The sequence below is a fragment of the Falsibacillus albus genome, assembly GCF_003668575.1.
Lineage (GTDB): Bacteria > Bacillota > Bacilli > Bacillales > DSM-25281 > Falsibacillus > Falsibacillus albus.
In genome coordinates this window covers 352,766-410,436 of record NZ_RCVZ01000003.1, presented here as the reverse complement: position 1 = coordinate 410,436, position 57,671 = coordinate 352,766, and the positions used below count along the sequence as shown (strand labels likewise).

The 57,671-nt window shown below is 42.2% G+C and carries 50 protein-coding genes (2 of these 50 running past the window's edge); 36 read left to right on the top strand and 14 right to left on the bottom strand.

Annotated features, from left to right (window positions below):
• Nucleotides 1-5, bottom strand: partial view of a polysaccharide pyruvyl transferase CsaB gene (csaB, locus tag D9X91_RS06935; protein ID WP_121679849.1) — the start only. It extends 1,108 nt beyond the left edge of the window; 5 of the gene's 1,113 nt are visible here — the first part of the coding sequence; it begins with the start codon at nucleotides 3-5; its stop codon lies beyond the left edge, outside the window.
• Between the two features lie 203 nt (nucleotides 6-208).
• Between csaB and D9X91_RS06930 the strand changes: the two genes are divergently transcribed.
• From D9X91_RS06930 to D9X91_RS06900, 7 genes are all read left to right on the top strand, one after another.
• Nucleotides 209-1,483: a nucleotide sugar dehydrogenase gene (locus D9X91_RS06930; RefSeq protein WP_121679848.1), complete on the top strand. Its 1,275-nt coding sequence runs from the start codon at nucleotides 209-211 to the stop codon at nucleotides 1,481-1,483.
• Between the two features lie 8 nt (nucleotides 1,484-1,491).
• On the top strand, nucleotides 1,492-2,205 hold the full coding sequence (locus tag D9X91_RS06925) for a WecB/TagA/CpsF family glycosyltransferase (RefSeq protein ID WP_121679847.1): 714 nt from the start codon (nucleotides 1,492-1,494) through the stop codon (nucleotides 2,203-2,205).
• 86 nt (nucleotides 2,206-2,291) lie between these two features.
• Nucleotides 2,292-3,392: a glycosyltransferase gene (locus D9X91_RS06920; protein WP_121679846.1), complete on the top strand. Its 1,101-nt coding sequence runs from the start codon at nucleotides 2,292-2,294 to the stop codon at nucleotides 3,390-3,392.
• A gap of 82 nt (nucleotides 3,393-3,474) precedes the next feature.
• On the top strand, nucleotides 3,475-4,839 hold the full coding sequence (locus D9X91_RS06915) for an O-antigen ligase family protein (RefSeq protein WP_121679845.1): 1,365 nt from the start codon (nucleotides 3,475-3,477) through the stop codon (nucleotides 4,837-4,839).
• Nucleotides 4,840-5,526: 687 nt separating this feature from the next.
• On the top strand, nucleotides 5,527-8,286 hold the full coding sequence (locus D9X91_RS06910; protein ID WP_121679844.1) for an S-layer homology domain-containing protein: 2,760 nt from the start codon (nucleotides 5,527-5,529) through the stop codon (nucleotides 8,284-8,286).
• 386 nt (nucleotides 8,287-8,672) lie between these two features.
• The gene (locus D9X91_RS06905; protein ID WP_121679843.1) at nucleotides 8,673-8,861 is read left to right on the top strand and encodes a hypothetical protein; all 189 of its coding nucleotides are present in this window, start codon (nucleotides 8,673-8,675) and stop codon (nucleotides 8,859-8,861) included.
• 20 nt (nucleotides 8,862-8,881) lie between these two features.
• Entirely contained in the window at nucleotides 8,882-9,382 is a 501-nt protein-coding gene (locus D9X91_RS06900) for an S-layer homology domain-containing protein (protein WP_121679842.1), read from the top strand.
• Between the two features lie 434 nt (nucleotides 9,383-9,816).
• On the opposite strand, the gene D9X91_RS06895 is transcribed toward D9X91_RS06900, so the two are convergent.
• The 4 genes from D9X91_RS06895 to D9X91_RS22460 all read right to left on the bottom strand — a co-directional run bounded on the left by D9X91_RS06895 (nucleotide 9,817) and on the right by D9X91_RS22460 (nucleotide 14,324).
• Nucleotides 9,817-12,270 carry an S-layer homology domain-containing protein gene (locus tag D9X91_RS06895; RefSeq protein ID WP_121679841.1) on the bottom strand — a complete coding sequence of 818 codons (2,454 nt, stop codon included), beginning with the start codon at nucleotides 12,268-12,270 and terminating at the stop codon, nucleotides 9,817-9,819.
• 274 nt (nucleotides 12,271-12,544) lie between these two features.
• Nucleotides 12,545-13,513 carry an immunoglobulin-like domain-containing protein gene (locus tag D9X91_RS06890; RefSeq protein WP_121679840.1) on the bottom strand — a complete coding sequence of 323 codons (969 nt, stop codon included), beginning with the start codon at nucleotides 13,511-13,513 and terminating at the stop codon, nucleotides 12,545-12,547.
• Between the two features lie 46 nt (nucleotides 13,514-13,559).
• Nucleotides 13,560-13,904: a hypothetical protein gene (locus D9X91_RS06885; protein ID WP_121679839.1), complete on the bottom strand. Its 345-nt coding sequence runs from the start codon at nucleotides 13,902-13,904 to the stop codon at nucleotides 13,560-13,562.
• 282 nt (nucleotides 13,905-14,186) lie between these two features.
• A complete protein-coding gene (locus tag D9X91_RS22460; RefSeq protein WP_158598252.1) occupies nucleotides 14,187-14,324 on the bottom strand; it encodes a hypothetical protein in 138 nt (45 codons plus the stop codon).
• 192 nt (nucleotides 14,325-14,516) lie between these two features.
• Between D9X91_RS22460 and D9X91_RS06880 the strand changes: the two genes are divergently transcribed.
• The gene (locus D9X91_RS06880) at nucleotides 14,517-15,404 is read left to right on the top strand and encodes a helix-turn-helix domain-containing protein (RefSeq protein WP_121679838.1); all 888 of its coding nucleotides are present in this window, start codon (nucleotides 14,517-14,519) and stop codon (nucleotides 15,402-15,404) included.
• 91 nt (nucleotides 15,405-15,495) lie between these two features.
• Here D9X91_RS06880 and D9X91_RS06875 read toward each other — a convergent pair whose 3' ends face one another.
• Entirely contained in the window at nucleotides 15,496-16,386 is an 891-nt protein-coding gene (locus tag D9X91_RS06875) for an immunoglobulin-like domain-containing protein (RefSeq protein WP_121679837.1), read from the bottom strand.
• A gap of 418 nt (nucleotides 16,387-16,804) precedes the next feature.
• Between D9X91_RS06875 and D9X91_RS06870 the strand changes: the two genes are divergently transcribed.
• Nucleotides 16,805-19,318, top strand: a complete 2,514-nt coding sequence (locus tag D9X91_RS06870) for a phosphodiester glycosidase family protein (protein ID WP_121679836.1) — start codon at nucleotides 16,805-16,807, stop codon at nucleotides 19,316-19,318.
• A 34-nt stretch (nucleotides 19,319-19,352) separates the two neighbouring features.
• Here D9X91_RS06870 and D9X91_RS06865 read toward each other — a convergent pair whose 3' ends face one another.
• Nucleotides 19,353-20,246 (bottom strand): accessory Sec system S-layer assembly protein, encoded by an 894-nt coding sequence (locus D9X91_RS06865; protein ID WP_121679835.1) that lies wholly within the window; start codon nucleotides 20,244-20,246, stop codon nucleotides 19,353-19,355.
• Between the two features lie 19 nt (nucleotides 20,247-20,265).
• Nucleotides 20,266-22,617 carry an accessory Sec system translocase SecA2 gene (gene secA2, locus D9X91_RS06860; protein WP_121679834.1) on the bottom strand — a complete coding sequence of 784 codons (2,352 nt, stop codon included), beginning with the start codon at nucleotides 22,615-22,617 and terminating at the stop codon, nucleotides 20,266-20,268.
• A 339-nt stretch (nucleotides 22,618-22,956) separates the two neighbouring features.
• Here secA2 and D9X91_RS06855 point away from each other — a divergent pair, with 339 nt between their 5' ends.
• Entirely contained in the window at nucleotides 22,957-24,015 is a 1,059-nt protein-coding gene (locus D9X91_RS06855) for a glycosyltransferase family 4 protein (RefSeq protein WP_121679833.1), read from the top strand.
• Between the two features lie 561 nt (nucleotides 24,016-24,576).
• Here D9X91_RS06855 and D9X91_RS06850 read toward each other — a convergent pair.
• Both D9X91_RS06850 and D9X91_RS06845 read right to left on the bottom strand, forming a co-directional pair.
• Nucleotides 24,577-25,575, bottom strand: coding sequence for an LCP family protein (locus tag D9X91_RS06850; RefSeq protein WP_121679832.1), 999 nt, complete (start codon nucleotides 25,573-25,575; stop codon nucleotides 24,577-24,579).
• A 78-nt stretch (nucleotides 25,576-25,653) separates the two neighbouring features.
• Nucleotides 25,654-26,289, bottom strand: coding sequence for a YigZ family protein (locus D9X91_RS06845; protein ID WP_121679831.1), 636 nt, complete (start codon nucleotides 26,287-26,289; stop codon nucleotides 25,654-25,656).
• Between the two features lie 513 nt (nucleotides 26,290-26,802).
• Here D9X91_RS06845 and D9X91_RS06840 point away from each other — a divergent pair.
• From D9X91_RS06840 to D9X91_RS06830, 3 genes are all read left to right on the top strand, one after another.
• Entirely contained in the window at nucleotides 26,803-27,945 is a 1,143-nt protein-coding gene (locus D9X91_RS06840) for a sensor histidine kinase (RefSeq protein ID WP_121679830.1), read from the top strand.
• Nucleotides 27,946-27,979: 34 nt separating this feature from the next.
• Nucleotides 27,980-28,660 (top strand): response regulator, encoded by a 681-nt coding sequence (locus D9X91_RS06835; RefSeq protein ID WP_121679829.1) that lies wholly within the window; start codon nucleotides 27,980-27,982, stop codon nucleotides 28,658-28,660.
• Between the two features lie 157 nt (nucleotides 28,661-28,817).
• Nucleotides 28,818-28,982, top strand: coding sequence for an aspartyl-phosphate phosphatase Spo0E family protein (locus D9X91_RS06830; RefSeq protein ID WP_233569716.1), 165 nt, complete (start codon nucleotides 28,818-28,820; stop codon nucleotides 28,980-28,982).
• 345 nt (nucleotides 28,983-29,327) lie between these two features.
• Here the strand turns inward: D9X91_RS06830 and treR are convergent, their stop codons facing one another.
• Nucleotides 29,328-30,047, bottom strand: a complete 720-nt coding sequence (treR, locus tag D9X91_RS06825; RefSeq protein WP_121679914.1) for a trehalose operon repressor — start codon at nucleotides 30,045-30,047, stop codon at nucleotides 29,328-29,330.
• Between the two features lie 204 nt (nucleotides 30,048-30,251).
• Nucleotides 30,252-30,587: a hypothetical protein gene (locus tag D9X91_RS06820; protein ID WP_121679828.1), complete on the bottom strand. Its 336-nt coding sequence runs from the start codon at nucleotides 30,585-30,587 to the stop codon at nucleotides 30,252-30,254.
• A gap of 167 nt (nucleotides 30,588-30,754) precedes the next feature.
• On the opposite strand from D9X91_RS06820, the gene D9X91_RS06815 reads away from it, so the two are divergent.
• Complete coding sequence (locus D9X91_RS06815) at nucleotides 30,755-31,354, top strand: Cif family virulence factor (RefSeq protein WP_121679827.1); 600 nt, start codon at nucleotides 30,755-30,757, stop codon at nucleotides 31,352-31,354.
• A gap of 25 nt (nucleotides 31,355-31,379) precedes the next feature.
• On the opposite strand, the gene treC is transcribed toward D9X91_RS06815, so the two are convergent.
• Entirely contained in the window at nucleotides 31,380-33,065 is a 1,686-nt protein-coding gene (gene treC, locus D9X91_RS06810; RefSeq protein WP_121679826.1) for an alpha,alpha-phosphotrehalase, read from the bottom strand.
• Between the two features lie 82 nt (nucleotides 33,066-33,147).
• A complete protein-coding gene (gene treP, locus D9X91_RS06805; protein WP_121679825.1) occupies nucleotides 33,148-34,575 on the bottom strand; it encodes a PTS system trehalose-specific EIIBC component in 1,428 nt (475 codons plus the stop codon).
• A gap of 893 nt (nucleotides 34,576-35,468) precedes the next feature.
• Here treP and D9X91_RS06800 point away from each other — a divergent pair.
• From D9X91_RS06800 to D9X91_RS06695, 22 genes are all read left to right on the top strand, one after another.
• The gene (locus D9X91_RS06800; protein WP_121679824.1) at nucleotides 35,469-36,329 is read left to right on the top strand and encodes a DegV family protein; all 861 of its coding nucleotides are present in this window, start codon (nucleotides 35,469-35,471) and stop codon (nucleotides 36,327-36,329) included.
• Between the two features lie 427 nt (nucleotides 36,330-36,756).
• Nucleotides 36,757-37,890 (top strand): DEAD/DEAH box helicase, encoded by a 1,134-nt coding sequence (locus D9X91_RS06795; protein WP_325050501.1) that lies wholly within the window; start codon nucleotides 36,757-36,759, stop codon nucleotides 37,888-37,890.
• A complete protein-coding gene (locus tag D9X91_RS06790) occupies nucleotides 37,883-38,599 on the top strand; it encodes a ComF family protein (RefSeq protein WP_121679822.1) in 717 nt (238 codons plus the stop codon). The genes D9X91_RS06795 and D9X91_RS06790 overlap by 8 nt, the downstream gene beginning before the upstream one ends.
• A 61-nt stretch (nucleotides 38,600-38,660) precedes the next feature.
• Complete coding sequence (locus D9X91_RS06785; protein WP_121679821.1) at nucleotides 38,661-39,074, top strand: TIGR03826 family flagellar region protein; 414 nt, start codon at nucleotides 38,661-38,663, stop codon at nucleotides 39,072-39,074.
• A gap of 338 nt (nucleotides 39,075-39,412) precedes the next feature.
• Complete coding sequence (gene flgM, locus D9X91_RS06780; RefSeq protein ID WP_121679820.1) at nucleotides 39,413-39,676, top strand: flagellar biosynthesis anti-sigma factor FlgM; 264 nt, start codon at nucleotides 39,413-39,415, stop codon at nucleotides 39,674-39,676.
• Between the two features lie 78 nt (nucleotides 39,677-39,754).
• A complete protein-coding gene (locus D9X91_RS06775; protein WP_121679819.1) occupies nucleotides 39,755-42,061 on the top strand; it encodes a hypothetical protein in 2,307 nt (768 codons plus the stop codon).
• The gene (locus tag D9X91_RS06770; protein ID WP_121679818.1) at nucleotides 42,058-42,354 is read left to right on the top strand and encodes an EscU/YscU/HrcU family type III secretion system export apparatus switch protein; all 297 of its coding nucleotides are present in this window, start codon (nucleotides 42,058-42,060) and stop codon (nucleotides 42,352-42,354) included. The genes D9X91_RS06775 and D9X91_RS06770 overlap by 4 nt, the downstream gene beginning before the upstream one ends.
• Nucleotides 42,355-42,402: 48 nt before the next feature.
• On the top strand, nucleotides 42,403-42,855 hold the full coding sequence (fliS, locus tag D9X91_RS06765) for a flagellar export chaperone FliS (protein WP_121679817.1): 453 nt from the start codon (nucleotides 42,403-42,405) through the stop codon (nucleotides 42,853-42,855).
• A gap of 3 nt (nucleotides 42,856-42,858) precedes the next feature.
• Nucleotides 42,859-44,631 carry a flagellin N-terminal helical domain-containing protein gene (locus D9X91_RS23095; protein ID WP_121679816.1) on the top strand — a complete coding sequence of 591 codons (1,773 nt, stop codon included), beginning with the start codon at nucleotides 42,859-42,861 and terminating at the stop codon, nucleotides 44,629-44,631.
• Between the two features lie 101 nt (nucleotides 44,632-44,732).
• Nucleotides 44,733-45,170, top strand: a complete 438-nt coding sequence (locus D9X91_RS06755; protein ID WP_121679815.1) for a YaaR family protein — start codon at nucleotides 44,733-44,735, stop codon at nucleotides 45,168-45,170.
• 389 nt (nucleotides 45,171-45,559) lie between these two features.
• Nucleotides 45,560-46,051, top strand: coding sequence for a flagellar protein FlgN (locus D9X91_RS06750; protein ID WP_121679814.1), 492 nt, complete (start codon nucleotides 45,560-45,562; stop codon nucleotides 46,049-46,051).
• 35 nt (nucleotides 46,052-46,086) lie between these two features.
• Nucleotides 46,087-47,730 carry a flagellar hook-associated protein FlgK gene (gene flgK, locus D9X91_RS06745; protein ID WP_121679813.1) on the top strand — a complete coding sequence of 548 codons (1,644 nt, stop codon included), beginning with the start codon at nucleotides 46,087-46,089 and terminating at the stop codon, nucleotides 47,728-47,730.
• Between the two features lie 15 nt (nucleotides 47,731-47,745).
• Nucleotides 47,746-48,654 (top strand): flagellar hook-associated protein FlgL, encoded by a 909-nt coding sequence (flgL, locus tag D9X91_RS06740; protein ID WP_121679812.1) that lies wholly within the window; start codon nucleotides 47,746-47,748, stop codon nucleotides 48,652-48,654.
• A 65-nt stretch (nucleotides 48,655-48,719) separates the two neighbouring features.
• Nucleotides 48,720-49,280, top strand: a complete 561-nt coding sequence (locus tag D9X91_RS06735) for a DUF6470 family protein (protein WP_121679811.1) — start codon at nucleotides 48,720-48,722, stop codon at nucleotides 49,278-49,280.
• A 20-nt stretch (nucleotides 49,281-49,300) separates the two neighbouring features.
• Complete coding sequence (fliW, locus tag D9X91_RS06730; RefSeq protein ID WP_121679810.1) at nucleotides 49,301-49,744, top strand: flagellar assembly protein FliW; 444 nt, start codon at nucleotides 49,301-49,303, stop codon at nucleotides 49,742-49,744.
• Nucleotides 49,745-49,748: 4 nt separating this feature from the next.
• Nucleotides 49,749-49,973, top strand: coding sequence for a carbon storage regulator CsrA (csrA, locus tag D9X91_RS06725; protein ID WP_121679809.1), 225 nt, complete (start codon nucleotides 49,749-49,751; stop codon nucleotides 49,971-49,973).
• Nucleotides 49,974-50,124: 151 nt separating this feature from the next.
• Nucleotides 50,125-51,369, top strand: coding sequence for a flagellin N-terminal helical domain-containing protein (locus D9X91_RS06720; protein ID WP_121679808.1), 1,245 nt, complete (start codon nucleotides 50,125-50,127; stop codon nucleotides 51,367-51,369).
• A gap of 214 nt (nucleotides 51,370-51,583) precedes the next feature.
• Nucleotides 51,584-55,036, top strand: a complete 3,453-nt coding sequence (locus tag D9X91_RS06715) for a flagellin N-terminal helical domain-containing protein (protein ID WP_121679807.1) — start codon at nucleotides 51,584-51,586, stop codon at nucleotides 55,034-55,036.
• 107 nt (nucleotides 55,037-55,143) lie between these two features.
• The gene (flaG, locus tag D9X91_RS06710) at nucleotides 55,144-55,497 is read left to right on the top strand and encodes a flagellar protein FlaG (RefSeq protein WP_121679806.1); all 354 of its coding nucleotides are present in this window, start codon (nucleotides 55,144-55,146) and stop codon (nucleotides 55,495-55,497) included.
• A 15-nt stretch (nucleotides 55,498-55,512) separates the two neighbouring features.
• Nucleotides 55,513-57,081: a flagellar hook-associated protein 2 gene (locus D9X91_RS06705; RefSeq protein ID WP_121679805.1), complete on the top strand. Its 1,569-nt coding sequence runs from the start codon at nucleotides 55,513-55,515 to the stop codon at nucleotides 57,079-57,081.
• Between the two features lie 36 nt (nucleotides 57,082-57,117).
• Complete coding sequence (gene fliS, locus D9X91_RS06700; RefSeq protein ID WP_121679804.1) at nucleotides 57,118-57,519, top strand: flagellar export chaperone FliS; 402 nt, start codon at nucleotides 57,118-57,120, stop codon at nucleotides 57,517-57,519.
• On the top strand, nucleotides 57,519-57,671 hold the 5' portion of the coding sequence (locus D9X91_RS06695; RefSeq protein WP_121679803.1) for a flagellar protein FliT. 195 nt of this gene lie beyond the right edge of the window; the window shows 153 of its 348 coding nt (coding positions 1-153); the start codon lies at nucleotides 57,519-57,521; its stop codon lies beyond the right edge, outside the window. Before fliS (D9X91_RS06700) ends, D9X91_RS06695 begins: the two co-directional genes overlap by 1 nt.

The window sequence follows — 57,671 nt, the reverse complement described above, 5'->3', positions numbered from 1 at the left end:
TTCAAAGAAGTGTTCCTCCTTATAATAATTGTCGGAAATCCGACAAAAAATAAGGTGCAGACCAAAGTGCACCTGAAAATCAAACTTTATTTTATCACTACTAGCTATTACTAGCAATGTAGTAGATGCATCCTTTTTTATCATCTGCTATACTATGTAAGAAATTGTCGCAAAAAACTTAAAACCATTGAAGCGAGGTTCATATACGATGAAGAAAATTTGTGTCGTAGGCTTAGGCTATATTGGGCTGCCTACTTCTGCTATTTTTGCTAGAGCCGGCTATGAAGTAGTTGGTGTAGATGTTAATCAAAAAGTCATTGATTTATTAAATAAAGGTGAAATCCACATTGAAGAAGTCGGTCTTCCGGAGCTAGTGAAGGAAGTCGTTGAAAACGGAAAGCTTCGTGGGGCGACGTCTCCAGAGGATGCAGATGCTTTCATCATTGCCGTTCCAACACCGATTCATGATGATTATACAGCGAATGTCGACTACGTCGTGAATGCGACGAAAGCAATCCTTCCTTATTTGAAAAAAGGGAATGTGGTCATTGTCGAATCTACGATACCGCCGCGTACGATGGATGATGTCGTAGCACCGATCATTCAAGAACACGGTTTCGATCCATATACCGATGTTCACTTGGCTCACTGCCCTGAACGCGTCCTTCCAGGAAGGATCTTGATCGAATTGATTGAAAATACTCGCATCGTCGGCGGCATCTCTCCAGAAGCGTCGAAGCAAGCAGGGGATGTATACCGTGCTGTCGTCACAGGGGATGTCATCGAGACGGAAGCCGTCACTGCTGAAATGTCCAAGCTGATGGAAAATACATTCCGTGATGTCAATATCGCCCTTGCCAATGAGCTTGTGAAGATTTCTGCCAAGTTAGGCGTCAATGCACACAACGTGATCGAACTTGCGAATAAGCATCCACGCGTCAATATTCACCAGCCGGGACCTGGCGTAGGCGGACATTGCCTTGCGGTCGATCCGTATTTCATCGTTGAAAAAGCGGTGGAGGAATCTCCGCTTATCCAAACGTCACGAAAAATCAACAACTCGATGCCTCATTTTGTCATTGAGCAAGTGAATCGCTTGACATGCGAACTGGAAAATCCAAAAATCGCCGTGTTCGGATTGACGTACAAAGGAAACATTGATGATGTCCGCGAAAGTCCGGCATTGGATATCGCCAAAGATTTGGTGGACAACACACGCTATCATGTCAGCGTCTACGATCCTCATGTACGCGACGAACAAGTTTCCTTTAAGCTTGATACTTTCGAAGATGCGATCGATGGGGCACATTTGGTGCTTGTATTGGCTGACCATAACGAATTTAAAAACTTAAATGGGGATGCACTCGTCAAGCAAATGAAATCACCGGTCATTTTTGATACGAAAAATTGTGTGCCGGATCTTCAAGAGTTGCTGATCTACCGAATCGGAGATTTGACGAACTTGAAAGCAATCCAGGAGTAGGGATAACGATGGAAAAAGAACAGTACTTCGGGGTCAATGTGTCTCCGATGGATTACGAAGAAATCATAGCTGATTTGAAAAAACGAATTCAGGCACGCGAGAAATCCACGATCATTGCGGTCAACCCTGAGAAGGTCATGGCAGCGGAAAAAGATCCGGAGCTGATGAACTTGATCAACGGGGCAACGTATCAAATTCCGGATGGAGTGGGGATTCTCCTGGCTTCCAAGATGAAAAAAGGCAGCATTTCATCCCGGGTGACCGGCGTCGATATGATGGCACGCCTGTTGAAATTTGCTGCCGATGATAGTCTAAAAGTCTTTTTGTACGGTGCAAAGGAAGAGGTCGTCCAAAAAGCAGCGGAAAACATCCATGCATCCTATCCAGGGATTCAAATAGCCGGCATTCAAAATGGCTATGAAAAGGATGAACAGAAAGTCGTCAACAAAATCAATGAAGCCAAGGCAGACCTCTTGTTTGTCGCGATGGGAAGCCCTAGGCAGGAGCTGTGGATCCGAAAGCATATGGATGAGCTTCATCCCGTTGTCTATCAGGGAGTAGGGGGAAGCTTCGACGTATTTGCCGGCCATGTGAAAAGGGCACCTGCATTTTTCCGGAACTTGGGACTTGAGTGGTTTTATCGATTGATGAAGGAGCCGCAAAGATTCAAAAGACAGCTGGCCCTTCCGAAATTTTTATTAAGGGTGCTTCGTTCGAAATAAATCTAAAGCTGATCCATGCATGAAAGGAACGGTTCATGGATCAGCTTCATTCATGTTAAAGGTACGTTTCGTTAGGAGGGAATGGAATGAAAGTGGTTCATATGATAAGCGGCGGAGAAACGGGCGGTTCACGAAAGCACGTCGTCACCCTCTTATCAAAACTGCCGAAGGAACAAGTATGCTTGATCGTCTTTCAGGAAGGATCATTGGCGGAAGAAGCAAGACAAGCCGGCGTCAGGGTTGAGCTATTCAAGCAGAACTCCCGCTATGACTTGAGCATTCTAAGTCGCCTTGTTTCTTTCATCAATGAAGAAAAATTCGATATTCTCCATACGCATGGTCCACGGGCGAATCTTTTCGCCTCATGGATCAAAAAAAAGCTGAATGCTGTCTGGATGACGACCATCCACAGCGATCCGAAGCTTGATTTCATGAAGTCCGGACTAAAAGGATGGGTATTCACCAAACTGAACCTATCCGCCATCCGCAAAATCGATTACTTTTTCGCTGTGTCTCAGCGATTTAAGGACAACTTGATGGAATTCGGGATTCCTGATGAAAAAATTCAAACGGTTTATAATGGAATTGATTTTTCCGAGCCGCTGCCTGCTGCCCTAGATAAAAAGAAAGAACTGAATCTGCCGGAACAAGCCATGATTTTGACAATGACGGCCAGACTGCATCCTGTGAAAGGACACGAAATTGTATTCGACGCATTGAAGCGATTACATAATCCCAATATCCATTTATTGCTCGTCGGCGACGGACCTATCCGTGAAGAGTTAGAAGGGGAAATCCGTGACCTAAAACTTCAGGATCGTGTGACGCTGGCAGGATTCCGCAAAGATGTGAAGGAAATTTTCACAATTTCAGATCTCTCATTGCTGGCATCCTATAGTGAAAGCTTTCCGTTAGTGCTCTTAGAGGCTGCGAACGAACAGGTGCCTATCATTACGACGGATGTCGGCGGGGTTCATGAGTTGATCGACAGCGGGGATAAGGGCTGGATCGTCCCGGTCGGTGATGCTTCTGCATATGCCAAAGCCATCGATGCCGCATATAACGAATGGAATAGCGGCACTTTAACAGAAAAGGGAGAAAAGCTTCGGGATCATGCCGTTTCCCATTTTTCACTCGACCATTTGGCCGCACTTATCTGGAAAGTATATAAAGAAAAAATAAATTGAAAAAATTAGTTGTTGTTTTCGAAAAAGGTATCGTGTATGTTGTTAAATGTATATGGAAACCCAAAAAGGAGATTAACCAAACATGTCTCACAAGAATTCACTCACATATTATACAATTTTAATCATGTTGTTTGTTGTCCCGCTCATGTATTTCAAAACATACATCGGTCCCATCCCAGTGTCAGTCGAGGTCATCTCGATCCCGATCCTGGTGCTGATTTTCTTATGGGACTATATCAATGGAAGGCTCCAATTCAATACGCTGCCGATTAAATGGTTTGCGATTGCATTTGCCGCCTTTTTCATCATTGCCGTCATCTCAATGGTGAAAGCAGTTAGCTACGGTCCTGCTGTGATGGAGTTGGCCCGCTACTTGTCCTATGTATTTCTTTTCTTTATCGTTGCAAAAGTTGATTTTACGAAAAAACAGTACAAAAACTTTGCCATCTCTTTCTTGTTGGCAGCACTCATCGTTGGTTTGTTCGGTGTCCTTCAATACGTGTTCAACTACTCGCTGAATAAGGCAGGATTGTATGCATTGAAGGAAGCAAAGGGAAGGGTCGACTCGACGTTGATCAACCCGAACTACTATGCGTCCTATTTAAACATCGTCATCCCGACCTTATTTTTACTGGCGGTTGTTTACTTCAAAAATAAAACGGCTCAGCTGTTAATGTTCGCTTTCTATGGCATCTATGTCATCAACGTCATCTTGACGTATACCCGTTCTGCTTGGATGACAATGGCGTGTGGACTTGTCTTGATCATCATCATCATGCCGAAAACGTTCGTGAAGAAATTCTTCAAGCCTCATGTATTGATTGCGTTTGTCGTGCTGGCAGTCGTTGTCTACTTCCTTCCGGACGTGCAGTCACGGACAAATTCGGCCATTTACGCGATGGAAGAATTGGTATTCAAAAAGCATGCAACGCACCATAATGCCGGTGATGGCACAGATGTGGAAAACAACGACGAGCAGGAGCAGACACCTGAGGATGCGACAACGAATAAGGCCGTCGTCTCTCGTGTCACCCTGTGGAAAACGGGCTGGTACATGTTTAAGGACAACCCGGTATTGGGTGTCGGCATGGGGAACTACTATGTCCGTTATAAAGACTTCACGGAGAAATATCCGGAACTTGATATCGGTTATGATAAATATTCCGTCCACAATTCTTATTTAAAGGTAGCAGCTGAAACCGGGATCTTCGGTATTTTAGCTTTCTTGTTCATCTATATCGTGTACTATTTGAAGATTGCAGCTCTATATTTCAGACAGGACACGCTTGGAAAAGTGATTGCCGCAGGACTCTTTGTCGGCGGTGCGACATTCATGGTGCAGAATCTGTCCAATAACCTGATCTTCATCCCGCAGCTGAACGTGATCTTCTGGATCCTTGCAGCCGTCGGGGTCGGGTTCCTGCATAAAAATCAGGAGCAATTCTAAAAATAAAATAGTAAAGTAAGTAAAGGCTGTATCCAAACTCGATAGCTATCGGGGGTGGGTACAGCTTTTTTTGTTTAAAGAAAGGTTAGCCCTCCGACAGGATGCTCATTTTGCTAGGATAGTGGGTATAATCGCTCCGCTGACGGCTCTCGCTTGTCACGCTGATCCCATTTTCCACACTAAGCAACTTTCTCTTAAAACAATTATTTGAAATAAATAAGATGTGAAATTTACCAAAACCGCGAAATTTGTCGCAAGTTTTTTGAATTTTTTTATTAAAACACGAAACACTTTACTGGGACATTTCGTCTAAGTTATTGTCAGAAAATGTGGATTATCAACTGTTTTTCCAGTTGCATAGTAATTTGGTTGTAATGGGAAAATATTCAGTTATTCTTTAAAAATAGAAATAAATAGAGAAAATTGTAAAAAACAGTTGAAAAATCCAATCGTTTTGATAGAATAGATTACGAGTTTAATAATTCTATTTCTGTTAATTTACAGTTACATAACCAAATATGTCATTTGATTCATTAATATTCCAAAGATAATTTTGGAATATATATGGTCCGTACGTCATAGGTTGGATTTTGTGGATTTAGAATTATTGACTGCTGTAGTTAATTGATCGATGTTTCATCGATTCAACTAAATCAAACTTTTTTCAAAACAGGGAGGAACTAACAAATGGCTTATCAACCTAAGTCTTATCGCAAGTTTGTTGCAACTGCTGCAACTGCTGCTGTTGTAGCATCTGCAATTGCACCTGCAGCTTCTGCGGCTGGATTCACAGACGTTTCTGATCGCTACAAGGAAGCAGTAGATTACCTAGTATCTAAAGATATCTCTCAAGGTATGACTGATACTCATTTCGGTACTGGAATGAACATCAAACGTGTTGACGCAGCAATCATGATTGCAAATGCGTTGAACCTTGACACAAAATCAGCTCCAGCAGCTGGATTTACAGATGTTCCTGAGCGCGGCCAAGGTGCAGTAAATGCCCTTAAAGATGCTGGAATCATCGATGGTAAATCTGCAACTCACTTTGGTGCTGCAGACTTCATGACTCGTGCTGAAATGGCAAAAGTTATCGCCAACGCTTACAAATTAACTGGAAGTGAAGATCTTCCATTCACTGATGTAAGTGATACATTCGAACAATATGTTAAAGCTCTTTATTCAAATGACATCACAGGTGGTAAAACTGCAACTCACTTTGGCTCAAGTGAAAACGTAACACGTGGCGAATTTGCTCTATTCGTATACCGTGCGGAAAACCCAGTTGCACCTGAAGTTGTTAGCGTAAGTGCAGTAGATCCAACTACAGTGAAAGTTAACTTCAATACACGTGTAGACGATGTTGATTTCACTAATTTCACTGTGAATCATGGGCTTACTGTTGTAAAAGCTACACTTTCAGCAGATAAAAAATCTGCAATGGTTAAAGTGAACAATGCTTTCACTCGCAATCAAGAATACACTTTAACTGCAAATGGTCTCAAGAGTGTAAGTGGACAAGAAGGCACTGAAAATTTAACAGGTTCATTTACTTGGTCTGTTAATGATGGTGTAACTGTATCTTTGGATAGCAGTACATTATCTGCAATTGGTGCAACTTCTGGTATTACTGTAGTTGACCAAGATGGAAAAGATGTTTCTGGTGCTTCTGTTAGTGTGGCTTCCTCAAATGATAACATTGTAACTGCTACAACTGATGGTTCGGTTGGTGGTACAACAGTAACAGCAATCGATGAGGGTTCAGCTGACGTAACTGTTACAGTAACTCTAGCTGATGGAACAGTTTTAACTAACACTTTTGTAGTTACTGTTGCAGTTAAACCTGATCAAGTTGCTAACCAAGGATATACTCTAGTAACTACTGCATCTACAGATGCTCCTGAAAATACTGTTGCTTTCAATAACAGCACAAAGACAACTAGCATGTATGCAGGTACATCAAAAGAAGTTGCGATGTTTGATACTGTAAACAGTGATCCTCAAACTAGTCATATTGATTTCACTGGAGCAACAGTAAAATCTTTAAATCCAATCACTGCAACTGCATCAATATCTGGTTCGGATCTAACAGTTACTGCAAATCCTGGTCAATCAGGAAAAGCTTCATTTGAAGTTACTCTTGCAGATAACACTAAGAGAACATTTAGTGTGGATGTTATGAAGGAAGCTGCACTTGCTGGTATTTCAACTAGTGCAACATCAGTTAAGCTTTCTGATGAGGAAATAAACAATGGAACTGTTGAAGGTGTTAACCAAAAAACGGTTACAGTAGATTCAGTTGATCAATATGGTGATAATATTGCTTTTGGAACAACGGGTAAAGTTACAGTAACTACTAATACTGACGGTTTAGTAATTGGTGGATTAGATAATGCACCTACTAATGAAATTGATTTTAACGCAGGTGCAGATACTTCAGATACATTTACTATTACATCTACAAAAGATAAGATTGTAAATGGCACAGTTTATGTTAAATATTTCAAAAATGCTACAGATGCTTCACCTTACATGACAAAAGCTATTTCTGTTAATGTTGTTAATGTTGATGCATCAGCGACACATACAAGTTTAGATATCGTTGCTCCATCTGAAATTGATGCAAATGCAGCTAATACTGCTACAACTGCTGATGTTAACCACATTGATTTTGGAGCAGCTAATGTATATGTTTTAGACTCCAAAGGAAATCGTTTAGAACAAGTACCTGCTACTGCAACTATGGTAGGAAGTAATGATTGGGTTGCTGTAAACACTAACGACCTTGCGTTCACAGGTGATGCCTTAACGCTTCTTACAGCGAAAGATACTGTAAACGTTGACGTTACTGCAGATGGTATTACAAAACGTCTTCCAATCAAATACATGAACTCAGCAAGCGTTCCAGCAAGTGCTACAGTAAATACTAAGCCAGTTGCAGTAAAATTAACAGGTACTGATACTTCAATATCATTTAATGACCTTATCTTTGGTAAATTAGATCCAAATCAATTAATTGATGATACAGATATCAGTGAATTTATCGCTGTTAAGCATGCTGCTTCAAATAATGGATATCTATATAATAAGCCTCTTGTAATGGTGAAGGATTCTACAGGAAAAGCTATTTCTACAGGAGCTGATGTTTACGGAGTTGATGACTCACAAATTAATGGAAACATTTGGTTCGATGAGCAATCAGCAGCTACTATGGGCTTCAGTGATGAAAACTTTGATGTTGACTTCTCTGTAGCTAACGTAACAACTACTGGTACTGCTACTCTTCCTGCGGCATCTGCTTTAACTGATACAGTTTCAGTTCCAGCTGCTGGAGATACAGTAACGTTCACTCTTGTTATCAAATCAATTTATGTTGAAGGTGCTTCTGCAACAGATAATAATCTTCTTGCAGCTCCTGTAACAGTAAATGTAACTGTAACAAAATAATTACTTTTTTTGAGAGAGCCTATCAAATTGATAGGCTCTTTTATGTTGGCATTATTGAGCTTGGTAACGATAATGCTCGAATTGTCATTCCGGACACCAATGATGAAGTGAAATAAGTAAATGTTTCTATAGTAAAAGCAGCTTTAGACTATTTAAAGAATAGCAACATAAATCTTGAAATTGAAATAGCTAATACGAGTCTTTTCATTTCGTATATTACGCTTAAAAAGTTTTTAGAAGACCTATACTTTAGAGTTGTCCCGATGAAAGAGAGCGTTGAGAAAGCCAAGGTAAAAGAAAGAATTAATAATGAAATGTTAATAACAGATATTGCAAAGATGCATGACATTCAAATATTGGGAAGATCAGCTGAAATTTAAACGAATATGCAGAGTCAACCGGTCACAATAACATTGGCTTTGAAAAAAAGGGATTTACCAAGTAATCAGTCAAGAAGGAAGAAGCTATTAAAGGATTTAGTTGTCTTTATCGAACATATTGATGGAACCAATGAATTGGTAAGAGGGAACATCATTACAAAAGAAGAAGGGACATTAATTATGGGTTTGGGGTAAAAAAGTTTTCAACCTTTACAATGATTTATTTTGAAGGGGCTGGTGAATACCTTGCGTATAAAGAAAACTTACAACATCAAGCGTATATTATTGGATATGCTGATGGAAGCTTCCGTCCGGATGCGTTTGTGACAAGGGCACAAATGGCAACCATGTTATCACGTAATCTAGCGAACGAGAATGCACTAGATTCCAAGCATTCATTCAAAGATGTTTCGTCTGATTATTGGGCTGCCAATGCGATCGCAATTTTCAACGAATTAGACATGATGACAGGTTATACAAATGGCGAATTTGGTCCACAAGATCATATTACCCGTGCCAAAATGGCAACTTTCGCCTATCGTTGGATAAATAAGAAATGTTCTTCTGACAGTGGTAGTTACACGTTCTGTGTAACGCTAGGAAATAAAGCTGAGCCTTATCGGGACATTCCCCAAAACTATTGGGCAAATGAAGCGATTACTGTAATCAGAAACAGTGGAATTATGGAAGGCTACGGTGATAACACTTCCATCTAGAAGAAAAGCTGACAAGGGCTCAAGCTGTTAAAGTGTTGAACCGTCTTTTCAATCGTGGCCCGTTATTTGGAGATTTTGAATCATCCTTTTCAGATGTAAAAGAAGATTATTGGGCTATCGAGAAATTGAAGAAGCAGCACGAAGTCATTCCTATTTAATGGATGGAAAAAAAGAAGTATATCAAAAACAATAATATTTTTTAGGTGTTGGATGGGTTTTCAATAAACAAAAATAGTTGTTGAGAGCATAAAAAGGCTGTAGGCAGAACGAATGGTTCTGCCTACAGCCTTTTTGACTAAGATAATACACTTTAGTTGTATAACATTTGCCAATGGCAAATGAAAGTTTATAGTGATGGTCAAATAAATCTTACTGAAATAGTCAAAAAAAGCTGCCCAAAGGTTTTGGACAGCCTATGGATAAAAACTCTTAAATTATTTGTTCACTACAATATTTTCCATCTGCTTATTGCCTGCAGCATCTTTAATGTCTACAGTAGTAGCAGTAGTTGTAGTTAATTTGCTTACTGCAGCCGCGTTAGCGACAGTTAGGACTAGTTTGCCGTCAACTACTGTTGCGCTTGTGATGGCAATGGAAGCACCTTTGCTGTCAAATAGTTTTACTTCGTCCGTTACGTCAGGAGCAGTTGCGTCAGCAAGTGCTTCTGAGTATGTGACAGTCAGCTTGTCTAGATCCGTTGCTACGAATGAAGTAGCTTCTGGAGCTGTGTTGTCTGTTACTTCAACTGGAGCGATGAACGAGTTGTTCACTTTGTTATCAAGTGTTTGCACGCCAGTTACACGGAAGATTGCTTTCGTATCGCTTGTTTTCACGAATCCTTCAGGAAGTGTGATGTTGACTTTTGTTTGGTCGATTACACCAGCTGTTTTAGCGAATTCAATTTTAGTGTCAGCTGGAAGAGCTGTTCCATTCAATTGGTACGCAGCCGGTGAAAGGGCTGAACCGTTTCCAGTTGCTTTTACTTTTTCGCCAAAGTCTACAGTCACAACGTTGTCTGCTGCTGTTGCGTCAGCGATTGTGAAGGAAGTTTCAACCGGCTTGTCCGCGTCGGTTACATCGACTGTGAATGAATTTGCTGTTGATTTGTTCGGGCTAAGTGCTTTGTCCGTTACGAATCCTTCAGCAAAGTCGAAGCTGTATTTATCAGCTTGTATACTTGGATCAAGAGTGAATACTACTTGTTTGCTGTCAGTTGCAGATACAGCAGCTGAAGCAACGTTAGCGAATGAAAGGATCTCGCCTTTAGAGTTTACAACAGAAACTTTGCTAGCATCTACAGCTTGTACATCTTCGCTGTAAGTAACTTTGAAGCCAGTTACATCGCCATTTTCAACTGTAGTTTCTACTTTTTCAACAGAAGGCGCTGTTGCATCTTTTGAAACCATGACTGATTTTGTGATTGCATCAGCATTTGTATTGCCGATATCATCTGATAATGCATCTTTGGCAACTGTGAATGTAACAGTATCCGTATTGCCATTTTTGAATAAGTAGTTTGGATCCAATGTTAATGTGTATTCCATTTTGTTATCAGGGTTTACAGTCGCATCTGATACGATATTTGTATCGAAAGTGCCGACTTTTCCTGTGATGTTCAATGTATCATCTTTTAGTTCTTTATCAAGCGTCACTTTCACAGTGTTTTCGCCAGTTGCTTCTACTTTAGTGATAGAAGGAGCTTTGTTGTCCACCATGACGCTCAATGGAGCAGATTGTACTTCTTTCACATTTCCAACAGCATCTGTCGCATTTACGACGGTTACATCGTAAGATTTTGTCGCATCTAAATCATTAACGGCAACAGTAGCTTTGTTTCCGACGATTGTGATGTCGCTGCTGTCGTAGTTCACGTTGTTGATTTTGACGAAATCGATGGAGCTCACTTCTTCGTCAAATGTCAATGTAAGTGATTTAACGGCATCTGTTGTAGCTTTCACTTTCGCATCAGCAGATGAAACCATTGGTGCAGCCATGTCATTGACTGTTACTTTTTGGTTGATTGGCGCAACGAAAGTTCCTTTTGTGCTTTTGACTGCTTCGAAGGGAACTTTTACAGTATAGTCACCTTTGAAATAAGTGCTTGCTTTAAATGTAAGTGTCTTTCCATCAGCACTTAGTTTGGATGTTACAGTTCCTGCATCAGCAGCATCTGTTCCTTTTACAACGGAGATTGCATCGATTGTTTTTTCATCCAATGGCTGGTTGAATTGAACATTGATTGTTTTTGCATTGACTGGATCAACGCTGGATACTTCAACTACTTCTGGAGTTTGGTTTTCAGCGCGGTAAACGAATAATGCGAACTCTCCGCGAGTGACATTGTCGTTTGAGCCGAAGTGTGTAGCTGTTTTTCCGCCCGTGATGTCGTTTTCATAAAGTGCTTTTACATATTGAGCGAATGTATCGCTTACATCTGTGAATGGAAGATCTTCGCTTCCAGTCAATTTGTATGCATTCGCAATGACTTTCGCCATTTCAGCACGCGTCATATTTTCAGAAGCTCCGAAATGTGTATCTGATTTTCCGTTGATGATTCCAGCTGCTTTAAGGGCGTTTACCGCACCTTGGCCGCGCTCGGGAACATCCGTGAAACCAGCTGATGGAGCTGATTCAGTATCAAGTTTCAACGCTTTTGCAATCATTACTGCTGCATCAACGCGTTTGATGTTCATGCCAGTACCGAATTTAGTTGCGGACATACCTTGCGTGATATCTTTGGATACCAAGTAGTCTACTGCATCTTTGTAGCGGTCGGATACATCTGAGAAGCTTGCTGCAGATGCTGCAGGAGCCACTGCAGATGCGACGATAGTAGCAGTTGCTGCTGTTGCGATAAATTTACGATAGGACTTAGGTTGAAAAGCCATTTTAAAAATTCCTCCCTTTTTCTGTTAAAACATAAATGATGAACAGACCCAAATCAAAACACATTTGGTGAAGTCATCCATAAATACATCCTTTAATTTAGTAGAATAGTAAAATATGTAGTAGATATGGATAATTTAAACTTCGAAATATATTCTATCAAAAGAAAAAATTAAAATCATTGTTACTTTATTCCACCTATTCCTATTTTTTATTAATTTGTAATCTATGAATCAATTGTTGGGAAAAAAGATATATACTTAAAACATTGCGATTTTATTTTCCTTTCGTGTGGATTAGATCAAATTCATCTGCAATTTTCTTGCCATCCACATAAGCGAATGCTCGATAAGATCCCGGTTCTAGTTTCTTTAAATCAATCTTTTGGGAAAAAGGTTTTCCAGGTGGTAAAACAATTCCGATCGCAATTACATTTTCTCCGTATTTGTATGGTTCCCATTTCCCATCGGCCCATTTCTCTAAATGTATTCCAAGTCCCGTTTCAATTGTTTTTGTCCCTAAGTTCGTATAAGTCACAGTTAACTTGTATGTAGGGGTCACCATTCTCTTATCCACGGTGATTTTGCCGTTTACATAATTAAAAGGAACAAACGCTCGATCGTATTCTGTATGCAAAGTTTTGTTGTTTTCATCCAAAATGGTGTGTCCGATATAAAAAACTTTGTTTTCTTCATTTGGCAGAGTAAAAGTGGTTTTTTCATCTTTTTTCATCAGTCTTTTTTCAAACAATAAGGAGAAATTATTTTTTTCAGGGTTATATTGATAAATGCTGATTTTATATGATTGTTGAGCAGGGAGCTTGTTAGGGACATAATATACAAGCTTTTCACCGGGCTTATATAATTTATTGGACGGGTTTACCTCTTGACTGGCCTGGTGTGGTTTGTTTTTGAAAAAGCTGCTGTCCAGCTTTTGCTGATAAGATTGGCTGTAATAACGGATTGCATGATCTGCCTTTTGGTGGTCAATCGGCTTCGCCTGTTGAGGTAAGTCATTTTTTAAAGGATCCAACAAGTTGTCCATGGTTTTACCCGCAGCATCATTTTTTGTTACTTCTTTTGTTAATGGCTCATTGTGGACTTGAGAATCCCCGCAGCCTGCAGCCAAGCTAATTGTCAGTAATGAACCAATTACATAAATCTTTTTCATATAATCACCTTCCATCGTTGTCTGCTTGTATGACGATTCCTTTTCCTGGAAGGTTACATTATTGAAAAAAAACAAGGGTGGCCCCCTGGTGCCAGGCACCAGGGGGCCACCCTTGTTCGGTTTATATGACTGCTACGTTTGATTTGGATTGGAGAAAGTATACTTTGCTTATGCCGATGATTTTGAGGAAGTGGAACATTTTGTTCATGGATTGTTTTTTGTATTCTTCAAGGATGGTAATATCATGAATGACAGCAATTTTCCCGTTTTGATTCTTTAAGGCAGGCATCAACTCAATATACTCTGTGCTGCTAAAGGATTCCCAAGAAGGATCTTGCGTTTCTGAAAACGTATACACAACCGCTTCTCCCATTTTTTTTGAAAATCTCATGAAGTCAAATGAAAAAACAATAGCCAGGTCCTCTTCCACAAAAGACGGTTCAATTTTCATTTCTAGTTCATTCATTATTCATTACACCTCCTGAAAATTTAATTAAATCTTTGTATCTATAAATTAACAAAAAAATTGAAAGTGTGTACATCTTATGTATTATGGTACAGAAGATTTAAATAGTCAAATATGCCCCTTTTTGATCATTCACATGGTTTTCTATAACTACAAGCATATTCCCGAAAGAATAAATATAGGAGTTTGTGAATAAAAAAAGACACTCTGCCATGGCAGAGTGTTAAAAATTCAGGTATTGTTCCGATATACTAGGTGTGCAGAAATGTAGTACTATTTAAATTACAATGTAGCTGATAAGCTTTGTGGTGCATAATATGGAGGCAATTCAGCATTGTCCTGTTTTGGTGAGTGAGTCAAGGAAAAACCTGCTCCAAAGACTAGTACTGAAGCTGCAATTACAAACAATTTCTTTTTCATATTTTTATGTCCTCCCTTTATTTGTGATCAAGCAGTAATAGAAAATTAATGTTATAATTATTAAACCATAATTATGAAATTGAGGTATTATCGTTCTAATTACCTACTATTCTAATTTTATTGACTTTTCTTAGTATATCAAAGGTAAATAGATAAAAATATAACTATAGGCATATTTAGGGGAGAAGTTAAATGGACTTTTTCGCAGTAGGCAGTAAGATAAAAGAATTGCGTAAATTAATCGGCCTGTCTCAGGAAGAACTGGCAGAGGGGATTTGTACACAAGCACAAATCAGTAAAATTGAAAAAGGGGATGTCTATCCTTACGCATCAACACTTTATTTAATCTCTCAAAAGTTGGGAGTCGATGTAAACTACTTCTTTGATATCGGCATGACCCCGAGGGTGGACTATGTCCAAGAGGTATCCAGCTTTTTTAAAGCAGCACGCAAGAATCATCAGTATGATGATATTTTAGAAATCATCAAAACTGAGGAGAAAAATCCTTTGTTTACTCAAAACACAAGGAATCGGCAATTGCTTCTTTGGCATAAAGCAATATGTACTTTTGTAACGACAAGAGATCGTGATGAAGCACTTAGAATGCTAAATGAAGCACTTGAGCTTTCACAGGTAACAGAGAAAATTTGGACAGAAAAAGAAATAGGCATTTATAATTCAATCGGTGCAATTTATTCGGAGGACAATGAATTTGAGAAAGCTTTAAAGGTATTTCAATCAGCAGTGGAACATTTGAAGCTCCTTCCTTATATCAGTGATTATACATTGAAACCGAGGGTTTACTATAATATCGCCCGGATGTATACAAAAAAAGGGGAATATGATATATCCATTAATTATTGTAAGGAAGCCATTGATTATTGTATCCAAAAAGATAATATGCATGTTTTGGGCGAACTTCACTACCATTTAGGGTATAATTATGAACTTCAGAACAAGTTCATGCTGGCAGTCAGATACTTGGAAAAAGCGCTGCTGATCTTCAATCTCCAAAAAAATGATCATTATATCAATTTTATCACTGAAAAAATTGAAGCGCTTAAAAAGCAGCCAAAATAATTAATTGTACATCATCAAGAAAGGGGGATGTCCATCCAAAGACCATTAACTTTACATCCATCACGCTCATGATGCAGCGTGATGGACTCTGTCACCTTAAATATTCGCTTTTTTCCTGTTTATTGTCACTTAAACCATTTCTGAAAAATTCTCTATCCACTATATTAAATTCTGCCCCGATTTTTCCGTCTCCAATCGGGTAAACGATCCTGTATGTTCCAGGCGTCAGTTCTTTTAAATCGCCCCATTGGCTAAAGCTTTGTCCGGTAGTAAGCACCATCATTACCAATGGCACGAATTGATGAAGTTGATAAGAAATCCAACTATTCTTCTGTAATTTTTCCATTTGTACACCGTAGCCAGTAGTTAAATCTTTAACCCCAAGGTTAGTTAGTGTTACCTCGAGTGACTCAGAGGACGTTAAAACCGTCTTGTTGAGTTCAATTTTGGCATTATAAACGTTGTATGGAACAAACACTTCAGTGTATTCTCTTTTGACTATCTTCCCATTATGGTCTTTCGCAACCTTTCCGACATAGTAAGCTTTGTTTTCTTTATTTGGAAGCTTAAATGTGGCTTTATCTCGTTTTGATAATGTGACTTCTTTGTTCAGTACAACGAATTTCTTCATTTCCGGCACATATTCATAAAGTGTGAACTCATATGTTCCATTGATTGGAATAAATCCGGAATCAAAAGTAATATGCACATTTGGGTTTCGGACATATACGGAATGACTGCTGGACACATAATCACTGGATGTCTGTTTCTTGAATGCATCATTTAACATTTTTAAATACGACCGGCTGCGAATGGGGATGGCCGATTGAAGCTTAGCTTTATCGATCGTTTTATATTGTGATGGCAGTTCATTATAAAAAGTTGCTTCTTTGGAATTTACTATAGGAGCAGTGACATTATCATATTGGCATCCTCCTAAAATGAACAGTATGGAAGTAATTATTAGTAGAAAATATTTCATTTTGGCTGGCACACCTCATATTCTTTGGTTGTCCCTATCAGACGGATGTGGAAGAGGGAAGGTTACAAAGTTTTTTTAGTAGAAATTTGATCAAAAAAATAGAAAAATATTCATATATAACATACTATATCCATTATAACTAATATTTTCATATTTTTTCTTGTAACTGCCATTCAATGTGGTAAAATGAATGTGTAGTAAATTTCCTGTTTTGACGATAATAAATCGCGATGGACAAGGTTGAGCCGGAAAAGGACATCTGATTTTTTCAGATGTCCTTTTTTGTGTCTTTTTTCATAGGTCAATAGACTTTATTTCAAAAAAATGCTAATTGCTATATTAATATTTTACAAGTTTCGCTATAATTTGAGTGTAAATCCAATAATTTGTAATTTTTTTGGAAAGGGAGAGTACGTTAGTGACATCTAGATGGAAAAAAAAGTTTTTATATGGTGTCTTTGGTGCCATATTAGTATCACAAGCCACGGTAGGTAATGCGAAGGCATTGCAAGTCTCACCAGGGGTTTCGCATGAGCAGACATCCACGACTGTGTCGGGCTACAGCCAGTCCATCAACACATTGAACATTGATTTGAGTGATCCATATACAAAGGTAGAGCTGGGGCAGCCGAATCCAATCAATTCGACCTCTACCGTATCGAATATGGCGAAACGGGACACGACAGAAGGCCACCATGTAGTTGGCGGGGTGAATGCATCGCTTTTCCATACGGATACTGGATTCCCATCCTATTTAGTATCAAAAGGAAATCGCCTTTTGAACCTTGGGGCAGTTTCCAATCAATCAAATGATTTTATGTATGTGCCGGCAGCATTTGGCGTGAACCAGTACGGTCTAGGTCAAATCGATCGCTTCTCCTTGCAAATCCAATTGTCGCACCATAATCATACATACCGTTTGTCTTCATTCAACCGCAATCGAAATGACAATGAAAGTATATTATATACGTCAAGCTTCAGTTACGACCGTACACGGACGAATCCATTTGGGGTGGAAGTCGTCGTGGAAGGTGTTCCGAAATCAATCGACACCGGCCTGCAGTTTGGGGAAGAGGTAAAAGGAAAGGTCGCCAGCATCCGTCCATATGGTCAAGCGACAAGTGCGACCATCCCGAAAGATGGATATGTCATCTCTGCTACTGGATCGGCAGTCGACCAAATCCGCGACTTGAAAATTGGCGATGAAGTATCACTATCCGTTGATGTGGATAACAAATGGCATAATTCAGAGTTCATGCTCGCCAGCGGACCGCTGTTGGTGCAGAACGGAAAAGTCAATATGACCATTGATGATTCGAGCCCGAGAAATACCACCAGAAGCCCTCGGAGTGCAGTGGCAGTGGATGCGACGGGAACGCGCGTATTTTTCGTCACTGTGGACGGAAGGCAGTCTGGATTCAGTAAAGGAATGACCTTGAGGGAGTTTGCGAACTATTTAGCGTCCATGGGGGCGTATAGTGCATTGAACCTTGATGGAGGTGGATCGACAGCGATGGTCGCACGTCAGCATGGCGACGAGTATGCTACGCTTGTCAACCAGCCATCCGATGGCTCAGAAAGAAGGGTAAATGCGACACTGCAAGCAGTGAGCACCGCCCCAAATGGAGATCCTACCTACGTTGAAGCGAAACAATCTCAGCCAGGTGTCATTGGCAAAGGAGCAAGCGTCGGATTCCAAGTCACTTCAGTCATGGACCAGTACTACAACCGTCTATCTTTTGACAACAGTCAAACGAAGTTATCTGTAGAAGGAAACATCGGACATATAGAAGGAGATAAATTCGTTGCAGACCAAGCCGGGACAGGATCTGTCATTGTCGATTATCTGGGCGGTAAGGATAGGATTCCAGTAACAGTCGTCGACACTGTCGGAAAATTAGGTGTCGATCCTTCATCTATTTATATCGCTCCAGGACAAACAACCACAATCAATATGAAGGGCTATTCTACAAACGGACAGCCGTTGATTTTCAACCAGGATGCGGTGACCTTAACCGTGAACGGTGGTATCGGATCCATTAAAAATAGGCAATTCACTGCAGGCAGCCAAGAAGGGAAAGGCAGCATCACTGCAGCATTTGGCACGAAGCAAATCACGATTCCGGTTGAAGTAAGCACGGATCCGTATGTGCTTCATGGATTAAATAACACGAACAACCTAAGTGTGGACAACACAAGGGCGAAATCATCCGTCTCTCCTGAATCCACTCTTCAGCCGAAGGAAAGTTCAGCCTCTTTGAAATTCAGCTATGACTTCACAAACACTGGCGGGGATGTATCAGCATCCTATTTAACAGCGAAAAATGCTATTGAGATGCCAGGACAGCCTTCTGGAATCGGAGTATGGGTGTATGGAGATGGAGCGAACCATTGGTTGAGGGGAAAAGTTCTCGATGCAAATGGAAAAGAGCAAACAGTGGACTTTACAAGCTATGGCGGCCTGAATTGGTACGGATGGAAATATGTAAGTGCCAAGCTTCCAAGCACCATCACCTACCCGGTAAGCTTTAAGAGCATCTATATCGCAGAGCCGGAAGGAATCAGGAAGAACAAGGGTTTTATCTATTTGGATAAGCTGCAGTCTGAATATACTACAAATCATGATGAGGCATCCTTTACGATCAGTTCCAGCGTGAAAAAAGTGGATCCGATGAAAAAATGGACAGTCAAATTCAATGTCCCGATGCTTTCATCCTCCATCAATAACAAAACCATTTATGTAGAGGATATGAATGGGAACCGGTTGAATTCGACCGTCAAGCTGATCGGGGAGAAGACAGTTGAAATCACCGCACCTTCAGGCGGATATTCAGCTGGGAAAACCTATCATTTAGTCGTCACAAGGTATGTGCGTTCTTCCACCAACTCTATGATGACAAATGATCATTATACACAATTTAGCATTCAATAAAAATAATCCGCTAGGGACTCCCTAGCGGATTATTTTATGACTGGATCGGCTGTGCTTTCCAGCTGCTGAAATCAGGATTGCTTTTTAAAATCATTTCTTTTGGGAAAACAAAGGACCAAGGTTTTGTCGTATTTGCCTTGACTTCGAAATCATTGAGCTGGAATCCACCCTTGGCTACGATTTCTCCGGAGGCATCCAGAATCTCAAGAGGAAGCTGCTGGATTTGAATCGCGTTTTCATGCCCATTTCGAAGCAATATCGTGACATTCAGATTCCCATTTTCCATCATTTTTACTGTTAAGCCCATAAGGTTAAACTCCTTGGGAGCTGGTTTCGGCAAAGACTTCACAATGTCTTTCAACTTGTTTTTATCTTCATCGGAAAGTGATTTTTCCCATTCTGGATCAAGGTCTAAGCTATGTTCTTGCAGGGATGTGACATTGAAAGCCAATTTCCAGTTTGATTGCGGGATATCCTCCGTGAACAAGTCTTGCTGTTCGAAAGGGAAAATCCATGGTCTGCTGCTTTCAGCAGGGAGTTCACCTAATTCTGAGAAGTCAATTTTTTTCCGTCCCAGGATGGTCCCATCTTCCTGAAGGAGCAATAATTCAACCACGCCCATTGTGATCGTTTTTTGTAAACTGTTCCGCACGAATGCCGTCACTTGGACCTGTCCGTTTTCTTGGGACAAGTCCACACCAGATAATGAAATTTGATTTCGCTTTAATGGTGACAGTTCGTTATGAAGGAAACGGAAGACGTATTCCTGTTCTTTTTCAATCCTCCAGCTTGGGTGGAAGGAGAGGCCGGTCTCGACGATTTCTTCCTGGCTATCCTCTTGTTCACCAATCAGTTCCTGCGATGATACCGTATCATCCAGACCGGTTTTCTTCATATTTTTTGTTTTGTTTTTTAAAAATGGAAACATCTAATCAACTCCAAACTACTTATTCATGAATTTCTTCACGTTTTAAGAATCCCATACATTCCAAAGCGATATCCCTTTGAAGGGTGGCGAAGGTGTCTTGGAAAATTTCAAGTCCTTCTCTTTGATAAATGCGCATAGGGTCTTCCTGCTGATAGTATCGAAGACCGATTCCTTCCTTCAGGCGGGTCATCGTTTCTAAATGTTTGATCCAATGATGGTCGATGAAAGAAAGGATCACCTGTTTGAATGTGTTTTCGTAATTGATTTGACCGTCCATTTCATCCAGTTTCGCATGGGTGGATGCAATTCCATCCTTCAAGAGCTTTTCAAGTTCTTTCTTTTCATTTACTTCAGAAGGAAAAGCCAAAGTTTCGAATAATAATTGGTTTGCAACCGTCGCGACTCTGTCTACATGCCATTCTTCAGGGATTTTGTCATCCGGGCATTCCTGCATCAGTGTATGGTTCAATGTGCGTTCAACCATATCTTTTAATCGAGTTAATAGGTCTTGTCCGGACAAAATTTGATTTCTCAAGGTGAATAACACATTTCTTTGCTCATTGATGACATCATCGAGCTTTAAATTATATTCCCTCATGGAAAAGTTCGCGCCTTCCACGATCCGCTGCGTCCGTTCGACGAATTCATGGAGGTTCTTGTTTAGCAGAAGTCCTTCCTCATTTGTCTTTACCTTTTTGGAAAGCTTCTCTAAATCATCTTTGGCGAAGCGTCTGAACATATCATCTTCAATGGAAATGAAAAACTGGCTTGAACCGGGATCCCCTTGACGCCCTGACCGTCCGCGGAGCTGGTTGTCGACCCGGCGGCTTTCATGTTTTTCGGTTCCGATTACATGAAGACCGCCCAATTCAGGGACTCCGTCGCCTAAAATGATGTCTGTTCCGCGCCCAGCCATATTTGTCGCGATGGTGATTTGATTTTTCTGTCCGGCCAATGAGATGAGTCGGACCTCTTGTTCAACGCTCTTGGCATTCAGAAGTTCATATTTTAACCGCTCTTTATCTAAGTAAGCTGCGACCTTTTCTGATTGCAGGATGGATGTCGTACCAATCAGGACCGGCTGACCATTTGAGTGACGCTCCTTTACTTCCTTCACAACCGCTTTGTATTTATCATGAATCGCTTTATAAATGCGATCTGACATATCGACACGGATTTTAGGGCAATTCGTAGGTACCGGGACGACTTCCATTCCGTATACTTCACGGAATTCTTTTTCCTCCGTTTTCGCTGTTCCCGTCATTCCTGACAGCAGCGGATACATCCTAAAGTAATTTTGGATGGTGATCTGTGCCTGTGTTTTATTTTCTTCCGTAATTTCCAAGCCCTCTTTTGCTTCGATTGCCTGGTGCAGTCCATCGCTCAACGTCCGGCCTTCCATCGTCCGGCCTGTAAACATATCGACCAAAATGACTTTTCCTTCATGGACGATATAATCGACGTCCCTTTCGAACATGACATGAGCCCTTACCGCCTGGATTACATAATGGTAGAGGGTTTGATGCTCCAATTCATAGAGGTTGTCGACTCCGAATGCTTTTTCGACCTTTTCAATGCCCGTCTCGGTCAAGCTGGTGGCTTTCGTTTCATCATCAAAGTCATAGTCGATTTCCTTTTCGAATCGTTTAGCCAGCTTGGAAGCAATATAATGAAGGTTTGAGCTCGATGGCATTTTTCCAGCGATGATCAATGGCGTCTTCGCCTCATCGATCAATACGCTGTCCACTTCATCGATGATGGCATAATGGTATGGACGCTGTACTTTATCCCGCTCATCACGGACCATGTTGTCGCGCAAATAGTCAAAACCGAATTCTGTGCCTACTCCATATGTAATATCTGCGTTGTATGCCGCTTTTTTTGCTTCCGGCTCCATCAGGGGAAGGTTAATTCCGACAGAAAGTCCAAGGAATTCATGAATTTTTCCAATCTGGTTCCGATCGCGGTTTGCCAAATATTCGTTCACCGTGATGACATGGACTCCTTTTCCTTCTAAAGCCCTTACATAGCATGGCAATGAGGCGACGAGCGTCTTCCCTTCACCTGTGGCCATTTCGGAAATGTTTCCTTCTGCAAGGACCAATCCGCCGATCAGCTGGACATCATAGTGCCTCATGCCCAAAATCCGTTTGGAGGCTTCGCGTACGACCGCAAACGCATCAAGCTTTACTTCGTCGATCGTTTTTCCCTGCTCCAATTCCTGCTTGAAGTATGTCGTCATATTTTGCAATTCCTGATCGGAAAAAGAAGAATACTTATCTTCTAAATGATTAATTTTTTCAACCATCTTATAGTACTTTTTTAATTGTTTCGAAGAATCCGTTGTGGCTTTTTGAAATATTTTCAGCATTTTCTAGTTCTCTCCTTATTATACAGGTGTAAGCCATCATTACTTAATCTTATCAAAACCGACAAAAAAAGACTATATGAATGAAAAATTAGTAAATTTATGCAACAATTTAACGATAAAATCGTCTATAATGTATGAGGAAGGTTTAAAAAGTCCTATTTGAGGTTAAAAGTATGATAGATTGAAATGAAATTGTAAAAAAATTTTATATGAAACTGTAAATTTAAGTGATATAATCAGCATTGGATTATTTTATAACTGTTGATTGTAGTTGATTTCAAAAATGTAGCAATATAAATACATTTAAAACTGGACATGATATGTACGAGGAGGTTACGCATGATTTACTTCACTCTGGTGTTAAGCTTTTTGGCATCAATTGCTTTAACACCCATCGTAAAAAAATTCGCCATTGCAATTGGCGCCACAGATAAACCAAACCACCGCAAGGTACATCAAAAAATTATGCCAAGATTAGGCGGTTTAGCCATATATTTAAGCTTTTTGATCGGACTATTCGTATTAAGGCCCGATGGTGAGCACTTCATGCCGATCCTCATCGGAAGCAGTATTATCATCATTACAGGAATGCTTGATGATTTGATTGAGCTTTCGGCCAAGCTTAAATTGATGGGGCAGCTGCTTGCGGCTTGCATCGTCGTTTTCGGCGGCGTGCAGATTGAGTACATCAACTTGCCATTTGGCGGAGAGCTTCACTTCGGATTTTTAAGCATTCCGATGTCGATTCTTTGGATCGTTGGAATTACCAATGCGATTAACTTGATTGACGGCCTCGACGGATTGGCTGCCGGTGTATCCTCGATTGCATTGATCACCATCAGCTTCATGGCTTTCCTTAAAGGCGATTTGTTTGTTATGGGAGTGGCCCTCATTGTTTTAGGAAGCACGGTAGGATTTTTATTCTACAACTTCCACCCAGCCAAAATCTTCATGGGAGATACGGGTGCACTGTTTTTAGGCTACATCATATCGGTATTATCCCTTCTTGGGTTTAAAAATATTACAATGTTTTCACTCATCATTCCTGTTATTATTCTCGGTGTTCCGATTTCTGATACCATTTTTGCAATCATCAGACGATTTGTGAATAAGCAGCCATTGTCTGCACCGGACAAATCGCACTTGCATCATTGCCTATTGCGAATCGGTTTCACTCATCGCCAGACGGTCCTGCTCATTTATGCCATTGCGGCAATGTTCGGGATGGCAGCAATCATCTTCTCAATGTCAAAACTTTGGGGAGCGCTGATCGTTCTCGGCGTGCTTACATTGGCTATCGAGCTGTTTGTTGAAAGTGTTGGATTGGTTGGAAAAGATTATCAGCCTATTTTGAAACTTGTCAGAACCAAAAAGCCAGTCAATATTCGTAATCGATAAACTTATAAACGCCTTCCCGTGCAGGGGAGGCGTTTTTTTATATAAGAATAAATGGTGGACTTTGTAGGATACTATATGTAAGAAAAAATAATCGCTGGAACGGATTCGTCGGGCAGTTGATTTTAACAACTCGGCTATTTTTGAGATTATTACATTTTACTGGAGTGGGATTTTTAAAAGACTGTTTGGGTTGTTATATAGTTTTAAAACGCTTAAATTTTAGATCAACGCAATTTGAACTTTTAACTTTTAAAATAAAGGCCATGCTAAAGCTTATTGTTGATTTTAGCCTGTTTCAAGCTGTTGATTGGAGCGCATGTAGTAGACTCCGGTGGGAAAAGCGGAGTCAGGGAGCCCCGCAGCGAAGCGAAAAGGAAATAGGCGGCTGTTCATAAGTTCGGCCTGTACGGTGCCAACATCGTATGACCTCAAGTCCGGTGAGGCCCGTGGAAAGCGAAGACTTGCGTGGAAATCAACAGCGGTGTTTAACAGAATAAAAATAAAAAAACAGGAGCATGAATTTTGATGAAATCATACTCCTGTGGAAAAGTGAAAATCTTATTATTTTTGGGCTACATTATCCTCTTTTTTCTTGAGGTCAAGTTGATCTTGAAGTTCAGTCTTCAGATTGTCCAAGTAATTTTCATCCAGCTGGTAATAATAAACCCCATTAATATAGCTGTCCTGCCCCTTTAAAGATGACTGCTCGAAGCTTAGATGCCCCTTTGTGGCATAGCTGGCGAACGATTTCATTTCAGAGAAGGTCATGTTCGTTTTCATATTGTCGCCGATTGCTTGAATGACATCGTCATATTTTGTAATCGCACCGGCTGAGGCTGCTTTTTTCACTAATGCTTTCATCAGCTCCTGCTGGCGCTCCCCTCGCTGAATGTCGCTGTCCTTATGACGTGTCCTTGCCAATGCCAATGCTTCTTCACCATCGAGAAGCTGCTTTCCTGGCTCAAGATTGATCGCATTATGATGATCCTCTGAGTCCTTTTCATGCAGGGTGTATGGTACATCGGCTTCAATCCCGCCAAGCGCATCGACAACATCCATAAATGCATAGAAGTTCATTTGAACAAAATAATCAACAGGTATGTCAAATAGATTTTCTACCGTATCGATTGTTGCTTGTGCTCCGCCATACGCATGTGCGTGAGTGATCTTTGTTTTTTCTTGGATTTTTGGGACGTATACATAGGAATCGCGCGGAATGCTGACCATCTTGACCGAATTATCTTTCTTATTCAGGGTAGCAAGTATTAAAGCATCGGACCTAGTTCCCTTTCCAAAATGGCGGGTTTTGCTATCATCGATGCCAATGAATAGGATGGAAACATTATCTTTCCCCGGATCGACTTTTGTTTCCCTAAGAGGAGATTTTTTGCGGGCTATGTCTTCATGTGCCTTATTAAATGCATTTTCCGTTTTCTTGTAGAGATATGCTCCGTATGTAGCTGCTGAGAAACTAAGCAATAGGACAGGGAAGATGAGAAACCAAAAAATTCTCCTCCTGCGCTTCTTTCTTCTAAGTTGCCTTTTCGTTAATTTGTTCATTTACATACTCCTTTTCTAAGATGACTCACCGCTGCTGCAAGGGGGGCCTTTTGGTGACAGGCACCAAAGGGCAGGGTCTCAGTGTGCATCCTCTTCCAAATACACCATTTTGCCTTCTGAATGTTCGCATTGGCCATTCGTCAATTCTGTCATCCATTCGATGAATTGCTCGGTTTGGCTTTCTTCCACGTATGTTTCCACCTCAACTTGATCGAGGTAATGGATTTCTTTGATTTCATAAATCGACGATCTCAGCTCATTTTCCACTTTGCCGAGCCAAGTATAGTCAAGCTTCGTATGCATGATGCGCATAAGCTTACGCTGGACGACCCCAGCTGCATTGATTCCTTCGGTTGTCGATCTTCCATAGGCGCGGATCAAGCCGCCTCCCCCTAATTTAATGCCACCGAAATAGCGGGTCACGACAACGACTGTATCCTTTAAATCACGCTTTTTCAACACTTCGAGCATCGGGATGCCAGCTGTTCCGGTAGGTTCACCGTCATCATTTGCCTTTTGGATTTGGTTGTGCTCGCCAATCATGTAGGCAGAGCAGTTATGATTCGCATTCCCATGCTTCTTCTTGATTTCCTGGATGAACGCCTGCGCTTCCTCCTCGGATTCTACCCGATTAATATAGGAAATGAAACGAGACTTTTGAATGATAATTTCTTGCTCTCCATAGCCTTTAACCGTATAGTAGCTTGGTAGCATAACAGCCACTCCTTTCAATCACCACAGCCCTCCCCTTAAGGTGCCTGTCACCCAGGTGACAGGCACCTTAAGGGGAGGGGTGTTACTTTTTATACTATACAAATTTCCCTTTCATAAATAAAGCTATGTGAGGAATTTGTCGATTTCAAAATTATTACTTTTTTAGAATAATGAGGTTTTGCTGTAATATTGATAACAGAATGTAATATAACTTTAATCTTATAAAGGGTTTTGCGTGATATAATGTCGATGTGCACTTATAGTGATTTGCTGGAATAATATTATTTGTGTCAGTATCGTTCTGAGACATTGAATATTTGATTCGGTCTTACGACTGTTTTTTTATTTTAGTACTCCTAATTATAGGAAAATAGTCGCGAAACTGCTAGAATATTTTTTAGTAGAGAGTATCGTTGGACCTAAATTATATAATTCTATAACTGAATAATAGTTTAGTTGCCAATTACGATATAAAATATTAATAACCTGAGGGCAATCCTTGGAGGAAATCCCATGTCTTTGAAAAAAGTCGACACAAAAGCACTAGATGAAATCTTAAAAAAAATGATTGAAACCGTGGATTCAAGCAAGGGCGAAATCTTCCTGATCGGGGAAGAATGCCGCAAAGACTATGAATCCCTCATTGAAGAACTGAAAAACATTAAACAAATGGTCATACAAGTGATCACGGAAGGCGACGATCTTGAAATCAAGGTTCGCTTCGCCAGGAAACGATTGTTGGAAGTCAGCAAGCATTTCAACCAATATTCCGAAGAGCAAGTGCGTGAAGCGTACGAAAAGGCGCACGAGCTGCAAATGAAGCTGACGATGAATCGGCAAGTGGAAAAACAGCTGAGAGAACGAAGAGATGATTTAGAAAGAAGGCTTCGATCACTCCAGGAGACGATAGACAGGGCCGAAAAACTTGTTTCGCAAATAACGATTGTCCTCAACTATCTATTAAGCGACATGAGGCAAGTAGGTCAGGCACTGGAGGATGCGAAGCAAAAGCAGGATTTTGGCTTGAAAATAATCGAAGCACAGGAGGATGAACGGAAGCGATTATCCCGTGAAATCCATGATGGACCTGCACAAATGCTTGCCAATGTCTTGATGCGTTCAGACCTGATCGAACGGGTCTATCGAGAAAACGGTGCAAGGGAAGCATTGAATGAAGTCAACAGCTTAAAGCATATGGTTCGATCAGCTTTGTACGAAGTCAGAAGGATCATCTACGATCTGCGTCCGATGGCGCTTGATGACCTGGGGCTCGTTCCGACCCTCAAAAAGTATTTGTATACGATCGAAGAGTATAACAAAATGACTTCAATCATCTTTACAAATATCGGGAATGAAAGCAGGCTTCCACCGAAATATGAAGTAGCTTTGTTTAGGCTCATTCAGGAATCGGTTCAAAATGCAATGAAGCATGCGCAGGCGAAAGAAATTCATGTAAAACTTGAAATTCGAAAAAATCATGTCCTTGTCGTTGTCAAGGATAATGGCAAGGGCTTTGACTTAAATGAGAAAAAACAAGGCTCATTCGGCCTCATGGGCATGAAGGAGCGGGTTGAGCTTCTCGATGGAGAAATCAGCATCGATTCAAAAATTGGGACAGGCACTGTGATTGTCATCCAAGTCCCGATGACAGCTTAAATTTGTTTCTCAAGAGGTAAGGGGAGGCGTAAACATGACAACTAAAATAGTCATTATCGATGATCACCAATTATTCCGTGAAGGAGTAAAAAGAATATTAGATTTTGAAAAGACGTTCGACGTCGTCGCTGAAGGCGATGACGGAAGCGAAGCGTTGGAATTGGTCGAAAAACATAATCCGGATGTCGTCATCATGGATATCAATATGCCAAATACGAACGGCGTCGAAGCGACAAGGCAGCTTTTGGAGGAATATCCAGATTCCAAAGTCATCATCCTATCCATCCATGACGATGAAAATTACGTCTCTCACGCATTGAAGACTGGGGCGCTCGGCTATCTATTGAAGGAAATGGACGCAGATGCGCTTGTGCAAGCCGTAAAAGTGGTTGCGGACGGCGGATCTTATCTTCATCCGAAAGTGACGCATAATCTTGTGGCAGAATTCCGTCGACTGGCAAGCGAAAACCAAGTCGGAAGCGGATATCAGCAGCCTGAAATCCGTAGGCCGCTTCATTTGCTCACCCGCCGCGAATGCGAAGTGCTTCAGCTGCTTGCTGATGGAAAAAGCAACAGGGGCATCGGCGAGGCGCTTTATATCAGTGAAAAGACAGTCAAGAATCATGTCAGCAACATTCTTCAAAAAATGAATGTAAATGACCGAACACAGGCAGTGGTATTAGGAATTAAAAACGGTTGGGTGGAAGTACGATAACCGACCGCCACAATAGCTCTCTGGGAAACCAGAGAGTTGTTTGTTTTCTAGTGTTGGAAATCGGTTTACATTTTATCAAAAATCATGTCATTTCAGGTTCCTTTTTGGAAGAACCTGTGTCATAATGGTAGAAAATAGGGAAAAGGGATGAGGTGCTTTGGATACAAAATATGCAGTGGAGATGGATATTGAACTAGTAAGGGAAAAGATGATCCAAACGGGCCTTGAGAAAGGGTTGACCCATCACGACACTCTGCGGTTAAGCGTGGAGTTGGATAGGCTGCTGCAATATGTACAAAAGTTAATCTATGGTGAAAAATAGATGTATATAAATGAAGAGAGGTCGATCCCGGAGTGCTTGCATTTTGGGATTGACCTCTTTTTGCACGAATTTAATTAGCGTTGATTTCCACTGCGGGCGGACGCCTTCCGCTGGCGGGGCAGAGCGGCTTCCTTTGCTACGCTCAGTCCAGTGTCTCGACTTTCCCGCTGGAGTCGCCGCCCTCCGTTCCAATCAAAGGTAGATCCATTTTGGAAATCATTAATTAGTTTCAACTGTTTGTCGAGGGGCTATTATTTCACATATATGAAATATATTGAAGGAGCAGGTCATCTACACCTACGCCAAAGAGGCCAGTTTCGACCGCATTTAGGAACAAGCTAGTTGTTAATGTCTGCGCCTCGCAAAGTCGACGAATCTGAATTTATCGAGGCGATGTCGTGATTCTGTATATTGGAAGAGGGTTGCGTCGTCCAGGTACACATAGTTTTTGACGACGACGACGTGATCATAGTTCTCCAGGTCCAGGTAGTTCCGATCCTCTTCAGTACAGGGCTCGACGACGATTTCTTTTTTGGCGAAGCTGATGGAAATGTGCAGCTCGTTCTCCAGGTATTCATAAATCGAGTTTTCGCATGCTTCCTTTGACAAAACGGGGACATGCTTTTTTTGAAAGAAGTCTTTGTCCAAAATGATTCGTTCCCCTTGGATTTGCCGAGCGCGGATGACCTTCCATACTTCATCGCCGATCTTCATATTCAAATGGTTGGCTATTTCCTCATCCGCTTTGATCAATCCGAATTCATAGACGATCGTTTTGGATTCCCTGCCCAATGAATTCTGCAACTCTTTGAAGCTGACAAGCCCAGAGATGGGAAAGCTCATTTTGGATACATCAAGGACGATGGAGCCCTTTCCCCGGATTTTTTGAATGAAGCCTTTCTGTGAGAGAAGGGTTAGGGCCTTCCGGATTGTTTCCCTCGAGGTCTCATAGATTTCCGCCAGTTCGTTTTCTGAAGGGAGCGTCTCTGACGGCTTGTAAGTGCCTTTTTCAATCTGCTGGGAAAGGTCTTGATAGATTTGCATATATTTATTGTTTTTTGTCATGAATATCACCATCGTTTCTCTTGCTCGTTATTCATTTCGCAAAGTATGCTGCTATTTTAAAAGGCTATGCAAGGTTGATTTCCGCTGCAGGATGCTCGCTTTCCGAGGGGCGGGCGGTGAGCCTCCAGGAGCTTCGCATCTTCCACTCCAATCAACCTCTGCAATCGGGCTGAAATCCCCAATCTGTGAGAAAACAGCCCTTTATTAAAATCCGTCGTTTCCCATATCCACTTCCCATGTTTCGGAAAAAATCTTGCCTTTTTTCCACTTGGGAATATCCTTCGGGGCATCCGTTACCACGGCAAATTGCCATAATCCTAATAGAAAACTGATGAAACCCATCCCAAATAAGGTTTCCCCATCCATGAAAGTCCCCATAATCAAAGGGCGTATAAAAAATAGAATATCAACCACTACAGTAAAGGTACTAAATATAACTGCTCCAAGCGGGATGCCATAACGGACGTACATAGTAAAAAGCCTTATATGGAAGAACCAATAAAATATGGCTAAAAGAAAAGCGATAATTGTCCAAAACAATCTAGTTCACCTTCCCTACGCATCATTCTAAATTCCATTAATTCCAAATTTATTTTATCACAGCCTAGGTGGGAAAACGCATCTGTTCATTAATTGTTGAGATATGTTTGAAATTTCTTTAAAATATAGATGTTGTACATCAAGGTGCACAGAAAGGCAGTGAAGGCATGAAGCGTTTTAAATTACTTCTAATCGGCGTCATCACAGGAATGTTGCTGCTGTCCGTTTCAGCTTGCAGCCAAAAGGATGAAAAGAAATCCTCCGAGCCAAAAAATTCGGTCGATCAAAACCAGCCGGATGCTAAGACAAAAACAGATACTGGCGCGTCAGATCAGGATCAAGCTCAAACAAGCGCTCCTCCGATCAAGGAAGCGAAAAATATTTCGAAGGAAGACAGCCTCGCCCTTCAAAAGGTGATGGACAAGTACTTCCAGGCATTCAATTCAGAAGATATAGATGCATATATGAGCATCATTTCCAAACATCCAAAATCATTTGACTATGACAGTGAAAAGAAATATACGAAGAACACGTTCGATCACATGGATGTAAGACTGAATCCAAAAAGTATCATCATTATGGACTATGATAAAAAGAAACAGGAAGCCAATGTGTTCTCAGAAATTGAAACGACGGTGACCGATCCCCAAACCGGACAAAGCGCCAAAAGCTTAACAAGACAAATCAATACATTCCATAAAGAAGATGGCGGGTGGAAGATCATTGCCACCAGCGTCATGCAAGATAAAAGTGGAAATGGAAAATAAATGGATGGTGCCTGGCACCATCCATTTATTTGATATGATAAACAATTGATTCGTAAGGTCGAAGCTTGATTTGTTTGTAATTGTTTGGTGAGTCTTCGTAATTGGAAATGAGGATTTCGCTTTTTGAATCCTCATGTATGCCAGCTTGTGCTAAAAGCGTGAACTCGGCCTCTATTCCATAGAAATTGTTCACGACAAGCAGCTTTTCCTTATCTGTGCTGCGGATGTAAGCAAAAATCTGCGGATCATCGGCAAGGATCAGATTGTAGTCCCCATCCGTGATGATATCATGTGTTTTGCGAAGTTCGACAAGCTTCTGATAATGATAAAAAACAGAGTTTTCATCCTCTAATTCTTTTTCTACATTAATCTCGTCGAAATTGTTCGCCACATTGATCCACGGTGTTCCTTCAGTAAATCCGGCATGCTCCCCCTTGTTCCACTGAACGGGAGTACGTGAGTTGTCGCGTGATTTATGGCGGAGAATTTCAAGGATTTCCTCATTCGATTTGCCCTTGTTTTGTAAAATCTCATAAATATTCAAAGATTCGACGTCGCGATACTCATCAATACTCGTGAATTTGGGGTTGGTCATCCCGATTTCCTCCCCTTGATAAATGTAAGGGGTGCCTTGCATCATATGAATCGTCGTTGCCAGCATCTTGGCAGATTCCACCCGGTATTTTCCGTCATTTCCATAGCGCGAGACGATCCGGGGCTGGTCATGGTTGCACCAGAAGAGGGCATTCCAGCCGCCGCCTTCATTCATCCCAGACTGCCATGTCGAAAGGATGTCCTTCAGCTTCAGAAAATCAAAATCGGCGACGCTCCATTTTTCCCCGTTCGGATAATCGACCTTTAAATGATGGAAGTTGAACGTCATGCTCAGTTCATTTCGTTCCGGATTGCTGTATTTGATGCAGTGATCGATGGAGGTGGAGGACATTTCCCCGACCGTCAGCATGTCATACTTTGAAAAGACCTCTTGATTCATTTCCTTCATGAATTCGTGGACGCGCGGGCCGTCTGTGTAAAATTTGCGGCCGTCACCAGGTGGAACCGATCCGTCATCGTCAGGAAAATCCTGATCCTTCGAGATAAGATTGATCACGTCCAAGCGGAAGCCATCTACGCCTTTCTCTGCCCAAAAACGCATCATATCATATACTTTTTCACGAAGCTCTTCATTCTCCCAATTCAAATCTGCCTGCGTGACATCGAACAAGTGAAGGTAATATTGGCCAGTTTCTTCATCATACTTCCATGCATTCCCGCCGAATTTAGACTGCCAATTCGTCGGTTCGGAACCGTCAGGCTTTCCGTCTTTCCAAATATAGAAATCGCGGAGTGGGTTGTCCTTTGAGCTTTTGGCCTCCTGGAACCATTCGTGGTCGGTCGAGGTATGGTTCACGACAATGTCCATGATGATTTTTAAATCACGCTTATGGGCTTCCTGAAGAAGATGGTCAAAATCCTCCATCGTGCCGTATTCCTCATGGATGCCAAAGTAGTCGCTAATATCATAGCCGTTGTCCCGCTGTGGGGATTTATAGATCGGTGTGAGCCAAATGACTTCGACACCAAGCTTCTTCAAATAATCAAGCTTCTCCGTGATTCCTTGAATATCTCCGACCCCATTTCCGGTCGTATCATTGAAGCTCTTCGGATAAATTTGATATACGACTGCTTTCTTCCACCACGCGTGTGTCATTTCAATTTCACCTCATATTTTGATAGGGTGACAGGCGCCATCCAGAATTTGGATGGTGCCTGTCACCTTTTTTTAGATTTAATTATGCTTCAACGTCATTCTTTGCAAAGCGAGACCAGATAATCGTCAGTACGAACGGTACGACGATGGCGATGGCCATGCCGATGAAGAAGACGAGCCAGTATTGATGCATGATTGACAAGAACCCTGGAAGTCCGCCAACACCGATGGAGAACGCCTTCACACCGCTCATCGCCAAGATCATCCCGGCAATCGCCGATCCGATCAATGCGCTGATGAATGGATAGCGGAAGCGGAGGTTGACACCGAACATCGCCGGCTCGGTAATTCCGAGATAAGCCGATAACGCTGAAGTTCCGGCAAGGCCGCGAAGCTTCTCGTTTTCTTTTTTTACGACAAACAGCATCGCAAGTGCTGCTGAACCTTGTGCAATATTTGAAATCGCGAGGATCGGCCATAAGAATGTTCCGCCTTTGCTGCCGACCAATTGCAGGTCAACGGCAAGGAACGTGTGGTGCATCCCTGTGATAACCATCACGGCATAAAGTCCGCCGTAGATCAATCCGCCCAACCAAGCAAAGTGATTGAAAATCCAAACGACGCCATCCGTGATATTGTTCCCGATCCAGAATGTCACAGGACCGATGACGATAAACGTTGCAAAACCAGTGACTAAAAGGGCAATCGGTGCAACGACCAGCAATTTGACCGAATCATGCACGCGGTTATTCAAGAACGTTTCAATCTTGGCTAATAAGTAAGATGCGAATAAGATCGGCAATACTTGTCCTTGATAACCAATAGCCTGAACTTTTAATCCGAACAGATCCCAATAAGGAACTTCGCCTTTCGCCTTAGCATCCCCGTAGGACCATGCATTCAATAGATCCGGATGGACGAGCATTAAGCCGAGAACGATCCCGAGCAATGGACTTCCGCCAAACCGCTTGACTGCCGACCAGCCGATCAAGCCCGGCAGGAACGTAAATGCCGTATTCGCGATCAAGTTGATCATGCTCGCTAAGTCTTTCCAGTTTTGATGGACCTCAATGAACGACTTTCCATGATAGAAAATGTCTTTACCAGTTAAAATGTTGTTCAAGCCCATCAATAAACCGGCTGTTACGATCGCAGGCAGGATCGGGATGAAAATATCCGCCAAGACCTTGATCGCTCGCTGCAATGGATTGAGGTTCTTCGCTGCTGCATCCTTTACATCCTGCTTGGAAGCTTCACCAATTCCGGTTTCCGCGACCAAAATCTTATAGGCCTTGTCTACGAGACCTTGTCCGATGACGACCTGGAATTGCCCGTTTGATGAAAATGAACCTTTGACGATATCGATATTCTCAAGCTTCTTTTTGTCGACTTTCCCTTCATCCGCCAAAACCAAACGAAGTCGAGTGACACAGTGCGTTGCTGTCTGGATATTTTCTTTTCCGCCGATGGCTTCCACGATTTGCTGAACCGACTCTTTGCTTACGCTCATCTTTGTTCCTCCTTATAGAACGGATTTTTTAAGTAAGTAACCGTTTACAACTGTTTGCTAAAAAAATTCCCTACAATAGCGAAAAACAAACGTTAAAATTAATGCGCTTTCATAAAGTTGCAAACGATTTGTATATACAAGTTGTAGGTTTATTGTAATCCTGTATATACAAGTTGTCAACATAGAAAGTTTTGGATGGGGAAATAAAGGGGCGAAATAGGCCGTGGCGTGCAAAAAAATGATGTTTGGCGCAAAAAATCCGACTTAGACGCAAAAAATGGGATTTAGGCGCAAAAAATCTGACTTACGCGCAAAAATTCGAATTTACACGCAATTATTAGGATTTGTGTGCAAAAAATAAAGTAAGCAGGGCATGGTGCGACCCCAGCAGCGCAACGAGGAGATTTAGGGCTGATGTTCGATTAAGTTTGGCACGTCCTCGAAAAACGCCAGGAGTTTTTCTTCGTACGATGTGCCACTGTCGAAGCTTCCCTTGTCCTTTGCCAACATTGAACGACCTCAAATCGTAAGAGGCCCTCCGGAAAGCGTGCATCCAGCAGCGGAAATCACAACTCTCACCTTTTGACTGATCAAACAGCACACTTTTCGTAAAGTCCATATGAATTAGCACAATTTGTCCCACTGCTGTGTGGACTCGGCAGTTTTGACGGCTCTCGCAGCACATGTAAGACAGTTCCTAACGGAAATTCGGATATCGTTCGAAAACGGCACCTGAACAAGCTAAACATAAGTTAACACGAACCAACCGGTATAGCTGAGAATGTGTGCATCCAAAAGCCAATATTTTTAATGCAATCCACCAGTTTTTCATATAAAATGGAAACCATATATACGACATCCAAACTGACAAAACAAAAAGAGAGGTAACCTTTATGAAAACGGCAATTGTGACGGATAGCACCGCGTATATTCCGAAAGAATTGCGTGAGAAGCATCATATACATATGATTCCCTTGAATGTCATTTTATCCGGGGAATCCTACCGCGAAGAAGTCGATCTTCAAGCGGATGAGTTTTTCGAGGAAATCAAGAAAGAGGACAAGCTTCCGACGACCTCCCAGCCATCCGTCGGTGACTTGGTAGAACTTTATGAGAAATTGGCAAATGATTACGACGCGGTGATCAGCATCCACCTTTCCAGCGGCATCAGCGGCACGTATCAAGGAGCGATTACGGCCGGCGGCATGGTAGATGGGATCGAGGTGTACGCTTATGATTCCGAAATCAGCTGCATGGCGCAAGGTTTTTATGTGCTTGAAGCGGCTAAAATGGCGGCGATGGCTATTGATCCAAGTGAAATCATCTCCCGCCTCGATGTGATGAAGGAGTCGCTGCGTGCTTATTTCATGGTTGACGACCTATCCCATCTCCAGCGCGGCGGCCGTTTATCCGGTGCGCAGGCGTTCATCGGCAGTCTTCTTCAAGTAAAGCCGCTTCTTCATTTCGAGAATAAAATCATCATGCCGTTTGAAAAAATCCGTACACGCAAAAAGGCGATGAAGCGGATCGAGGAGCTTCTCGGCAAGGATGCGGAATCCGGAGATGAATATCAGGCCTGCATCATTCATGCGAACCGGAAGGAAGATGCGCTTGAATGGAAGCAGGAAATCGAGCAGAAATATCCGAACGTGGAAATGTCCATTAGCTATTTCGGCCCGGTCATCGGCACGCATCTTGGTGAAGGCGCGATGGGACTGACTTGGGTAAAAAATAACCTCAGCGTAAAACATTAAAATTTCAGCATCAGCGCCAGCGCTTTTTTAAGGAGCCTGGCGCATTTTTAATAAAAAAGGAGAGATCTTATTGAGATTTGTCATTAAAAATGAAAGGTTAATCCCCGAACCATTTGTCCCAGAGGAAAATCGACAGCAATTGAAGTCAATTGCCCGCTTTGACCACCTTTCAACCATCCCGCTCAAGCAATTCAATTATTCACCCCCTCTGCAAGAACTCCTCATCGGAAAAGCCCTCCTACTTGATGAAATCCCCTTCACACTCCAAACTCTCTACGAACATTACCTTCATGGCCACTTATCTTTTCAAAAAGGAATTCAAGAAGGATCCTGTATGCGCTGTGGAAATCGAGATCCGCATCTGTTTGGAGATATGTCGTGTTCCCGGTGCCATGAGGAAAAATGCCGTTATTGCAGGTGTTGCATTATGATGGGACGTGTTTCATCCTGCACCCCACTGATAACGTGGACAGGTCCAACACGAGACAATCAAATTGCCCCCTTCCTTCAATGGAACGGCCAGCTCTCCGAAGGCCAAAAAGAAGCGTCGAAGCAGGTCGTCACAGCCATTCAAAACCATCAAAAACTCCTTGTTTGGGCCGTGTGCGGAGCCGGGAAAACGGAAGTGCTATTTGCCGGCATTCACGAGGCACTTCAAACTGGAAAACGAATTTGCATCGCCAGCCCGAGAACGGACGTCATCCATGAGCTTACGCCGCGTCTTCAAAACGCTTTTCCACATATCCCTGTTGTTTCTCTATTTGGCGGAAGCGAGCAAAAAAATGAATACTCACCGCTGACACTATTAACCACCCATCAGCTTTACCGATTTCAGGCCGCTTTTGATGCCGTCATTGTCGATGAAGTCGATGCATTCCCATACGCTTACGATAAGACCCTGCAGTTCGCCGTGGAGAAAGCCCGTAAGAAGCAATCATCACTCATCTTATTGACTGCCACTCCTAGTTCAAAACTAAAAAAACAAAGCCGAAAAGGGACTCTCCCAACGGTCAAAATCCCCGTCCGCTACCATGGCCATCCGCTTCCTGTTCCCAATATCGCCTGGGCTGGAAACTGGCAAAAGAAAATCAGCAAAGGCAAGCTTCCTCATTCCATAGCCGTATGGTCCAAAGAGCGACTCCAGCAGCAAAAACAAGCATTCATCTTTTTCCCTCACATCGAAACGATGCAGATGGCACTTCCGATTTTTCAGCAGCTGCATCCCGATATACAATCTGTTCATGCCGAAGATCCAGAACGCAAAGTGAAAGTTAAAAGCATGAGGAGAGGGGATATCCCGATTTTACTGACGACGACCATTTTGGAAAGAGGAGTGACGGTTCCCGGGGTGGATGTGGCCGTCGTCGGCGCAGATGACCTCGGGTTCAAAGAAGCAGCACTCGTCCAGATTTCCGGCCGCGTCGGCAGGAGGAGCGACCTGCCGCAAGGGAATATCACGTTCTTTCATCACGGTAAAACGATGACGATGGTGAAAGCCGTTGGCCATATCCGTCAAATGAATAAAGAAGGAGCTAAAAGGGGGTGGCTCATACATGAATGAACCGTGTTTATTTTGTGGCAGGGAAGTCGTACCGGTAATCGACTGGAATACGTTTTTCCATGGAATCAGCTTTGAAGTGCTGTGCGAGGACTGCAAGAAAAATCTTCAAAAGATAGAAGGAGGGGCCTGTGCTATATGTTCCAGACCGCTTGCTGCCATTTCTCCTGAATTCATCCGAGAGGAGATCTGTCTGGACTGCCATAAGTGGGAAGAACAGGAGGAATGGACGGGAGTCCTCGATCGAAACACTTCTTTATTTGAGTACAATGATTTTTTGAAAGAATATTTGTCTCGCTTTAAATATCGCGGGGATTACGTGCTGGCCAAGGGTTTTGCGGATTTAATCAAACGTTTGATTAAGAAAAAAATATACGATTATATCGTTCCCATCCCCCTTAGCCCGGAGCGCCAATACGAAAGGGGCTTCAATCAATCGGAGGCCCTAGCGAAGGAGGCAGGCTTAAAAACGACTTCACTTCTTACCCGTCTTCATTCAGAAAAGCAGTCAAAAAAATCAAGGCAGGAACGGATCAGCCTGCAGCAGGTTTTCCAGTTGAATGAAACTGCATCGGAAGCATTGGAGGAAAAATCAATCCTCCTCATCGATGACATTTACACCACCGGGACGACCATCAGACAGGCGGCGAAGAATCTCAAGGAAGCCGGCGCGAAAAAAATTTCTTCCTTAACGATTGCCCGAAGCACTTAAAAAGTCCTGTCTTCTTCCGATATAAAAGGTAGAAAAAGGGTCAACAAGGGGGATCATACAGATGGCAGAGCTTACAAACTGTCCTACTTGCGGAAGCATATTTGTCAAAAGTGTATTTCGGGATATCTGTGAAAAATGCTATAAACAAGAAGAAAAAGACTATGAAAAAGTTTATCAATTTTTAAAAAAGAGGGAAAACCGTGCAGCAACGATCCCGACAATCGTAGGACAGACCGGTGTTTCCGAGGATCTCATCCATAAATTCGTCCGCAAAGGCAGGCTCAATGTCACGCACTTCCCGAATCTCGGCTACCCGTGCGACAAATGCGGAAAAATTATTCAGCAGGGCAAGCTTTGCGCAGATTGTTCCGGGGAGCTTAAGACTGATTTGGAAATTTTTCAGAATGAACAAAAACGGTCTGAAGAACTTAGGGCTCGTGAAACCCGCACATATTATTCTTCGAAACAAAAGTAATGGATGGTCTGTTTTCTCCAGGATTGTTGTTTTAACTTCCTAATAATATTTCACTCTATGAATGAAGTTGATAGGAGCGGAAGGTGCGAGACTCCAGAGGATTAGCGGGACAGGTTAGACCTCGCAAAGGAGGCTCACCAACCTCCCCTCGGAAAGCGAGCATCCTGGAGCGGAAATCAACAGAACTCACTTTTAAAAATATGAAACAAACTTCACGAAAAAAGACATAAAAACAAGATTGGTAATATCGTACTAACGCTTATCACTAAACATTTCTCAACGATATCCGATATAATAACCATAAACCAATCTGAACGGAAAGAAAGCGAGGGTTGAATATGAAAATAAACAATATCGGACCATCAGGAATCAATCCATATAAAAAACAAGCAAACAAAATCGAGCAATATAACAAAGCGAAAAGCATGGGAGCGGATAAAGTGGAAATTTCACCTGCCGCAAAGGAAATGCAGCAATCCTCCCAGCTGATGAAGGAACGCCAGGCAAAGGTCGAGGAAATCAAATCCAAGGTTGAAAACGGCCAATATCAAGTCGATCCGAAGGCTGTGGCAAAAGGGATATTTAAGTTTTATAAAGGATAAATCAATAAACACACGGACGTTTGAGAAAAGCTCAAGGACGAGCGGCAAACATGGAGAAAAGTGTGGAGAGTGAAAAAAATGCAAGTAACCAATGATGTAAAGGTCTCATCCATAGCTCCTTCAGATTCACCTTTGGCGCTGAAGGAAGGGGATATTTATCATGCCGCCGTCAAGGAAAGATTGCCGAACAACGAAGCTGTCCTTAAAGTGAGAAACCAGGAAATAAAGGTAAAATTCGAACAACCTCCTATATCCAATCAAGGAAAGACAACGATTGAAGTTGTGGATCCGAAGCAAACCCCGCCCTTAGTCAGAAGTGCTGCCAGCCAGTCGAATGTACAATCATCCACAGTCAAACCAAGTGATGGAGCTGTTTTGACCGCGTTGAATGACGGAAAGAAAGTGACGGACGATGTAAAGGCTGCAGCGGAAATGCTTCAAAAAAAGGGTATTCCACTATCGAAGCAAACATTCCAAGATATAAAAAATTTCATTGAACATGGGGAGGGGACTTTAAGCGAAAAGCTTGAAACCTTATCCCTAATAGCAAAAAAAGGAATAGACTTCACGCCGTTGCAAATGAAGTCCGTTCATGAAGCGCTCTTCGGTGATTCTTTTGCAAACCATTTAAAAGATATCGACAGTGGCTTTGTCTTTTCTGAAGTGAAAGGACAAGTCTATCAGAAGCCGGGAGATGTATATTCTGCCGCGATGGAAGGCATCAAAAGCGGAGATTTGGAAAAAGCGATTTTTTTATTAAAAGAGGCAATGAAGGAGGATCCTTCGCAATCGGCTCTCTTAAAAAAGAGCGTGGTTCAAAGTGAGCAATTACTTCGCTTAGCGGAGAGCAAAGCCGGATCGCCTGACGCTGAAAAGCTGCTGAAGCTCGCTAATAATTTGTTGTTGTCAACCTTGAAACAGCAGTCATCAACCGAAGTTGCTGTTACTCCTATTGAGGCACCTCAAGAGAATGTTTTGCTGAATAAAGTGAATGACATGATCAAAGCCATCAAAAAAGAGCCTGACTTAGCCCGTGTCATTCAAGAAATTGAAAACATGTCTCCACAGCTGCCAAGTGATCTCGTTTCTTCCATTCAGCAGTCAGGGGAGAAAGCAAAGAAACTGTTGGACATCGGAAAGGAAATGGCTGCCAGACAGGAATTGATGAGCACATTGACAAGTGTCGCAGCGGAAGTGAATAAGAAACAGGCTGACCGTCATCCACAAAAGGCCGATGACAGCTATCAGCTCAATGACGAATTATTTGCAAGCATTCCCTTCGAGTCGAAGGATTTTATCGTCAAAACCATTTCTATGAAGCTATCGCAAGCGGCCATTGACTTTAAATCGTTTAAGCAGGATATCACGAAAAACCTGCAAACGATCGAGCAGGGCATCGGGAAGACACCCGCTGCCAAGCCGCTGCTGGAAGCGACCATCAAACAGCTTGATCAAACCATCCTGCGAAGCGATTTCATGCTTTATACAGATATGAAAACAGAAAAGAAGCTATTGACCGCCAGTTCTCAGCTATCACAGGCGAAGCAGCTGCTTGCACAGGGTGAGTATCCTGAAGCCCGGAAAATCGTTGCAGATATTAAAAAGATGGTAGATAAAATCATGTTCAAGCCATCGGATACCCGCATGCAGCATTTTGTTTCAAAGGAAGTAGCACAGCTCCAGCCATCCTCGCCAGGGAAGCAGCTGCTGGAGGCATTCGACCAAGCCCAGATAGGCTTAAAGCAGCAGCCTTCTGCAAGAGGCGTCTTCGAATATATGCGTCAGCTCGGTTTGACCCACGAGGCGGAGCATGCACAAGCACTAGCTCAAAATGGAAAAAGCAGCGGACCTGAATCCAATTTGAAAAATATATTATTGCAGCTGCAAAACGATCCGGACAGTGCGGGTCAGCATTCAGGTAAAGTGGATGCCATGCTGCAAAATATGACCGGACAGCAGCTCCTCAGCAAAAATGACGCTTCTGGGCTTCAGAGTATGATGTTCAACTTGCCGCTCGTTTTAAAGGATCAGGTGGAAAATGTAAAGGTCTATATTAATTCCAATGGGCATTCTCAAAAAATAGATTGGGAAAATTGCAGCCTCTTCTTCTTATTGGAGACGAAGAAGCTTGGAGATTTAGGCATTTCCCTCAAGACGAACAACCGAAATCTATCCATTGATATAAAAAATGACAGTCAAGGATTTAAAGAGAAGATGGAACCGTTGACGGATATTGCGAAGGAACGGCTCGAGGAAATCGGCTATGGAATTGGCGGCATTCATTTTTCGTCGCTTCATGTCGAGAAGAAGCAGACGCCTGCCGACGAAAAACAATCCATTAAACAGCCGATCATAACGGAGAAAGGATACGATTTTTCGATATGATGCCTCAATACTTTAATCAAAAAAACAAAAGGGCATTGAACGGACCTTCTGCGGCTGTCGTTCGCTATGATGAGTCGGAGGGAGGCTCGCCTTCGGTTGTCGCGCAAGGTTCTGGTGCATTGGCAGCAAGGATCATCGAGCTGGCCAAACAGCACAATATCCAAATGCAGGAGGATGCCGGCCTTGTCAAGCACCTCCTGGACATCGATCTTGGGGATAATATTCCTCCGCAGCTATACTCCGTCATTGCTGAAATTTTGCTTCTGATCGAAGAAATGGAAAAAAGTTATTAACTTCATTGCACACGGACCGATAAAAACAGTAGCAGGAGGAATGGGTAAATGGAATTTTTAACAAAAGAATTGATTTATCAAAAGTCACCCCAAGAAATTACGTCGCTCTTATACGAAGCGGCAATAGACGATTTAAGCAATGCCATTCATGATATATACAATAAGCAATTTATTGATGCAAACATAAAGCTGAAAAATGTGAATGATATTTTACATAGATTCGGTGTCGGCCTTAATTACGAAGCAGGGATCATCGCCGATCAATTGGATGCCCTTTATAACTATATGGCCGAACGGGTGATCGAAGGAAATTTGAAAAAAGATCCGGTCATCCTGAAGGAAGTCTTGGAGATTCTGAATCGGATTGCCGATGCGTGGAATGCGTCCTTGAAGGAAAAACCGAATGTGAAGGCAGATTATAAACGACAAAAAGCAAATGCATACGAAAAACAAGTCCTTGTATACGAGAGAGATACGAATACAGTAGAAGAGGGGAAATAACCAATGAGAATCAATCATAATATCCAGGCGCTTAATGCGTATCGCAACCTATCTCAAACGATGTTCAATACATCCAAAAGCCTTGAGAAGCTTTCTTCCGGCCTAAGGATCAACCGGGCGGCGGATGATGCAGCAGGATTGGCCATCTCAGAAAAAATGCGCTCACAAATCCGCGGCTTGGACATGGCGGAACGCAATGCACTTGATGGCGTTTCATTAATCCAAACTGGCGAAGGTGCGCTGAATGAGACGCACAGCATCCTGCAAAGAATGAGAGAGCTGTCTGTTCAAGCTTCCAATGGGACATTGACGGATGAAGATCGAGGTGCCATCCAGCAGGAAATGGATCAGCTGACATTCGAAGTCGACCGGATTGCCGATACGACGCAGTTCAACCAAAAGAAGCTGTTCAGCGGCTCTGAGCAAGGAACAGGCTTTGCAAAAATCAGTTCGGATAAAATCAGCTATCAAGGGCTTGGCAAATGGGCAGGACAGGTGAATGCAGAACCGACTTCACCGGCTGCGGCGGATGTGAATTTTGACTCCGCTCTTGGATCAGATACTGCAGCGAATATTGATGGAAAGACCATTACAATCAATGGGAAAACCTATGAGATTGATACAAGTGCAACTCCTAGTGTGGTAAGCGGAAATATTTCTGTTAATCCTGCTAGTTGGATTGATAGTGCGTCCACTGCTGCAGATCAAGCAGCCAATGTTAATAGTCTTATGGCAGCGTTTAAAAATGCTATAGATCAAAATGATCCTTCTTTCTCAGTTAGTAAGATTGATGCCGTAGATAATGCGGGAACCTTTGTTGCTGGGAAACTCTCATTGACTTCAAATATGATGATGTCACCTAAAGATGTGCAAGATTTAGGGTCAGATAAGAATTTATCAACAGATTTATCAGGAACTTCTTTCACAAATCCTTATGACGCAGATAATCCTACAACTGTTTTAGGCTCGGATTTACAATCTATTTCTGCTTCTCCTGTTGCTATTACATTTTCGGAAGTCCCGAAAGCTGGGGATCAATTAAAAATTGATGGTTTAACCATCAATTTTGGAACGCCTGCAGCGCCTTATGGATCTGGTGCCGCTACAATTGATCCAACAGGCAAGGATATTCCTTCCGTATTGAATGAAATCAATAACGTTCTTTCGCAAGCAGAAGTTGATACTCCAAACCCTGTGTCAGCTCTAGCACCTGTACATTCTGTTTCAAATAATGTATTGACGGTTGGAACGAATAAAACAGATGATGGATTAACAAACGGACTTGAAATCGAAATGATCGACGCAGATTTCGCTGCCAATCAAGGGGAAGATTTGAAGCTCTCCTTCCAAATCGGAGCTAACCAATCGGAAACGATGGATGTTTCCCTCAGCGTAATGGATGCTGCGAAACTTGGGATTGCCAGAAACGCAGATTTCACGCCACTTACTACTTCAGGTGTCAATGCTGTCCACGGTGTTGATGTGAGCACAGCGGAAGCGGCAAGCTCAGCGATTTCTGTTTTTGACAATGCCATCAAAATGGTTTCCGAAGAACGGAGCAAGCTTGGAGCGGTCCAAAATCGCCTTGAGCACACAGTGACGAATATCCAGACAGCCAACGAAAATCTGACGTCCGCAGAATCCCGTATCCGCGATGTTGATATGGCTAAGGAAATGTCGGAGTTCACGAAGAACAATATCCTGAACCAGGCAGGTCAGGCGATGCTCGCGCAGGCCAACCAGCTGCCTCAGGGCGTTCTGCAATTATTGAAATAATCGGTCAAGGAGGAGATGTGATTTTTGTCATCTCCTCTTTTTTCTTGAACTTACTTATTTTAGAATAAGAGTAATAGACTACTAGAACGAAGGTGAAAGCTGTGGAAGTTCAAAAGGTTTCAAAATCCACTCTCCAAAGGCTGCAAAAGAAAGAAGAAGCCGCGTCGGAATCCGTTTCATTTACAGAAGTAATGGCGAGCAAGCGGACAAATGTCCTATATGATAGATTTGCAAAAATGGGCAGCGAGATAGAAGAACAAGGAAAGGTCTTAGCCAAATCACAAACCGTTGAAGATCTCCGCAAATATAAAAAGCTCGTCAAGGCTTTCATGGAGGATGCCGTGAAGAATGGCCTTAAGCTGGAAGAGCAAAGAGGATTCAATCGTAGAGGCAGGACAAAAATCTACAAAATCGTCAAAGAAGTGGATAAAAAGCTCATCGATTTGACCAACGAAGTGTTACAGAAAGAAAAGAAAGGCATGGGTATCCTCGGGATGGTAGGAGAAATCCAGGGCATGCTCATTAACATTTATACGTAAGACTTCGTGATGTTGGTTGGAGTGCAAGTTGCGACTCCGCCAGGAAAAGCGAAGACTACTCTGAAATTACAGAAATGTATAGCAGCAAAGACTTGATAAAAGTTAATTTCTAGAAAGTTTTATTTTTTAATAGGTTTCTTGTATATCTTTCATCACAATGTGTTGACTGGAGCGGAAGGTGCGAGACTCCGGAGGGATCAGCGAGACAGGTGAGACCCCACAGCGGAGCGAGGAGGCTCAACGCTCGCCCCTCGGAAAGCGAGCTTCCTGGAGCGGAAATTAAAATCCGTTATTCATATTTATACGTAAAAAGAACTAATTCTTTCAGTCTTATAAACTATACCGTCCGAATACCGATATAAAGTGTAGGTCTAAAAGGAGGATTCGCCATGTCCATACAACTGCAATTAATCGAGAGTCTTGAAAAGTTATCGGCACTGCACCAAAGCCTTTTGCATTTAGCCGAGAAGAAGACAGAAGTCATCAAAGTAGGGGACATTAGCGGCCTCAACGATCTTATAAAAGATGAACAAACCCATATAAAAGCGATTGAAATGATGAATGAACGAAGGCAGCATGCGGCAAATGCACTTCAGAAGCAGCATCAGCTGAAGGAAGCGACCATTTCAGCCATCATTCCAAAATTGGATGGACCTTTGCAGATGAAGGCTCATACTTTACAAAACAAGCTGACGGAGCAGCTGATTTCCTTGAAGGAAATCAACGAATTGAATCAACAGCTCCTTGAACAGTCCTTGCAATATGTATGGTTGAATCTGGATCTCATGACCGGAGACATCAACTCGTCAGGGTATTCAAAAACCCTTCACGAGGAATCGTCTCAATCGACAAATCATACCCTTTTTGAATCAAAAGCATAAATGTGTGACAAGCAAATCAGAGTGGAGGAAGGAACATGACATCTACTTTCATGGGGCTAGAAACCGCCAGACGCGGCATGATGACCCAGCAAAGCGCCCTTTACGTAACAGGACATAATATCGCCAATGCCAATACCCCTGGATATACGAGGCAGCGTGTCAATTTTACACAGACGGAACCGTATCCGGCAGCTGCAATGAATCGCCCGCAAATCCCCGGCCAGATGGGGACCGGTGTCGAAGCGGGATCAATCCAGCGGATTAGGGAAGGCTTTCTCGACCTTCAATACCGTGGTGAAAATAATAAACTAGGATACTGGCAATCGCGTGCAGACGGATTGAGCAAAATGGAAAATATCATGAATGAACCGAGCGAAGACGGTCTTTCCGCTGTTATGGGCCAATTTTGGCAATCTCTTCAGGACTTGAGCGTCAATCCTGAAAATGAAGGAACCCGCTCCGTCGTGTTGGAGAGGGGACAAGCGGTCGCAGACACGTTTCATTACCTGCATGACTCGTTATCCTCGATCCAGGACGATTTAGGGAACGAGGTCAGCGTCAGCCTGCGCGATATCAATTCAATCTTGAAGAAAATCGGTGATGTAAATAAACAGATTGGTGAGGTCGAGCCGCATGGATATCTGCCGAACGATCTATACGATGAACGCGATCAGCTCGTCGATCAGCTTTCGCAATATGTCGACATTAAGGTGACAAAGGTCAAATCGGAAGGGAAACCATCTGACATGGCAGAGGGCATCTATGATATTCAGCTGTTGGATGCCACTGGGAAGAGTACAGGAAAAACGCTTGTAAATGGATCAGACTATGTTCAGCTTGGATTCAAAGGAAGCGATAACAAGCTTGCCTATGATCCGACAGGAAACATTGGCGATAAAGACTTGAAGATGTTCAATTCGACTGGAGAGAAGCAAGTAGGGGAGCTGTCGCTGCTGAACAGCAATCAGGAGATGAGCTTCTCCCAAGGGAAGCTGCGCGGTTTGATTGAATCCTATGGTTACAAAACAACCGATGCAGGGGGAAATGAAGTCGACCACGGGACGTATACCGAAATGCTTGATAACCTGGATCAAATGGCATTCACTTTTGCGAATGTCTTTAACGCCATCCAAAAGAAGGGATACGGATTGAATGACAGCTCTACCCCTCCAGACTTCTTTAACATCCCTGCCGCTTTGACAAAGGACAACTATAAGGATGCTTCCAAGCTGATTGAAATGGCAGACATAAAGCCTGATCAAATTGCTGCCTCTTCTGTCCCTGGAGATGCAGGGGATGGTTCCAATGCCATCAACTTGAGCAATCTGCAGGGAATGGAGCTTTCCTCAACGTCTCAAAAGCTGGAAGGAACAACGGATACAATCGATTTGACTCAGTTGAGTGCGATCAAAAATGGATCGATGCAATCCTTCTATGAAGGGATGATCGGAAAGCTTGGCGTCGATGCACAGCAGGCCAATCGCCTCGAAAAGAACAGTGACACCCTCAGACAATCGGTGGACGAAAGCCGTCAATCGGTCAGCTCCGTCTCACTGGACGAGGAAATGACGAACATGATCAAATTCCAGCATGCCTATAACGCTGCTGCCAGAAATATCACCGTCATGGATGAAATGCTCGATAAAATCATCAACGGCATGGGTACCGTTGGAAGGTAAGCAGGTGACCATTAAATGAGAATCACACAAAATATGCTGTCGGCAAATATGCTGAAAAACTTAACGAATAGCTATGAAAACATGGGGAAATATCAGGATCAGCTCGCTACCGGCAAAAGGATCAACCGTCCATCAGACGATCCCGTCGTCGCCATGAAGGGGATTTCTTACCGGAACAATCTGCAGGAGGTCGAACAGTTTAAACGCAATTTCAGTGAAGCGTACAACTGGAACGAAAACTCGGACTCCTCCTTGGACAAAGCGACACAGGCACTTCAGCGGATCCGCGAATTGACCGTCCAAGCGAGCAACGACACGTATGATGCCTCGCAGCGTGACGGAATTAAGCAGGAGATCACTCAATTAAAGGAGCAGCTTGTCCAAATTGCCAATACGAAGTTTGGGGATAAATATTTGTTCAATGGAACGGACACAACAGAGCAGCCGGTTGATCTAACTACAACCCCACCGACTGTTTCCACGAACAACAACCCGGTGAAGATTGAACTTTCAAAAGGGGTCTATATTCAGGTCAATGCTGATCCTTCGAAGGTTTTCACACTGGACAACTCGACTACACCGCCTTCAGGACTTTTTGGCGACATCGACAACTTAATCAATAAACTGAGTGATCCCAATTCAACAGGGGATGACATCAATGCTGAACTAGGAAAATTGGATGGGCATCTTCAAAATGTTACGGACGCACGCTCGGAGCTTGGTGCACGTATGAACCGGATCCAACTGATGGAAAACCGCGTCGACGAACAGGAGGTTATCGCCAACAAAGTGATGTCCGATAATGAAGACGCCGACATTGAAAAAGTCATCACGAATCTAAAAGCAGAAGAAAGTGTCCAGCGAGCGGCATTAAGTGTCGGTGCTCGGATCATACAGCCATCGTTAATGGATTTTCTGCGATAGTAACATACTCTTTAAATCAAAAGCTATTCTCTAAGAATAGCTTTTCCAATTTGAGGTGATGAACCATGAGTGTCCCGCAAATAAGAATGCAATCACAGTCAGCAAAAATTTCTATTCAAAGCACTCCATCCGCTCAAACCATTGAACAGCCAAAAGCCGACATGGAGATTCATCAGGAAAATGCGAAATTGACAATGAGAACGACACCCTCCCAGCTGACAATCGACCAGTCCCAGGCGTGGGCAGATATGAATTTAAAAAGCGTATTAAGGTATATAAGTGACGAGGCCCAAAACGGCAGTCAAGCATGTTTGGAAAACATAGCCCAGACTTCACAGGAGGGCGATGAATTAATGAGAATCGAAAATGGGCGAGGTGCCCTGATAGCTCAGGCAGAAAGAAATAGTGAGCCTCCTCAATACGATTACAATATTGGGTTTATCCCTTCCAACTTTTCAGTAAAGGTTCATTTTCAACCAGGGCAAGTAAATATTGATGCCCAGTCTCAAAATGTAGACATAAACACACAAATCCATAAACCATTCATTAACTACCGACCAGGGAATGTAGAAATTGGATTAAGGCAAAAGGCCAATCTGCAAGTTGATTTTGTTAATATCCAATAAGAAGAAAAGGAATGTGAAAAATGAAGATTAATACAAAATATCATGGAGTAATGGAAATTGCCCAAGAAGAAGTCTGGTATTTCGTGAACGGCATTCCAGGTTTTTTAAATGAAAAGAAGTTCATCCTTCTTCCATTGGAAGACAATCCTTTGTTTCAAATTTTGCAATCCACAGAAACTACCGATCTAGCGTTTGTCTTGACCAATCCATTCTATTTTGAAAAGGACTACGATTTCAAGGTTGATCCCGGAACCTTGGATCAAATCTCTTTGAAGAATGAAAAAGATGTTGCCGTAATGGTTATTGTGACCGTAAAGGATCCTTTTGAAAAAAGTACTGCTAATCTTCAGGCTCCGATTATTTTTAACCTCGCCAACCAGCAGGCCAAGCAAATGATCCTCACACAGACGGAATACAATACGAAGCAGTACATATTCAAAAAGCTTCCAGCTTCGAAGGGGTGATCATATGCTCGTGCTGACAAGGAAAAATGGAGAAAGCATCAAAATCGGTGAGGAGATCGAAATCACAGTGGTCGGAATCAAAGGAGACCAAGTCAAAATCGGCATCAACGCTCCAAAGCACATTGAGGTTCACCGCAAGGAAATCTATTTGGAAATCGGTCAGGAAAATGAAGAGGCATCAACTGGAATCGCCAATCTCTTGAATATATTGCCGAAAACAGAAAAATAAGCAAAAAAATTCTCAAAAACTATTAAACCCCATCGAACGGTGTCGATATAACTACTGTAAGGAAATTCAGCAGGAGGCCTACTGTTGAACGACCACAAAATTTAACTGGTTCACAAGGAAGTGAACCCCAAATTCAAGGAGGAAAATAGTAATGAGAATTAATCACAATATTGCAGCACTTAACACTTATCGTCAATTGAATAGTGCATCTAATGCACAATCAAAATCCATGGAGAAATTATCTTCAGGACTTCGCATCAACCGTGCAGGCGACGATGCAGCTGGTTTAGCAATCTCGGAAAAGATGCGAGGGCAGATTCGTGGCTTGGATCAAGCATCCCGCAACTCTCAAGATGGAATTTCAATGATTCAAACTGCAGAAGGTGCATTAAACGAAACTCATAGCATCCTTCAACGTATGCGTGAATTGGCTGTTCAATCTTCCAATGATACCAACACTACTCAAGATCGTAAAAACATCCAAGATGAAATAACGCAACTTGGTGATGAAATTCAACGTATTGGTGACCAAACTGAGTTTAATACTAAGAAGCTTTTAAACGGTGATGCAGATGGTGCAACGACTTCTACAACACAAGTTTTAACTAATAACATGAATGCATCCAATGCTGATGGAACAACATTGGATAGTTTAGTTGATAAAGATGGAAATAATCTTGGACTTGCAAACGGTGACGTTGTCACAGCTACATGGTCCATAAATGGCTCACAGAAATCTTCTACTTTTACTGTTTCTGATATTACTTCTGATTCTTTAAGCAGTATAACCGATACACTTTCAGCTGTCGCTGGTGGTGGAGTGGCTTCTGTAGCAACAACAGCAGGTGCAATGGTAGTTACAGCAGCAAATGCAGGAACATCTGGACAAGTAAATGGTTTATCTTTCGAAGTGAAAAGTAGTGCTGGAGTACGCAAAGAAGCTGCTTCAAATGCACTTTCAAACTTTAGTACAACTACTACTGCTGAAAATGATCATGCAGATGGAAGTTCAAACTTTCAAATAGGCGCAAATACTGGTCAAACTTTGAACTTGTCTATTAAAGATATGAGGGCTGATACTTTAGGAGTAAGAAACCTTCAAGTGGGCACTGAAAGTCAATCAGCAACTGCAATTAAAGTAATCGATGAAGCTACACAAAAAGTGTCAGCTGAACGTTCAAAATTAGGTTCTGTACAAAACCGCTTAGAGCATACAATCAACAACTTGAACACTTCAAGCGAAAACTTAACAGCTGCTGAGTCTCGTATCCGTGACGTTGACATGGCGAAAGAAATGATGAATCAAACGAAGAACTCTATTCTTTCTCAAGCTGCTCAAGCTATGTTGGCTCAAGCTAACCAACAGCCACAAGGTGTTCTTCAATTGTTACGTTAATATTTGCTATAGAAAAGAGGGTTCCTTAGGGAATTCTCTTTTTTAGTTCTCTTACTTTTAACTGGAAAACACCATTAACATTTTCTGGTTTATTCCGATATTAATAATGTGACAAAATACTCCCTGAACATGGGAGTATTTTTATAGGCTCTTTAATTATTAAACAAAAATTAATAGACACCAGGAAACAGATAGAGAGGAGTGTAGGGGAAACATGTTAATCACAGGAACCGGATTGGATAAATTGTTAACGAATAAAATGAAGCGGACGGAAACGAAGTTGCAGAAAACGTTGGAAAAGCTGGCGACAGGGCAGCGGATTCGGATTGCTGCAGATGATTCATCTGGGTTGGCGATCAGCCAGAAAATGCGGGCGTTGGTACGGGGGAGCCACCAGGCCATCCGGAACGTTCAGGATGCTCATTCGTTGGCGCAGGTGGCAGATGGAGCTATGCAGGAGATTACCGGTATCATGCAGCGTATGCGTGAGCTCACCGTTCAAGCGATGAATGGAACGAATACAGAGGTAAATGGAAATTCATCTTCATTAACATCTGCTGATACCGTAGCCATCCAAAACGAAGTCGATCAATTAAAAATGAACTTGAGCGAAATTGTTCATCATACTACCTTCAATGGCATGAAAATTTTATCGAATAAAACACCAAGTGACTTTATTTATGAAAACCGCACTGCAGATAAAGTGATTCAACTCTCAAAGACATCTGAAACAAGTTTCGTTGATGTTAAAATGAATCATGTTGGCTATAACCGAATTACACCACCTGATATCCAAACGGATTATAATCCACAAATATTGAACCCATCCACTTCTACAATTACGGAAACTCCTGTATCCTATGTGGGAACGACGGTCGCTGATCATACCCCTCGATGGTCATCTGATGGGACTTCCATTCTCTTTTCCTCAAGCCGGGATGGCGGACAGTATGTAGTGCCATCAGATGGATCCTCGGATCCGGTGGAGAATATAGGTGTGCCAGGAGCAGGTCAGAAAATGGTAAGCGATAACGGTTTGATGAGACTTCGATTTTCGGGTTCATCCCTTTATTTAGATAAACGGTCTTCATCAACAAGTTCTTGGTCTAACTATCAGGTTTATACGTCTTATAATGGGAATGATGGCAGCGGGGGATTCAGTTTTTCGCCGATTGTCGATGGAAGCGGAAATACTTCCTTTGTATTTTCAGATGATGAAGGAAATATTCAAAAAGTAGATGTAAATCTCTTTACTAAAACTGTTTCAGGTAGTCCGGCGCCGGTGATACCGGAAACGGACACATTAAACTTACCGCCAACCAATAATTCGATGTCCCTGCCTGGAACACCAAATTTATATAATTTGAATACCTCAGATGCTTCTCTGACCATCCAAAAGGTAAATGATGATGGACCAAGGGTATTAACTTATTGGGATGGTTCGGGCTTGTCGCCATCTGGAGGCTATTACACAATCAGCGGAAGTAATGTGACGTTCTTCGGTGATGCGATCATTGGGAATGAAGGGAATGACGATGCCCAGGATTATTATTCTTTTTCCTTTAACTCAGACGGCTCTCAAAATGATGTCTTCACTACATCTATTCCAGCCGGCGCAGAGATTTATAATATGCATGGTGAGAATGGTCCGCGGTCATTAAAAATAACAGTAGGGGGTATCTCTGTTGGCCAAAGTCAATTGCTTGCTGCACGGCCTAGTGATGTAGAGGGTACGAATGGAGTATATGTTGATGCCACTTCGGGAAAAATTGAATTTTATGGGGATTTGCGACCGGCATACAATGAAAGTGTCTCAGTGGAATATTTGGACGATCATGATTCACGCAATGGCATTCCGACCTTTAATATCGCATCAGGGATTGATACTTACAATCTGACTGATTCGGATCTTACAGCAAATCGATCGATTCGGGTTTATGTAGGTGGAACAGAAATCGCTTACGATTCAACGAAAACGAATGGCTATACATATGAAAATGGAAAAATAAGCTTGTACGGAGATGCACGCCCGGATCTTGCCACCAACCCTTTGATCTCTATTGAATACATCAAGGATAATTCCAGTACATCAGATCAGGTGTATGGCATTAAATTAAACGACTTCCCTGAAATCTATTATTTAGGAAGCAATGTCTCACCAAGCTCCATCCGTGTTTATCGAAATTCAGGAGAAGAAATTTCCTATTCCAATGTGGATGGGTATCAATATAATCCTGCTACAAATACACTCGAACTATATGGTATGAGCCGTCCTGACGTAGGGGATCGCTATACCATTCAAATGATCGCTGCAAACGGTGATATTGATCGATTTGACGATAGAGTAGAGGTTCCTTTAACTCATGATCCTGAGACGTATGGTACAGGAAGTCCTTCTACCATGAAAGTGATTGTAGATGGGATTGAAATAAATTATGATTCAACGAAGAGCAACGGATTCTATTATAATAATGGAACAAATAAAATCGAGTTGTATGGGGATGCACGTCCTGATGCAGGGAATTATTCCAATCCAGATGTCGAAGTATATTATGTATATGAATCACCAGCTACAATCGTTGGTAATGATTCCTATGATTTCCGGCTGAATCCTTCTACATTGGATTACGGGGTATCAACACAAACCCAACCAAGGGCAATACGTGTTTATCAGAATGGAGTCGAAGTTCCATTCGATAAGGATGATGGATATACTTATGACACAGGCTCCCAAACCTTATCTTTGCATGGATCATATAGGCCGACAAAAGATGATAATACTGGCGATTTCCAAGTATATTCATTAACATCCAGTGCACTGAATGAATCGATTCCTCCGAATTCTTATGTAAATAAAGTATTGATAAATGGGCAAGAAATACAAAAATCGGTTTCATCCTCTAGTGACGGATACTATGTAAATGGGGAAAAGGTAGAGATTGTTGGCAATGCTAGACCTGATATTTCGAATGGAACTGGGTCGGTGTCCCTTCAAGTTCAATATTTTGATTCCATTGAAATTCCTTTAAACAACAATATGCCCAATCATTATTTTGATCCTTATTGCGAGCATGAAACGCCTATGGATTTAATGAACTCTGACATTGATCCAGACCAATTAACTGTTTCTATTGATGGAACTGAAATAAGCAAAGATAAGTTTATGTTGGAAAATAATAAAGTTGTTTTGAAACCTGAAGCTTTAACACTTAATTTAGGCAGCCATGATGTCAAAGTAGATTACCGAGCAAGGATAGGTTTAGGGTATGAACCAAATTCTTTTACCTACCAAGTTGGCGCAAATGCGGGCCAGAACTACAATGTTCAAATTTCTTCTTTTGATAATATGCTCCGTGAGACCAGCATTGTATGTGTTCGAAATCAAAAAGATGCAGAAAAAGGACTTGGAGTCATTGATCATGCTCTAGATTTTGTATTAAAGGAATTAGGTTGCGTTGGAGCAGTCGAGAATACGCTAGATCATATGGCAAAGATGTTATCCATTAATGAAGAAACGACTACCGCTTCCATGAGCAGGATTCAAGATGGAGATATTGCAAAGGGAGCAATGGAAATGGTGAAGCAGCAAATATTAAGCCAAGCGCAGCAAGCTATGGCTTCGCAGATTAAACAGTCTCAAGTACAAGTGTTGGAGCTTCTTAAATAATTGTCAAGGGTTTGAGGAAAATGATTTTCTCAACCCTTTTTTCTATTAAAACTAATGAAAAAGAGCCGATATAATAAATAGAACAATTATAAAAAGGGGATCGTGTAATGATTGAACGGTTGCAGGGGCAAACGCCCAATGTCGTGTTAAATTCAGGAACGGTTCAAAAAGAGACTACAGAATCTAAGGCAGCTGAACCGGTTCAATCACAGCAAGTTGATAGCAAACAAGAAGTCACAAAAGATAAATTAGAAAAAATCATCAATAGCATGAATGATTTTGTTTCAGCATCAAACACACATTTGAAATTTGAATTTCATGATAAGCTAAAGGAATATTATGTCACGATTGTTGATGATAAAACCCAAGAGGTCATTAAGGAAATCCCATCCAAAAAAATGCTGGATATGTATGCGGCGATGACGGAGTTCCTAGGGTTGATGGTGGATAAAAAGATATAAAGGAGCTGTTTTCACATGAGTACGTTGAGAATCAGCGGTTTGGCCAGCGGTATGGACATCGACCAAATGGTCAAAGATTTGATGAAAGCGGAAAAAATGCCGCTTGATAAGATGAACCAAAAGAAAACCTATTTGGAATGGCAGCGCGATGATTACCGCGATGTGAATAAATCTTTGTTTGATTTCAGCAATAATATTTTTGATGGCGTAATGAAGCAGAATACATTTATTCAAAAGACGATAAACACTTCGAATGAAAATGTAGCTTTCATTCGCAACCTAAGCTCTACCGGTGATTTTTCTGGAACATTGGATGTCGGTAGTATTGCTTCTGCAGCAACGATGCATAGCAGTAGTTCTATTCTCGATGCCAGCAGTGCTCCGATTGATCCAACAAAAAAGCTGAGTGATTATGGATTTACGGCTACTCAAACTATCAAAATCGATTCAATCGGAAGTGATGGGAAGCTAGACACTTCCAGTCAGGCATTAACGTTTGATCCAACTCAGGAAACGCTGAATAGTTTAATTAGCAAAATAAATAAGCAATTTGGTGTCAGCATGTTTTATGATAGCGGCACAAATACTGTAGCAATGACTGCAAAGAATACGGGAAACGCAAAGGATGCTTCCGGGAATGATGTTGCTGAAATTCAATTGACTGATTCAGCTGACTCCTTTTTGACAAATTTCTTACATTTGAATCTTACAAATGATGCTGCGAACGGAACAACAGATGCGAACGGTCAAGCATCGGGCACTAAAGGTGTAGATGCATCGTTTACCTTTAATGGGTTAAAAACGACGCGTTCAAGCAACACCTTTTCCATTAATGGAGTGGAATTCACGCTGAAAGAAGCAGGAACTACCAATTTTTCTTCCTCTCCAGACGTTGATAATATCTTGGACTCTATCACAAAATTTGTTGATGAATACAACAAGCTCATTGAAAATGTGAACGGAAAAATCGATGAGCGGAAAAATCGTGACTACCCTCCATTGACGACTGAGCAGAGGGATGCAATGTCTGATAAGGAAGCAGAGCTTTGGGATGAAAAGGCGAAACAAGGGACGCTTTATAACGATTCCGTCCTTTCAAGCGGTTTGAATCAAATGAGGAATGATTTCTATTCTCCGGTGAATGGGACTTCATCTACTTTTAGTCAATTAGCCCAAATCGGCATCACCACTTCGAGCAATTTTTTGGATAAAGGGAAGCTCGTCATTGATCCAGACAAGTTGAAGGAAGCCATTTCGAAGGATCCGAATGGAATCTACGAGCTGTTTGCCAAAGATGGGGCGACAACTAGTGATAAGGGAATTGCAAGAAGGCTTCGTGATACGATTCAAAAAACGATGGATGGAATCGAGCAAAAGGCTGGTAAGACATCCAGCGTCAATAATACATTTACTATCGGGCGAGATTTGAACAGCTTAACCGATCAAATAGACAGTTTCAATGACCGCATGAAAGATGTAGAAGACCGCTACTACCGCCAATTTACGGCGATGGAGCAGGCGATCCAAAAATCCAACCAGCAAGCCACCTATCTAATGAATCAGTTTGGCGGCGGCGGACAGTAATCATGAAATTTAAGCAAGAAATGAAGGAGTGTCAACATGGCAGTCAACAATCCATACCAAACGTACCAGAATAACTCGGTGAGTACGGCTTCCCCCGGGGAGCTGACGTTGATGTTATACAATGGATGCTTGAAGTTTATCAATCTGGCAAAACAGGCGATCAGCAAGAAAGAGGTTGAGGCGAAGAATACGAATATCCTGAAAGCGCAGAAGATCATCCAAGAGCTGATGGTGACCTTGAACACGGATGTAGAAGTGTCGCAAAACATGATGGCGCTCTATGATTATATGAATCGCCGATTAATCGAAGCGAATATTCAAAACGATATCTCCATCCTGGAAGAAGTCGAAGGTATGTGCACGGAGTTCCGCGATACGTGGAAGCAGGTCATCCAGTTCAATCGCCAGAAGCAGCATGCCACAGGTGGTCAGGCCTAATGAGTGCAGTTCTTGAGTGCTTTGCCGCAACGAAACGGCTGTATGAGCTGACAGTAGATGTGCCGGTAGACAAACGGGATGAAGCGATTCAAGAGATTGAAAGCTTGATTAATCAACGCGATCAGCTCCTGCCGTCCATCCAGCCGCCATTT

Coding starts and splice junctions, on each gene's coding strand:
- D9X91_RS06930 (WP_121679848.1), top strand. CDS start 209: ATGAAGAAAATTTGTGTCGTAGGCTTAGGCTATATTGGGCTGCCTACT.
- D9X91_RS06925 (WP_121679847.1), top strand. CDS start 1,492: ATGGAAAAAGAACAGTACTTCGGGGTCAATGTGTCTCCGATGGATTAC.
- D9X91_RS06920 (WP_121679846.1), top strand. CDS start 2,292: ATGAAAGTGGTTCATATGATAAGCGGCGGAGAAACGGGCGGTTCACGA.
- D9X91_RS06915 (WP_121679845.1), top strand. CDS start 3,475: ATGTCTCACAAGAATTCACTCACATATTATACAATTTTAATCATGTTG.
- D9X91_RS06910 (WP_121679844.1), top strand. CDS start 5,527: ATGGCTTATCAACCTAAGTCTTATCGCAAGTTTGTTGCAACTGCTGCA.
- D9X91_RS06905 (WP_121679843.1), top strand. CDS start 8,673: ATGCAGAGTCAACCGGTCACAATAACATTGGCTTTGAAAAAAAGGGAT.
- D9X91_RS06900 (WP_121679842.1), top strand. CDS start 8,882: ATGATTTATTTTGAAGGGGCTGGTGAATACCTTGCGTATAAAGAAAAC.
- D9X91_RS06895 (WP_121679841.1), bottom strand. CDS start 12,270: ATGGCTTTTCAACCTAAGTCCTATCGTAAATTTATCGCAACAGCAGCA.
- D9X91_RS06885 (WP_121679839.1), bottom strand. CDS start 13,904: ATGAATGAACTAGAAATGAAAATTGAACCGTCTTTTGTGGAAGAGGAC.
- D9X91_RS22460 (WP_158598252.1), bottom strand. CDS start 14,324: ATGAAAAAGAAATTGTTTGTAATTGCAGCTTCAGTACTAGTCTTTGGA.
- D9X91_RS06880 (WP_121679838.1), top strand. CDS start 14,517: ATGGACTTTTTCGCAGTAGGCAGTAAGATAAAAGAATTGCGTAAATTA.
- D9X91_RS06875 (WP_121679837.1), bottom strand. CDS start 16,386: ATGAAATATTTTCTACTAATAATTACTTCCATACTGTTCATTTTAGGA.
- D9X91_RS06865 (WP_121679835.1), bottom strand. CDS start 20,246: ATGTTTCCATTTTTAAAAAACAAAACAAAAAATATGAAGAAAACCGGT.
- secA2 (WP_121679834.1), bottom strand. CDS start 22,617: ATGCTGAAAATATTTCAAAAAGCCACAACGGATTCTTCGAAACAATTA.
- D9X91_RS06855 (WP_121679833.1), top strand. CDS start 22,957: ATGATTTACTTCACTCTGGTGTTAAGCTTTTTGGCATCAATTGCTTTA.
- D9X91_RS06850 (WP_121679832.1), bottom strand. CDS start 25,575: ATGAACAAATTAACGAAAAGGCAACTTAGAAGAAAGAAGCGCAGGAGG.
- D9X91_RS06845 (WP_121679831.1), bottom strand. CDS start 26,289: ATGCTACCAAGCTACTATACGGTTAAAGGCTATGGAGAGCAAGAAATT.
- D9X91_RS06840 (WP_121679830.1), top strand. CDS start 26,803: ATGTCTTTGAAAAAAGTCGACACAAAAGCACTAGATGAAATCTTAAAA.
- D9X91_RS06835 (WP_121679829.1), top strand. CDS start 27,980: ATGACAACTAAAATAGTCATTATCGATGATCACCAATTATTCCGTGAA.
- treR (WP_121679914.1), bottom strand. CDS start 30,047: ATGACAAAAAACAATAAATATATGCAAATCTATCAAGACCTTTCCCAG.
- D9X91_RS06815 (WP_121679827.1), top strand. CDS start 30,755: ATGAAGCGTTTTAAATTACTTCTAATCGGCGTCATCACAGGAATGTTG.
- treC (WP_121679826.1), bottom strand. CDS start 33,065: ATGACACACGCGTGGTGGAAGAAAGCAGTCGTATATCAAATTTATCCG.
- treP (WP_121679825.1), bottom strand. CDS start 34,575: ATGAGCGTAAGCAAAGAGTCGGTTCAGCAAATCGTGGAAGCCATCGGC.
- D9X91_RS06800 (WP_121679824.1), top strand. CDS start 35,469: ATGAAAACGGCAATTGTGACGGATAGCACCGCGTATATTCCGAAAGAA.
- D9X91_RS06795 (WP_325050501.1), top strand. CDS start 36,757: ATGATGGGACGTGTTTCATCCTGCACCCCACTGATAACGTGGACAGGT.
- D9X91_RS06790 (WP_121679822.1), top strand. CDS start 37,883: ATGAATGAACCGTGTTTATTTTGTGGCAGGGAAGTCGTACCGGTAATC.
- D9X91_RS06785 (WP_121679821.1), top strand. CDS start 38,661: ATGGCAGAGCTTACAAACTGTCCTACTTGCGGAAGCATATTTGTCAAA.
- flgM (WP_121679820.1), top strand. CDS start 39,413: ATGAAAATAAACAATATCGGACCATCAGGAATCAATCCATATAAAAAA.
- D9X91_RS06775 (WP_121679819.1), top strand. CDS start 39,755: ATGCAAGTAACCAATGATGTAAAGGTCTCATCCATAGCTCCTTCAGAT.
- D9X91_RS06770 (WP_121679818.1), top strand. CDS start 42,058: ATGATGCCTCAATACTTTAATCAAAAAAACAAAAGGGCATTGAACGGA.
- fliS (WP_121679817.1), top strand. CDS start 42,403: ATGGAATTTTTAACAAAAGAATTGATTTATCAAAAGTCACCCCAAGAA.
- D9X91_RS23095 (WP_121679816.1), top strand. CDS start 42,859: ATGAGAATCAATCATAATATCCAGGCGCTTAATGCGTATCGCAACCTA.
- D9X91_RS06750 (WP_121679814.1), top strand. CDS start 45,560: ATGTCCATACAACTGCAATTAATCGAGAGTCTTGAAAAGTTATCGGCA.
- flgK (WP_121679813.1), top strand. CDS start 46,087: ATGACATCTACTTTCATGGGGCTAGAAACCGCCAGACGCGGCATGATG.
- flgL (WP_121679812.1), top strand. CDS start 47,746: ATGAGAATCACACAAAATATGCTGTCGGCAAATATGCTGAAAAACTTA.
- D9X91_RS06735 (WP_121679811.1), top strand. CDS start 48,720: ATGAGTGTCCCGCAAATAAGAATGCAATCACAGTCAGCAAAAATTTCT.
- fliW (WP_121679810.1), top strand. CDS start 49,301: ATGAAGATTAATACAAAATATCATGGAGTAATGGAAATTGCCCAAGAA.
- csrA (WP_121679809.1), top strand. CDS start 49,749: ATGCTCGTGCTGACAAGGAAAAATGGAGAAAGCATCAAAATCGGTGAG.
- D9X91_RS06720 (WP_121679808.1), top strand. CDS start 50,125: ATGAGAATTAATCACAATATTGCAGCACTTAACACTTATCGTCAATTG.
- D9X91_RS06715 (WP_121679807.1), top strand. CDS start 51,584: ATGTTAATCACAGGAACCGGATTGGATAAATTGTTAACGAATAAAATG.
- flaG (WP_121679806.1), top strand. CDS start 55,144: ATGATTGAACGGTTGCAGGGGCAAACGCCCAATGTCGTGTTAAATTCA.
- D9X91_RS06705 (WP_121679805.1), top strand. CDS start 55,513: ATGAGTACGTTGAGAATCAGCGGTTTGGCCAGCGGTATGGACATCGAC.
- fliS (WP_121679804.1), top strand. CDS start 57,118: ATGGCAGTCAACAATCCATACCAAACGTACCAGAATAACTCGGTGAGT.